Raw genomic sequence first — 57,161 nt, 5'->3', positions numbered from 1 at the left:
ACCGGTGCCGTCACGGACAGAGTCGTGACCGGTGCCGTCACGGACAGAGTCGTGACCGGTGCCGTCACGGACAGAGTCGTGACCGGTGCCGTCACGGACAGAGTCGTGACCGGTGCCGTCACGGTGCGACGGACTTCATCTCCGGCTCCGTGTCGAGGACGTACCCGCGTCCCCAGACGGTGCGGACCGTGAGACCGAGCGGGGTGACCCGCTGCCGGATGCGCATCATGTGCAGGTCCAGCGCGTTCCTCGTCTTCAGTCCGCCGCTCTCCTGGCAGAGCCTGAACCACAGGGCCTCGCGTGGCACGACCTCGCCGAAACGGGAGATGAGAAGGTCCAGGAGCTCGGCCTGCCTGGGCGAGAGGGTCACCGAACGGGAGGAGAAACGCAGGACCCCGCCCTCGTCGAGGAATGGAAGCCTGCTCTTGTGATATCTGCGGACCAGCGCGTCGATACGGGACTGGAGGTCTTTCGACGCGATCGGAGCGCGCACCCAGTCCTCGTAGATGTCGTCGCACACGGGAGCCTCGACTCCGGCCTCCACGACCAGAATGCGCGGTATTTTGAGAGAGCGGAATCGTTCACGCATCTCACGCTGGACAGGCCAGCGCAGTAGGCGCACCTCTTCGCTTGACATCCGGCCTCGCACGTCCCCCACGCTCGCCGACATGGACCATTCCTTATCGCTCGCCTTGGACAGGCCTTGTGCTCCGTACGCCGAATCGGGGGATCGGCGACGCGTGCGGTTCCAGGATCTGTCCGTCTCCGGCCTCCCGAAGGCTCGGAGCGACAGTCGCCGTCATGACGGCGGCGCCCCCCGCGGCGCCGCCGCCATGCCGACGTCTTTCCCCCGCGACGTCGGCGTCCCATGGCGAATGCTCCCGTTCACACCGGCACGGCGCGGGCGGGCCGTCGTCCCGGCGAGTCATTTCCCGCCGTTACTCCGCCGGCCCGCGCACACCGCTCGATCTCCCGTCCAGGACAGCCCCCGAGGTCCCGATGCCCTGGCTTGGATCCGGCCCGCGTCACCCGGTGACTCCCGGGAACGGGGCGTTTTTCTCTCGACGCAACCTGAGCCCCCGCTCGCCCGGCCGGAAGAACCCACGCCGGGCGGAAACGCGGCGCCTCCTGGACGCCACTCCCACGTGGCGTCGATCGACCTTCACCACGCTGGAAACGCGTCGTGAAGGGGTGTTTCCCGAACGGGCCAACTGAGTGGTGCACACATCTCACAGTCTGGGCATCGGGGATGACGGTGAAAAGTGTTGATCTGTTGCCCCTTCGAGGAAAGTTGTCGTGCCCGGCTTTCGTGAGGGTGATTCTTCCGGCCGACTGTGTCTCCTCGGAAAGGAACGGCGGGCCGGGTCATCGCACAGGGGAGGTCCGTCCGATTGCGTGGATCGCGGCCCGGCCGGGCGGAGCGTCACGGGCGCCGGTCCGTACGGCGGCGGTCACGGCCGGAACGCCTCCAGGACCTCGGCCACGCGCCGGACGTCGGCATCGGTGGTGCGCCAGTTGCTGAAGGCCGCGCGCAGGGCGGGCAGCCCGTCGTAGACGGTGGGCGTGAGGAACGCCTCGCCCGAGGCGGCGATCGCGGCGGCCAGCTCGCCGACGCGTTCGGGGGCGGCGGCGAGGGTGAAGCACACCACGTTGAGCCGGACCGGGGCCAGCAGGCGGTAGGCGGGCATCGCGTCGACCAGCTCGCCGAGCCTGGCCGCCATGGCGATGTCACGCCGGACGATCTCCGCGTGTCCCTCGCGCCCGTAGGCCGCCAGGGTGAACCAGGCGGGAAGCGCGCGCAGGCGACGGGAGTTCTCCGGGGTGAGATGGATGAAGTCCGGGGTCTCGCCCAGCGGCCCCAGGTAGGCGGCGGCGTTCCGGAAGACCCGGGCCTGCAGGTCGCGACGCCTGGTGAACTGCACCGCGCCGTCGTAGGGGACGTTCAGCCACTTGTGCAGGTCGACGCAGACCGAGTCGGCCTCGGCCAGCCCGTCGACCAGGTGGGCGTGCTCGGGAGAGAGCGCGGCGAACGCGCCGAAGGCGGCGTCCACGTGCATCCAGAACGGGTACCGCTCGCGCAGCTCCGCGATCGCGCGCAGGTCGTCGAAGTCGACCGTGTTCACGGTGCCCGCGTTGGCCACCACGATCGCGGGCCGCCCGTCGAGCGCGGCCAGCTCGTCGGCGAGTCTCGCGACGTCGACCGCCTCCCTGCCCGGCAGGACGTCCACCTGGCGCAGGGCCGCACGGCCCAGCCCCAGCATGGACAGCGCCTTGCCGACGCTGGAGTGCGGGCTGCCCGACAGCACCCGCACCGGGCCGAGCGCCGCCGCTCCCTCCTCGGCCACCGAGACGCCGCGCTGTTCGCCCAGCCATTCGCGCGCGATCGCCAGGCCTGTGACGTTCGACATCGTCGCGCCGCTGACGAAGATCCCCGAGTGTTCCTCGGACAGGCCGAACAACTCGCGCAGCCAGGCGAGCGTCTCGCGCTCGAGGTCCTGGGCCCCGGAGTCGAGGGCCGAGGTGGGGTTCTGGTCGAGCGTGCCGGTCAGCCAGTCGCCCGCCAGCGCGGCCGGGGTCGCGCCGCCGGTGACGAAACCCAGGTAGCGGGGGCCCGCGCTGCCCGAGAACCCGGGCTCCCAGCGCCGGGCGAACGTCTCCATAGCCCCGGCCAGACCGGCGCCGCGCTCCGGCAGCGCCGAGGGGGCCGACGGGGCGGGCGTCCCGGCGACCGGCCGCTCGTCCAGGCCGCGCAGGATCCGTACGGCGTAGGCCCGGGTGGCCTCCAGCAGTTCGGGCAGGTGGCGAAGGTCGTCGTCGAGCCGGGGGTGGAGCCGGGAGCCGTGTTGAGAACGCATGAGGACCACAGTAGGCAGCCGCACCGGCTCAGTCCCGGTCCAATCATGAGAAACCGGCCTGATGTCCGGCGGCCTGCGGCGCAGGCGGGGAGCCGCTCTCGCCGACGGCGACGAAGGTCACCGCGAGTCCTCGAATCCCATGATGATGCCGCGTATGTTAGGCAAGGCTTCCCTAACATCAATGCCGGAGGATGTCATGGAGTGGTCCGTGCTCGTCGGTTACGGTGTCACGTATGGGCTGGTGGTGAGCGTTCTGTTCACCGTCGCCCTGTTCGTGGGGGCCGCCGTCGGCCGCGACTTCCTGCTCGACGACTACCCGCCCGCCGTCCGGGAGAGATACGGCAGGCCGAAGAGCGTGCGCGGCCGCCGTACCGCGATCGGCTTCGGCCTGTTCTTCTGGGGCGGGTGCTGCGTCCCCCTCATGGTCCTGGCGATGTCGCGACTCGGGGCGGAGCTCGGCGGCGACGTCGGTTTCCTCAGGGCGGCCGTCGTCGGGGCGGTCGGCTTCCTCACGCTGAGCGTCTATGACCTGGTCGTCGTCGACTGGATCGTCTTCGCGGGCCTGCGTCCCCGTCTCCTGGCGCTGCCGGGGACGGAGGGCATGGAGGAGTACCGGGATCTGCGCTTCCACGCCGTCGCCGCGGCGAAGGGCAGCCCGTTGATCGTCGTCGTGGGGGTGGTCGTGGGAGGAGTCGTCGCCGCGGTCGAGGCGATCACCTGACCTCGCCGCGAACCCGCCGGGGTCGTCGAACCGCCGTCTCCCCCGATGTGTGGGGCGACCCGCCGGTGAGCGGGCCGCCCCACACCCTGTCGAGAGCCGCGCCCTCGGCAGGGCGGTCGCCCTACAGCAGGGGGCGGGGAAGGCGGATGGTCAGGATGCGGCTGGTCACGCCGGAGTCGATCAGACGGCCGTCGGGCCCGAAGGAGCCGACGCCGAAGTCGTTGTCGTTGGCGACGGCGATCGTCCTGGGATCGAGGACCGCGACGCCCTCGATCTTGCCGGGCAGGCCGGGCACCGCGGCCAGGTCGACGGCCAGGGACTTGGCCGCGACGGTGACGTCCGCGGGGGTGGAGGCCTCGAGCGACGGCGTGGTCGCCGGGTCGTCGTGGACGCCGCCGAGGAGGTCGGTCGCCCGGCGCAGGTCGACGGTGTAGAGGCGGGCCACGGCGTCGGTGCGCTCCTGCAGGAGCAGGCGGCCCGGCCTCAGCACGGTGAGGGCGGAGATCTTCATGTCGCCCTGCTCGGCGGCCGGGTCGAAGGTCGCGACGTTCTCCATGGTGTAGGCCCACTCGCCGGTCGGCCTGCCGGTGCGGAGGTCGACCCGCAGGATCCTGGCGACGCTGGAGGCCTTGCCGGTCTTCTTGTCGGGGTTGGCCAGCGGACTCTGCACGGCGAGGTACAGGGCGCGCTCGGCGTGCGAGACGCCCAGCGCCTCGAAGCCGCGGTTCTGCTGACGGGTGGCGAAGATCGCGGGCAGCGTCTCGTGCACGGGGTACCCCGCCCCGGTGAGGCCGAGGCCCTTGGGGACGTGCCTGGCCAGGATGTGCCCGTCCGCGGCCACGTGCACCAGCGAGGGGGCGTACTCCTCGACCAGCCAGAAACCGCCGCGCCCGTCGGTGACGACGTCCTCGGTGTCCAGCCCGTTCGGGTCGTAGGACAGCTGGTTCACGCCGTCCCAGCCGTAGGGCGTCTCGTCGTGGCCCGCCTGGTTCGACAGGCCGCTGATCGGCGTGCCGTCGGACTTCCTCAGCGGGACGGTCTTGACGATCTTCGCGACGCCGTGCCGTACGGCCACGCGCACGATGGCGGGCGCGAACTCGGGCACCGGGAACGTGCGCCGCTTCTCCCCGTTGACCTTCGGCTCGCCGTTCGGGCCGCGGTCGGTCACCATCCAGTACTCGCCGGGGCGCTCCGCGGGGTACAGCCCGCTGCCGACGCCGCCCAGCTTGACGCCCCTGTCGTCCTTCACGATCCCCGGCTCGAACGCGGCCAGGCTCGGCGCGGGCAACGTCACGTCGGAGGTGACCCGCGGTGTCCGCACCGGTGTCGCGGCCGCGGGACCGGCGACCGTGGTGGTGAGCGCTGCGGCGACGGCCAGCGCGGTGATGAGTGAACGCGACATGACGCTTTCCTTCATGAACAAGTCATCAGATGTGACCAGGAAGGTATCCGCGTCCGGCGTCCTGGCGCCGAAGCCTCGGTGAACACGAAGAGAAGTTGTCCCGTGACGCCGGGCGGCACGGGACGAAAAAGCCGGTGCGCCTCACGCGGGGCCCGCCGCGTGAGGCGCACCGGCGGCTCATGGGGACCTCCCCGTCAGCCTGCCGGGCTCGCGCCCGTCACCGGTCGAGGTTGACGAAGACGCCCTTGACCTCGGTGTAGGCCTCCAGGGCGTACGGGCCCATCTCGCGCCCGATGCCGCTGGCCTTGAAACCGCCCCAGGGGGCGGCGGGGTCGGGGACGTGGAGCATGTTGACGAACACCGAGCCCGCCCGTACGGCGGCGGCCAGGGTGTGCGCCGTGGACAGGTCGTTGGTCCACACGGAGGCGGCCAGCCCGAACTCGCTGTCGTTGGCCCGGTCCGCGATGTCGTCCAGGTCGTCGTAGGCGAGGACGGGGATCACCGGGCCGAAGATCTCCTCGCGGGCGATCGTCATGTCGTCGGTCACCCCGGCGAAGACGGTCGGGCGGTAGAAGAAGCCCTTCTCGAGGTCCCCGTCGGCCCGCAGGCCACCCGTGACCAGCTCGGCGCCCTGGTCGACGCCCGAGCGCACGTACCCGTCGACGCTGCGCAGGTGCTCCTCGGTGACGAGGGGGCCCAGGTCGGTCGAGTCGGACAGGCCGGGGCCGAGCCGCAGGGCGGCGGCGGCCGCAGCGGCCTTCTCGGTGAACTCGTCCACCCGCCTGCGGTCGACGTAGAACCTGGAGTAGGCCGCGCACACCTGGCCGCTGTTGAACAGCGCGCCCTGGACGCACCCGGCGACCGCCCGGTCGAGGTCGGCGTCGTGCGCCACGATGGTGGGGGTCTTGCCCCCCAGCTCCAGGGTGACCCGCTTCAGGTTGTCCGCGGAGACGCGCATGATCTCGCGGCCGACGGCGGTCGAGCCGGTGAAGGACACCTTGTCGACGCCGGAGTGGGCGACCAGGGCCCGGCCGACGTCGGGGCCGCCGGTGAGGAGGTTGACGACTCCTGCGGGCACCCCCGCCTCGAGGCAGAGCTCGGCGAGCCGCAGCGCGGTCAGCGAGGTCTGCTCGGCCGGCTTGATGATCACGGTGTTGGCGCAGGCGAGCGCCGGGGCGAGCTTCCAGGTCAGGATCATGAGGGGGAAGTTCCACGGCGTGATCAGCGCGCAGACGCCCACCGGCTCCCTGCGGGAGTAGTGCAGCGTGTTCGGCAGCGAGATCGGGGCCGTGGCCCCCTCGATCTTGGTCGTCCAGCCCGCGTAGTAGCGGAAGTGCTCGGCCGCGCCCGTGACGGAGACTCCCCTGGCGACCCCCAGCGGCTGGCCCTGGTCCCGGGTCTCCAGGTAGGCCAACTCGTCGCCGTTGGCCTCGATCAGCTCGGCGATCCGCCAGAGCACCTGGGCGCGCTGCGCGGGCGACATCTGGGCCCAGGCCGGGTCGCGCAGCGCCCGCCTGGCCGCCTGGACCGCGGCGTCCACGTCGGCCGCGTCCGCCTCGGCGAGTTCGCCCAGCGGGGCGGCCGTCGCCGGGTCGTAGGTCGTGAAGGTCCGGCCGGAGGCGCCGGATCCCCACTCCCCGCCGATGAGCAGCCTGCCCGGCCGCTCCAGGACGGGGGCCTCGAGCTCGCTGTCCTGCGGTCGTAGAAACGTCGACGCTGCCATGTCCGCCACGCCCTCCCCGTGTGTCGCTGTCACCCATCGACCGCCCGGCATGGGCGGTCCATTCAGTTGTAAGGGGTGAAGGGCGGACAAGCCTTGTCTCTGACGGCACAGCACTTGCCTGACACGCTCCAGCGGGGTTCCGGTTACGCTCATATGACGAGCACGATGCGGGAGCATTGCCAAACGATGGCGTGGGATGCAGCATTTCTGCAGCTGGATGCACCGTCTCTGCCGGAGGAAGCATGTCGTCTCTACTGCGCACAGCCGACCTGCCCGCCCGTGAGCGCGCCGATTTCTGGCGTTCGTCGATCTCCGAGGCGTTCGTGCCGCTGGACATGACCCTCGCCCAGGACGACACGTTCAGGGGGCAGATCCGCACCCGGAACCTGGGCGTGATGCTGGTGAGCGACGTCGCCGCCGACGCCCACAAGGCGGAGCGGACCCGTCGCCTGATCGCCAGGTCGGAGACGGACTACTACAAGCTGAGCATGCCGCTGCAGGGCTACTGCCTGGTCATGCAGGACGGGCGCGAGGCCCCGCTCACCCCGGGCGACCTCGCCGTGTACGACACCGGCAGACCGTACACCGTCGCCTTCGACAACACGTGCCGGATGCTGGTGCTGATGTTCCCCCAGCGGTTCCTGAGGCTGCGGCGCGAGGAGATGCACCAGGTGACGGCCAACCGCGTGTCCGGCCGTCAGGGGCTGGGGGCGCTGGTCTCACCGCTGCTGATGAACCTCGTCACCAAGATGGACGAGATCGGGGAGAACCAGTCCCTGCAGCTGGCCGACAACATCCTCGACCTGCTCACGACCCTGTTCTCCGAGCGGCTCGGCAAGCACGGGGCTCCGCCGCCCAGCTCGCCCCAGACGCTCCTGCTGCGCATCAGGACGTTCATCGAGGCGCACCTGGACGACGGCAACCTCACCCCGGACACGGTGGCGGCGGCGGTGCACATCTCCACCGGCTACCTGCACAAGCTCTTCAGGATGGAGGGCACCACGGTTTCCCGGTTCATCCGCGAACGCAGGCTGGAGCACTGCCGCCGCGACCTGGTCGACCCCGAGCAGTGGTCGCTCTCGGTCAGCACGGTCGCCGCGCACTGGGGCTTCGTCGACGCCGCCCACTTCAGCCGGCTGTTCAAGGCCACCTACGGCGTCTCCCCACGGGAGTACCGGCTGACACGGGACGCGCACGGCGGCGTCGCGGTCTCGGCCCTCGTGGAGTCGGCGCCGCAGGCCGGACAGCGGGACGCCGCCACCTGAACGCGGGCTGGCTCCCCAGCCCTCAGGCCGGGGAGGACGTCAGTCCTGACCGGTGTTCATGATCTCCAGAATGCGGTGCTGGTTCAGGTCGTCGCCCGCGAGGGTCGCGGCGACCTTCCCCCGGTAGAAGACGGCCACCCGGTCGCAGAGCGAGGCGAGCTCCTCCACGTCGGTCGAACAGAGCAGGGTGACCGTCCCCGCCTCGGTCGCGGACCTGATCAGCGCGTGCATCTCCGCCTTGGCCCCCACGTCGACGCCCCGGGTCGGGTCGTCGAGCAGCAGCACGGAGGGGTTGGCGTCGAGCCACTTGGCGAGCACGACCTTCTGCTGGTTGCCGCCGGACAGCAGCCCGGTGCGCTGGTCGACGCTCGCGCAGCGCAGGCTCATCCGCTCCCCGTGGTCGCGCGCGCGTTCGCGCAGCGCCGTACGGCGTAGGAACGCGCCGTCGCGGCCGAGCGCCACGGCCCGCACCTGGGCGATGTTCTCCCAGATCGGCTTGTCCAGCATGAGGCCGAAGCGCCGCCGGTCGCCGGAGACGACGGCCACGCCCGCCGCGATGCTGCGGCGCAGGCCCCGGGGCACCGGACGCCCCGAGGGCAGCCGCACCTCACCGGTCTCCACCCTGCGCAGGCCCGCGACCAGTTCCAGGGTCGCCTGGTGGCCCGACCCGGCCAGCCCGGCGAGTCCGAGGATCTCCCCGGGCCGCACGGTGAGCGACACGTCGGCGAGCACCCCCTGGGCGCCTGCGTCGACGATCCTGAGCGCGCCGTCCGCGGCACGGCCGGCACGACCCACGGGACCGTCCGCGCCACCTGTGCCCGCCGTACGGTCCGCACCCTCCGCGGGCCGTACGGCCGCCTCCGCGTCGCCTGCCTGGACCGGGGACGCCGCGAGGGGCGTGCGCCCCTTCTCCTGGGCGGGCCTGTCCCCCAGCATGGCCGTGACGACCTCCTGCATGGAGAGCGTCCCTCGTTCCCTCGCCTCCATGACGACCTGGCCGTTGCGCAGGACGGTGATGACGTCGCTGAGCGCCATGACCTCCTCGAGGATGTGCGAGACGAAGACGACGCCGACCTCGTGCTCGCGCAGGACCCGCACGACGTTCAGCAGCCGGTCGGCGCTGGCCTGTTCGAGCGCGGACGTCGGTTCGTCCAGGATCAGGACGCGCGGCCTGGTCAGCAGGGCCCTCGCGATCTCGACGAGCTGGCGCTGCGCCAGGGACAGATCCCCGAGTCGCGTGCGCAGCGAGACCTTCAGGCCGAGTTGCTCCAGCACGGGCTCGGCGGCCTCGGTCATGGCGGCGCGGTCGACGAACGGTCCTCGGCGCGGCCCCGTCACCGGGTAGAGGTTGGCCAGGACGTCGAGGTCGGGAAAGAGGTTGAGCTCCTGGGAGACGATGGCGACGCCCTGGCGGGCGGCCTCTCCGGTGTCGCGGAAGCGAACCTCCTGCCCGTTGAGCAGCAGGCGGCCCCGGTCGGGCGTGACCGCGCCCGACATGATCTTGATCAGCGTCGACTTGCCCGCGCCGTTCTCCCCGAGGAGGGCGTGGACGGATCCCGCCTCGACGTGGATGCCGGCGTCCTTCAGGGCGACGACGCCTCCGTACGTCTTGCCGATGTTCCTGGCTTCCAGGATCGCCATGATGCGCGCTCCTCCTACTACGGCTACACAGGCGGGTCATGTGGGGTGGGGTGCGCCGGCCCCTGACGGTCGCCGGGGCGCGCGGTACCGGGGCGCGGCGTCGGGGGGCGTCGCCCGGTTCCGGGCGAGGCGCCGCCGGGCGAGGCGGCCGGCCTGTGAGCGGAACCGGCCGCCTCGCGGTCTTCTAGTCGGCCTCGGCGATGGGCTTGATGTAGGAGTTCGGGTCGGCGAACTGCTTGTCGACGACGGCCTTGAAGTAGGCGGCCCGGCTGGCCGGGTCGGCCTGCCGCTTGATGATCTCGTCGACGTTGTCCTTGTTCACGATGAGCGTGCCGGGGTTCCACCAGCCGGTCGGCATCGGCTTGCCCGTGCGCTTGGACTCGATGAGCAGCCGCGTCGCCACGTACCCCTTGAGCCAGTGCTCGGGGGAGGACAGGGCGAACAGGTAGCCGTCCTTGACGGCCTTCAGCGCCTCCGGCGGGATGTCCGCCGAGCCCGCGAGGAACTTGCGGCCGGTCTGCTGCTGGATCAGGGGCAGGGAGACGCCGTCCTGGCCACCGACGCCGAGGAAGGCGATGGCCTTCGGGTGGGCCTTCACGATCCCCTGCCAGGCGTTGAAGTTGTCGGTCGGCTCGGACTTGGCGTCGTACGGGCCGCTGATCGTCAGGCCGGGGCGTTCCTTCTTGATGACCGCGATGAGCGCGTCCGCCCGCTGCACCAGCAGCTGGAGGCCGGGGATGTCGTTGCCGATGACGACCTCGCCCTTCGCGTCGGCGGGCACGTGCTTGATGAACTCGTTGCCCAGCGCGGTGCCGAGCTCGGCGTTGCTGTTGCCGACGTAGAGCCCGACCTTCGTGCCGGGCGGCGGCGCGGTGTCGACCGCGGCCAGCGGGATGTTCTGGTCGGAGGCCTGGTTCAGCGGCCGGACGAACAGGTCGGGGGTGAGCGTCTCCAGCGCGATCCCGTCGGGGGAGTTCCTGATCGCGGACTGGAAGAGCTGGACCTGGGCGGGGCCGTTGACGCCGACGGGCGCGGCCTGGTTGAGCGTGACGTTGCCCGCCTGGTCGGCGGCGGCCTTCGAGCCGAAGGCCATCTCCTGGAACGGGTTCTGGGTCGAGGTCGCGTAGATGAACGCCATGCGCAGGGGCTTGTTCGGGTCGGCGGCGCCACCGGCGCCCGCGGTGTCCGAGCCTGACGAGCCCGAGGAACAGGCGGTGAGCGCGACGGCCGAGACGGTGAGGATCGACAGGGCGGTGAAGGTACGGCGGCGCGGCAGGCCCCTGCGCCTCGGTCCAGCGGTCATGGGGATGGGCTCCTCGGATTGTCTTTGGGTATCTCGGGATAATTGGGTTTCTCTGGATTGCCGGGGTTCGTCGGGATGGGGGGATCGGGGGACGGCGTTCCGGGCTCGCAGCCCGTGCGCCGGGGACCCGGCTTGCTCGGGGCCCGCCCCCGCTCGGAGGCGCGGCCCGTTGGAACGTGGCGGGGTCAGAGCCCCAGTTCGGCGTCCTTGCGCCTGCGGCGCCTGCGCAGCAGGCTGTCCAGCGAGACGGCCAGGAGGATCACGGCTCCGGTCGCGAAGGAGCTCCAGTTGACGGGGATGTTGAAGTACTGGAGCCCGCTGCCCACGACCGCCAGCAGGATCCCGCCGAAGACGGCGCCGACCACGGTCGCGGTGCCGCCGCGCAGCGGGGTACCGCCGATCACGGCCGCGGCGATCGCCTGCAGTTCGAAACCGGTGCCGATGTTGGGGTCGCCCGAGGTGAAGAAGGCGAGCCCGAGGGCGGCGGCGACGCCGGCGAGCAGCCCCATCAGCACGAGGACCTGCATCCTGACCCGGTTGGCCGAGATGCCGGAGAACGTCGCGGCGTCGGGGTTGGAGCCGATCGCGCGCACCCGGTATCCGAAGGAGGTGAACCGCAGGACGACCGTGAGCAGGACGGTCACGGCGACCAGCACCCAGATGCTCGTCTGGACGCCGAGGACCTTGCCGCCGAGGATCGTGAAGAAGGAGTCGTCGACCGGCATGCCGGTCACCTGCTGCCCCTCGCTGAGGGCCAGTGCCAGGCCCCGGTAGACCGACAGCGTGGCCAGCGTCGCCACGATGGTCGGAATGCCGATGAACTGCACGACGAGCGCGTTGATCAGGCCGAGCACGCCGCCGAGCAGGACGCCGAGCAGGCCCGCGAGCCAGGGGGAGAACCCCTGGTTGATCAGCAGGCCCATGCTGATGAGGGAGAGCCCGAACATCGATCCCACGGACAGGTCGATCTCCCGCATGGAGATCAGGAAGGCCATGCCCCCGGCCAGCAGGCCGACGTAGACCGACGCCTGCAACATGTCGAGCAGCTGCCCCGCCGACAGGAAGTCCGGGTGGATGACGCCGATGACGACGACCAGGGCGACCGTCGCGACCAGCACGCTCATGGACTCCATCGCGGGGACGCGACGCGCCAGGTCGCCTGCCCGCCCGTACGGCGACCGCCCAGGACCGCCCTCCGGAGCATTAGGGGCGTCCGCCGCGGCAGTCCCTTCCGTCCCGACGTCGTTGACACTCACGGCGTCCTCCGTCTCTTGTAGCGGATCTCCTCGTACCGAACTTTCGCCAAGGTTGACGGACAGGGCGGTGAACGTACTTGACCCTGAGTGACCACTCCTTGTCTTTCGCTCACCCGGTCGTCCTTCGGCGAGGGCCGAAAGACTGACACGTGGTTAGCGTGATTGTCATCGCGACCGCGCGCCTTGCGGAAGGACATATAGGTGAGCACACACGAAAACCCGTTGAAAGACAGGGTCGCCCTGGTCACCGGAGGCGGCTCCGGCATCGGCGAGGCGATCTGCAGGCGCCTCGACGCCGACGGAGCGACCGTCGTCGTGCTCGACCGGATACAGGCGGCGGCCGAGCTGACGGCGGGCACGCTCAGGAAGGCGGAGGCGCGGGTCGCCGACGTCTCCGACTCGTCCGCCGTCGACGCGGTGATCGCCGAGGTCGCGGCCTCCCACGGCCGTCTGGACATCCTGGTGAACAACGCCGGGGTGCGCGGCGGGCAGGAGGCGGAGGACGCGTTCGCCCGGCTCGACACGCGTCTGGAGGAGCTGAGGACGGACGGCACGCCGGTCACCGCCGTCGACGCGACCGTGAACATCTCCGACGAGGCCTGGCGGGACATGCTCGCCGTTCACCTCGACGGCACCTTCTACTGCACCAGGGCGGCGCTGCGGGTCATGACCGGACAGCGCTCCGGCGTGATCGTCAACGTCTCCTCGATCTGCGGGCTCACCGGCTGCGAGCACCTGCCGCACTACTCCGCGGCCAAGGGCGGGATCCAGGCGCTGACCAGGGCGGTGGCCCGCGACGTCGCGCCGTACGGCGTCCGCGTCAACTGCGTGGCCCCCGGCTACGTCGAGACCCCGCTCGGCTCGGTCATCGGGGGCCGGATGCGCGCCGACCTCGAGGAGCGGATCGCCATGGGACGCTTCGGGCTGCCCCGCGAGATCGCCGACACGGTGGCCTTTCTCGCGAGCGACTCCGGCAGCTACTTCACCGGGCAGACGCTCAGCCCCAACGGCGGCCTGGTGATCGCGTGAGCGAGCCGTCGAACAGGTTCCAGGCCGACGTGATCGTGGTCGGCGCCGGCTCCGCGGGTTCCGTGGTCGCGCGCAGGCTCCTCGACGCGGGCGCCTCCGTGCTGCTCGTCGAGGCGGGCCCCGGCGGTCAGCGTTTCCCCGCGGTCGACGACCCGACGCGGATGCACGAGCTGTGGGACTCCCCTCTCGACTGGGGCTACCGCACGGTGCCGCAGGAGCACGCCCACGGCCGCCGCCTGCACCTGCCGCGCGGCAGGGCCGTCGGCGGGTCGCACAACCTGAACGCCATGATCTGGGTGCGCGGCAACCCGGCCGACTACGACGACTGGGCCGCGCGGGGCAACCCCGGATGGACCTGGAAGGACGTCCGGCCCGTCTTCGACAGGATCGAGGCCGTCGACTCCGCCCAGGAGGAGCAGGAGGGGCAGGAGGGGCCGCTGCACATCCTGACGGGATACGAGCCGTCGCCAGCCCACCGCTCGATCGTCGAGGCCGCCCAGCAGGCCGGGCTGCCGTTCAACCCGGACTACAACGGGGCGTCGCAGGACGGCGTGTCCTTCATGCAGTTCACCATCCGCGAGCACCGCCGCTGGACGACTGCGGACGCCTACCTGGAGCCGATCCTGGGCAGCGAGGGATTCACCCTCGTGACCGGCGCGGTGGTCCACAGGCTCCTGTTCGAGGGCGAGCGGTGCGTCGGCGTCGAGTGGGAGCGCGAGGGCGTGCTGGAGCACGGCCTCGCCGGGCAGGAGGTCGTGCTGAGCGCGGGGGCCATCGGCTCCCCGGAGATCCTCATGCGCTCGGGGGTGGGCGACGCAGCCGACCTGCGCTCGCACGGCATCGCCGTGCGGGCGGACCTGCCGGGGGTCGGGCGCAACCTGCAGGACCACTGGCTGGTGCCCGTGATCGTGGCGACCGGCCGCCCGATCCCCCCTTCGCACGGCCTCCCCCACACCCAGAGCCACCTGTTCTGGCGCAGCCACCCCGACCTGCCCGTGCCCGACCTGCAGCCGCTGCACTTCGACGCGCCGCTGTACGAGCGGTGGATGGAGGGGCCGCCCGACGGCGTCTCGCTCATGGCGGGCCTGGTCCGTCCGGCCAGTCACGGCGTCATCCGCCTTTCCGGCCCCTCCCCGTCCGACCCGCTGCTCATCGATCCTCGGGTGCTGTCCCGGCACGCCGACGTGACGGCGCTGGCCGCCGCCGTACGGCTCTGCCAGGAGATCGCGGCGGCTCCGGCGCTGCGCGAGGAGTGGGACGCCTACGAGCTCTATCCCGGCTCTCTGGCCGACAGCACGGAGGGCCTGCACGCCTACATCCGCGAGACCGTCATCACCTACCACCACCAGTCGGGCACCTGCAGGATGGGCGTCGACGACCAGGCGGTGGTCGACGCCAGGCTGCGGGTGCGCGGCGTCGAGGGCCTGCGCGTCGCGGACGCCTCGATCATGCCGACGGTGACGACGGGCAACACCAACGCCCCGGCCATCATGATCGCGGAGAAGGCCGCAGAGTTCATGACCCAGCCTGTCTGAGACTCCTGGCGGCGCGGCTGAGGGACCCCGGGCCGCCGGAGATCGCGGCGATGTGGCTGGACAGGACCGCGAACCCGCCTTCTCGCCGCACCGCGGCGGAGGGCGGATGCAAGACGTCCCGGTGGCGGCCCCGGCCGCCACCGGGACCGCTCACTTGTCCTCGCCGGTCTCCCTGACCTCGGGGTGGTCGAGGTCGATGTCGTAGGTCACCGGGATCAGCCTCCGCAGGCCGGTGTCGACTCCCCCGCCGGGCGTCTCGAAAACGACCTTGCCCTCCCTGGTGATGTCCCTGACCCGCTCGACGACGTACTCGTGCGCCTTGTCGCCGGGCTGCCGGGTCGCCTCCGGGCCCCGTGCGTCCTCACGGTCCTCGGACACCGTCGCCTCCTTGTTTCAGCGGTGGGCTCAGCGGTGGGTCTCAGCGGTGGGGAGAGCCTCACGCCCCACCCCAGGCTAACCGTCCGGGATGCGCCCGCGCGGCCGGATCCGGAGCGCGTGACCGCACGGCGGGAGAGCCTGACAGGCCCGCCGCCTCCAGGGGAGCGACGGGCCGTGCCGGATCGCCGTCTCGCGGTCAGCAGCCCCTGGCGGCGAAGGCGAGGAACTGGGTGACCTCCCGGTCGTCGAAGTTGTCGTCCGAGCCGACCACCAGCGTGCATTCGCCCGTGGCCAGGCGCGGCCCCCAGGCGAGGCTCTCGAGGTTCTGCACCGCCGTCCCCGAGGAGGCGAAGTCGCGGACCAGGCGCTTGGAGACGGGACGGTACGGCTCGCCGTCCTTCAGGCTGTTCCTGCCGAGCACGTTCGTCGCTCCGCGCAGATCGATCTCGTACAGCTTGACCCGGTAGTTGACGCCCTCGATCCAGGAGCGCTCCAGGGCGAGGTAGCGGTGGTCGTCGATCGCCAGGATCTCCGAGACGCCGCTGTCGGTCAGGCCGGTCGGCGGGATCGGCGCCGCGGGCAGCGGGTCGATCGGATAGGCGTACTGCGCGCGCGTCCGCCCGTCGCGGCCCCACACGGTGATGCGGGCGGGCGCGCCGCGCTCGACGGTCGGCGGCTCCCCGTCCTCGTATCGCGGGCCCTCGACGATGGAGGCGATGGTGCGGGGGGTGAAGGTCAGGCCCTCGAAGCCGAAGTTGCGGCGGGGCCCGGAAGCGGTGTCGGTCAGCTTCAGGTTGCCGGGGATCGGCAGCTCGCCGAGGTGGCGGCCGTCACGGTCCACCCAGCGGAGGAACAGGTCGGAGACCGGGATGGCGGGGTGCGTCTCGTCCGGCCTGTCGCCCTCGTGGCCCCACAGGAGCTTGCGGCTCCACCGGTCGAAGCGGATCGTCTCCGGGTCGGCGGACTCGGGCTGGCCGTAGGCGGGGTAGGGGGTCCCGTCAGGGCGCAGGAGGGTGGTGACCCCGGTGAGCCGCACTCCGCCGAACCGCCCGGTGATCCGGTTGATGTCCAGCTTGCCGGTGTAGAAGCGGGCGGGGTTGTAGCGCCACCGGTCGTCGGAGATGAAGTACCACGTGTCGGTGAGCGGATCGCGGTCGATGCCGGACAGGCCGCCGACGGTGGTGCCCTCGAACTGCAGCTTGTGCGGCAGACGCTGCTCGCCGAGGAAACGGGTGATCCTGAGGTCTCCCGGTGACGTCGCCGCCGACGCCTGCGCCTCGACGCCCCCGAAGCAGATCGCCGTCGCGAACGCGACGGCGACCCCCATCATCTTTCGCCAATTGGCCATCGTTTCTCCGAATCCCACAAAGGCTCCGCAAAGGGCTGGCGGAAATATGAGATCGCAGATCCAGAGAAATGTCCACGGAGATCGGCGCCCGAATGTCAGGGATTCCTGTCAACGCCGCGACGAAGAGGGGCAAAGACCCATATCAGCATCCCTAAAGCCAATGAAGACGACAGAGCACAAAAAACCAGTGAATTGCCGGTGAATGCCGACCCGAGGCATCGCCCCTCCACCGCGCCGCCCAGGCGGGGCCGTGAGCGACCGCCGCGAAAGGCGCTCATGGAGGGAGCCGGCGCACGGAGCCCAAGGGATTTCTCCGGGCGGAGAAGCCGCGATGCGAAGGAGAGGAGGAATTACCCAGGACCGACCCGCCTGCATTTCGTGAAAAAAATTCACAGACGCCTCGAGAGCGTTTCCAAACATCCCGCCAATCGCGGCCACGAGGCGGAGGACGAGGGCGACGACGAGGCCCACCGCCCCGAAAAGCGGGAAGCGGGAAGCGGGAAGCGGGAAGCGGGAAGCGGGAAGCGGGAAGCGGGAAGCGGGAAGCGGGAAGGTCCCGGAAGAGTGCGAACGCGACGGACACGCGACGCGGGAACGCCTCGACGAATGCTCGGCGCGCACCCGCGCGCACGGCCGCCCGAAGATCCCGCTCGAGGAGAGGGCAGGGGTGCACTATATTAAAAGTGCACTATAAAAACAAATATCCCTCACTTTATTATCTCAGGAGAAGCGAACCTTGTCAAGCTCGGAGATCGCATCGGAGCAGGAGCACCTCTCGATGCTCTACGGACGGCTCGACGACCTCAGGGAGCAGGTTTCCGCCCGCCTGGCGCGGGTGCTCCGGGAACGGGGGGAGACGCCCCAGGCCCGGGGCGAACGCGACGCCGCCCACGCCGGGTACGGCGAGCGGCTGGCCCGGCTGAACGCCGCGGAGAACGGGCTGTGTTTCGGCAGACTCGACCTCGAGGACGGCAGGAGGCGCTACGTCGGCCGGATCGGCCTGCCGGGTGAGTCCGGCGACGACGGCGCCGACGACGAGCCGCCGCTGATCGACTGGCGGGCGCCCGCGGCCCGGCCCTTCTACCTCGCCACGGCGGTCTCACCGCACGGCGTCCGGCGGCGCAGGCACATCAGGACACGCGCCAGGAAGGTGGTCGGCGTTCACGAGGAGGTTCTCGACCTCGACTCCGCCGACGAGGCCGGGCGCACCGAGCTGACCGGCGAGGCCGCGCTGCTGGCCGCGCTGGACGCCGGCAGGGCGGGCCGCATGACGGACATCGTCGCGACGATCCAGGCCGAGCAGGACAGGATCATCCGTTCCGGGCACCGCACCGCTCTCGTCGTGCAGGGCGGCCCGGGAACCGGCAAGACCGCCATCGCCCTGCACCGGGCCGCCTTCCTGCTGTACACGCACCGCGACCTGCTGGCCAGGCGAGGGGTGCTGATCGTGGGCCCGAACACCGCCTTCCTGCGCCACATCGGACAGGTGCTGCCCTCACTCGGCGAGACCGGCGTCCTGACGGCGACCGTCGGCGAGCTGTATCCGGGGGTGGAGGCGCGCCTGACCGAGTCGCCCGACGCCGCCGAGGTCAAGGGCCGGGCCGCCATGGCGGACGTCGTGGCCGCCGCCGTACGCGACCGGCAATGGGTGCCCGACGACGTGCTGGAGGTCGACTTCGAGGGCGAGGTCCTGCCGCTGGGCCGGGAGATCTGCGTCAGGGCGCGGGACGTGGGACGCGGCTCCCTGCTGCCGCACAACAGGGCCAGGCCGCTCGTCGTCCCGATGATCCTCGACGCCCTCGCCGGGCTGTACGCGGAGCGGATCGGCGCGGACCCGTTCGGCGGCCCGAACCTGCTGGAGGAGACCCAGGTCGAGGGCATACGCGAGGAGATGCGCACCGCCCCCGGCGTGCGGGCCGCGCTCGACACGCTGTGGCCCGCCCTCACTCCGCAGCGGCTGCTCTCCGACCTTCTCTCCTGTCCCGAACGGCTCGCGTCCGCCGCGCCGGGGCTCACCGAGGCGGAACGGGACCTGCTGCTACGCGCCCCGGACGCGGGCTGGTCCCCCTCGGACGTCCCCCTGCTCGACGAGGCGGCCGAGCTGCTCGGCGAGGACGACCGGGCCGCCGCCGCGCTCGCCGAGCGCCGGCGTCGCGGGCGCGTCGCCTACGCGCGGGGCGTGCTGGAGATCGACTTCGGCTCCCGTTCCACCGATCTGGAGGACGGCCAGGAGCCGGAGGTCCTGTCCGCCTTCGACCTCGTGGACGCCGAACGGCTCGCCGAGCGCTACGAGGAGCGGGATCTCAGGACGACCGCCGAGCGGGCGGCGGCCGACCGCACGTGGAGCTTCGGGCATGTCATCGTGGACGAGGCGCAGGAGCTGTCGGAGATGGCGTGGCGGTTGGTCGTCCGGCGCTGCCCCACCAAGTGGATGACCGTCGTCGGCGACCTCGCCCAGACCGGTGATCCCGCGGGCACGACGTCCTGGCAGCGGGTCCTGGACCCCTACCTCGAGGACCGGTGGCGTCTTGAGCGGCTGACCCTCAACTACCGCGTTCCCAGCGAGATCATGGCTGTCGCCTCCGACGTGCTGGCCGCGATCGACCCCGCGATCGCCCCGCCGCGATCGGTGCGCGGGACCGGCGTCTCCCCCTGGCACGCGCGGGTGCCGCGCGCCGGGCTGCCCGGCCTCGTGGAGGAGGTCGTCGCCCGCGAGGCCGCGGAACCGGGCGACCGCAGCCTGGCGGTGATCGTGCCCGCCGCCATGCTCGAGGAGCTGGGCGAGACGGTCGCCCGGGTCACGTCCCGCGCCGCCCGCGAGGAGAGTCCCGAGCCGGACGGCCGGGTGACGGTTCTCACCACGCGGCAGGCCAAGGGGCTCGAGTTCGACTCCGTGCTGATCGTCGAGCCCGCGCTGATCATGGCCGAGTCCCCGCGCGGTCTGAACGACATGTACGTCGCGCTGACCCGGGCCACCCGGCGCCTGGGCGTCGTGCACACCGGGGAGCTGCCCCCCGTGCTCGCCAGGCTGAGCCGGGCGGACGACGCGGGCCGGTGAACGCCCGCCGCCGGGGGACGGCGGGCGGGGACGACAGGCAGGGACGGCAGGCACGGCCGGCGACGGCGGGGCCGGTGGACGGCCTCGGCGTCGCCGTCGCCGTCAGGACTTCACCTGGTCGCGCGTCTCTGCCTGGGGCTCCGCGGGAAGGTCGGCGGGAGCGGGCGTCGCGATCGGGCGCAGCACCGTCCAGGCCACGATCGCGGCGGCGACCGCGCCGACGGCTCCGACGATCATTCCCGACGACATGGCGTCGACGAAGGCCACCTTCGCGGTCCTGGCGAGCCCCGGGTCGCCGAGGGCCAGCGCCGAGGCGATCGACTTCCTGGCCTCCTCGGGCACGCCGTCCGGCAGGCCGGAGGAGTAGGCCCCCGACAGCACGCTGCCGAGCAGGGCGATGCTCAGCGCGCCTCCGGTCTGCTGGACGGTGTCGTTGAGCGCCGACCCGATGCCCGCGCGCTCCGGCGGCACCGCGCTCATCAGCGACGCGTACGCCGCGGGCCCGCACAGGCCGCCGCCGACTCCCATCACCATCATGCCGAGCAGGAACAGGCCGTAACCGGAGTCCGGGGTCATCCGGGTGAGGATCACGAACCCGGCCGCCAGCACCAGCATGCCCAGCGCCACCATGGCGCGGTTGGACAGCTTCTTGCCCAGGGTCGCGCCGAGACCGTTGAAGACGATGGCCGCCACCATGTAGGGGATCAGCGCCAGGCTCGCCTGCAGGACTCCGTAGCCCAGGACGAACTGGAGGTACTGCGTCAGCATCAGCAGCAGACCTCCGGCGGAGAAGGCCAGCAGCACGATGGAGATGCTGGCGCCGCTGAAGTTGCGCTCACGCCAGAGCTCGAGCGGCAGCATGGCGTGCGGGTTGCGCCGTTCCCAGACGGCGAAGGCCGTCAGGAGCACGACCGCGAGCAGGACGGCGACGAGCACCGGGGGCGCGGTCCAGCCACGCTCGGGGATGGAGATGATCGCCCAGACCAGGGCGACCATGCCCACGGTCGACAGCCCCGCTCCGACGAGGTCGACCGGCCTGGCCTGGCCCCGGGACTCCGGCATGAGGAGCAGCGCGGCGGCGATCGCGAGCACGCTGATCGGGACGTTGACCAGGAAGACCGAACCCCACCAGTAGTGGTCGAGGAGGAAGCCGCCCAGCGAGGGTCCCGCGATCCCGCCGACCATCAGCACCGAGCTCCAGGCGGCGATGGCCTTGCGCTGCTCGGACTGGTCGAAGACGTTCATGATGATGGACAGCGTGCTCGGCATGAGGAACGACCCGCCGAACCCCATGAACGCGCGGCAGGCGATCAGCTGCGCGGGTGTCTGGGCGAACGTCGCGAGCAGGGAGGCCCCGCCGAACAGCGCCAGACCGATGACCAGGAAGCGGCGCCTGCCGTAGCGGTCGGACAGGGCTCCGACGGTGAGCAGCACTCCTGCGAAGACCAGGATGTAGGCGTTGATGATCCACTGGATGTCGGCGGGGCTCGCCCCCAGCTCCCGCATGAGGGACGGGATCGCGAGGTTGAGGATGCCGTTGTCCACCACGAGCACGAGCAGGCTCAGGCAGAGGACACCGAGGATCAACCACCGTCTTGGGTGGGGGGACGACATGGCGACTCCGTGACTCGTACACTGTTCGGGACCTTTCTCGCACACCGTACTACGGTCTCGTACGATGTGCGAGCCATTAACGGGGAAGGGCGTGTCGCTCCCCCGTGCTCTTTTCGGTCCCGGTCAACGGGAACGCGCCGGGCCCGCCGTACGCGGCCCGCGTAGCGTGCGGACCGAGACAGCAGGCCCGCGATCGCGCGGGCTCGGCCCCGATCCGGCAGGTGACCTCCACGCGATGAAGTACGCAGTTATAGCGCCGGTCGCCGCGAACACGACCGCGGACCCGGAGTGGATCAGCGGCTATGCGCGGCACGCGGAGGCGTGCGGCTTCGAGTCCATCGTGGTCGTCGAGCACGCGGTGGTCATGAGCGGATACTCCAGCGTCTACCCCTACGACAGGTCGGGGAAGATGGAGCTCGGCGACGACTGCGACATCCCCGACCCCCTGGACCTGCTGGCCTTCCTCGCGGGAAGGACGACCCGCATCGGCCTGGCCACCGGCGTCCTGGTCCTGCCCAACCACCATCCCGTGGTGCTGGCCAAGCGGATCGCCACCGTCGACGCGCTGTCCGGCGGACGCCTGCGACTGTGCGTCGGCATGGGCTGGATGAAGGAGGAGATCGAGGCCTGCGGCGCGGGCTTCGAGACCCGGGGCAGGCGCGCCGACGAGCAGATCCAGGTGATGCGCGCGCTGTGGGCGGGAACCTCGCCCGAGGGGGTCACCCACAGCGGGGAGTTCTTCGACTTCGCCGGCGCGATGAGCTACCCCAAGCCCGCCCAGCGGAACGGCGTGCCGATCCACATCGGCGGGCACAGCGTCGCGGCGGCCCGCAGGGCGGGGCGGCACGGCGACGGCCTGCAGCCGCTCGGCGTGGTGGGCGAGGAACTGCGGCGCCTGGTCGAGGTGATGCGCACGGAGGCGGAGCGGAACGGCCGCGACCCCCAGGCCCTCGAACTCACCCTCGGCCACCTCCTCTCCCGCGTCACCCCCGAGAAGGCCGAGTCACTGGCCGGTCTCGGAGCCGACAGGATCGTGCTCGCGGCGACGCCCACCTCCGACCTCGGAGCGGCCCTGGACGAACTGTCCGCCTGCGCGGAACGCCTCGGCCTGAAGGCGCCGTGACCCCCGCCGTGCCTCCCACCGAGCCCGCCGAGCCCTCCATCGCGCCTCCCGCCGTGTCTCCCGCCGTGTCTCCTGCGGCGACTCCCGCGGGGACCCTCACCGCCGAGGACCGCGGCCTGCTCGCCGACCTGGTCGCCCGCTACGCGCTCTTCGCCGACAACCAGGACATCGCCGCCCTGGCCCGCCTGTTCACCGACGACGGCGTCCTGGTCCTTCCCGAGCCCCCCAAGACGCTCGGCCCGGCGCTGACCCACACCGGGCACGACGAGATCCTCCGGGCGATGTCCTCGCTGGAGAGGATCCCGGTGACCTTCCACGCGCTCGTGGGCCAGGTCTTCGACGCGGGCCCGGAGCCGCTGACCGCCACGGGGACGGTTGCCTGCGCGGCGCACCACCTGACCGCGCGCGCGGGCGAGCCGTCCGACCTCGTGTGGCACCTGCGCTACCGCGACCGCTACCGCCGCGAGGGCGGAACCTGGCGGATCGCGCACCGGGCCATCCAGATCGACTGGATCGAGACCAGGCCGGTCCGCCGCTGGCGGGAACAGGACGCGTAGGCCTCACCCCCGAGACCGGACGCGCGAGCGTCGCCCGCGGGGGCGCCGAATCCCGGAGGCCGGGAGCGCGAACGCCGCCCGCGAGGACACCGAGCACACAGGAGGACAACGATGACCGGCACGACATCGGCGCGGAGCCGTGTCTCCGTGGTGACCGGCGGGGCGCTGGGGATCGGCGGCGCGACCAGCCGTCGCCTCGCGGCCCGCGGCGACCTGGTGGTGCTCAACGACGTCGACCGGGAGGCCGCCGAGGAGGCCCGCCGCGAGATCGAGGCCGCGGGGGGACGCTGCGTCCCCGTGGTCGGGGACGCGAGCGAGGACGACGTCGTCGAGCGGGTCCTCGCGACCGCGCTCGACGCGGGCGAGGGCCGCGTCGACGTGCTGGTGAACAACGTCGGCGACTTCCGCCCCGCGTCCAGGACGTTCCTGCACAGCAAGCCGGAGCAGTGGCAGCGCCTCCACGAGCTGAACCTGCTGCACGTGTTCAAGATGACCCACGCGATCCTGCCGGCCATGGTCGAGCGGAGGTCCGGCTGCGTGGTCAACAACTCGACCGTCGAGGCGTTCCGCGGCATCCCGGGCCACGCGGTCTACTCCGCGTACAACGCGGGGGTCTCCGCCTTCACCAGGAGCCTCGCGGTCGAGGTCGGACAGTACGGCGTGCGGGTCAACGCCATCGCGCCCGACCTGGCCGACACCCGGCAGACACCGGCGAGCGCGATGCTGCGCGGCCGCGATCCCGGGCTGATCCCCCTGTGGGTCCCCCTCGGCCGGTTCGGGGACCCCGACGACTACGCCGCCGTCGTGGAGTTCCTCGCCTCGGACGAGTCCCGTTTCATCACCGGCCACACCGTCCCCGTGGACGGCGGCACCCTCGCCGCGTCCGGATGGTACGGCCGCGCGGACCGCAAGGGCTGGACGAACATGCCGAACCAGCCGTAGAACCCGGGGAGCCACGCGGGCGGCGGACCCGCCGCCCGCCGGCGCGGTCACCCGGGCAGGAGCCCGAGCTCGGCGACCAGTTTGGGGGTCCAGATCACCCTGCCGAGGAACCTGTCGGCGTCGGGCGAGGAGGCGAGCCAGACGATCGCCGCTCCCGGAGCGTGCTCCGCGGCGGGCTCGAAACCCCTGTCGGCGATGGAGCCGACGCCGCCGCGCGCCGCCCCCGCCTCGGTGACGACGAATCCCGGGTCGAGGTTGAACGCGCGGACGCCGCGGCCGAGGAACTCCGCGTTGACCGCGCCCGCGAGCCTGCCGAACGCCGCTTTCGAGGCGGCGTAGGCGACTCCCCAGCCGCCCTCGCCCGGCGGCGCGGGCGGATCCGTCGTGGCCGAGCCCGAGCACATGTTGACGATCGTGCCGCCGCCCCTTTCCAGCATCCCGGGGATCACCTCCTGCAGCAGCGCGAGCTGGTTGAGGTAGTTCCCCTCGACCGTCAGCGCCGCCACGTCGACGTCGAGGTCGAGGAGCCTGTCGTGGTTGCCCGCGACGTGCGCCACCGCGTTGTTCACGAGCAGGTCGACGTGCCCCCACTCCCGGCGCACCTCGCGCGCCGCGGCTCGCACGCCCTCCCGGTCGAGGAGGTCCATCGGGACGGGAAGCGCCCGCGCCCCGAGCTCCTCGATCCGCGCCTGGGTGGTGCGCAGGCTCCCCGAGACCCCGACGCCGTCCTGCCGTCCGTCGCTGTAACGCGGCGGAATCAGGCCCTGCCCCTCCTCGACGGTGCGCGCGGTGAACGCGACGTCGTAACCGGCGCGGGCGAGGGCCAGCGCCGTCTCACGGCCGATCCCCCTGCTCGCCCCGGTCACCATGGCGACCTTCCTGCCCTCGGATCCGCTCTCGGGGCCCCTGCCCGTCACCGACGTCATCGAGCCACGCACCTCTCCCGCCGGGCTCCGCCGAGCCCGCCTCCGCCGACACCGTCGTCGGCATCATCGTCGGCCGGGTCACGCGGGACCGGTCGGGGTACCGCTCAGTGGGAGCCCGGGCGAGGCTCCCCCGTTCCCGGATCCGGCTCCCGGTGAACGGGATCTCCGTCCGCCGCCCGGCGGCGGTGCGCTACGACGGTGCACTACGAGCAGGCGCAGGAACGGCGTCCGACACGCGGGAGGCACACCGATGCGAAGCGAGACGGTCACGGGCGGCCCCGGCCCCCGACGCAGGCTTCAGGGGCGCACCGCGCTCGTCACCGGCGCGGGCGACGGCATCGGCAGGGCCGTCGCGCGACGGTTCGCCGCCGAGGGCGCCAGGGTCCTGGTCGCCGAGATCGACCCGGAGACGGGCGGGCCGACCGCCGAGCGGCTGGTCTCCGAGTTCGGCGCGCAGGCGCGGTTCGTCCAGACCGACGTCACCGACAGGGAACAGGTCCGCGCGGCGGTGCGGACCGCGACGGAGCTCTGGGGCGGGGTGGACATCCTGGTCAACAACGCGTGGGGCGGCGGGAACTACGGCCGTGTCGAGAACAAGACGGACGAGCAGCTCGACCGTGGGTTCGCGATGGGCTACTACGGCCCCTTCTGGGCCATGCAGGCGGTCTTTCCCCACATGAGGGAACAGGGCTGGGGCCGGATCGTCAACATGTGCTCGCTCAACGGGGTGAACGCGCACATGGGAACGCTCGAGTACAACTCCGCGAAGGAGGCGCTGCGCGCCCTCACCAGGACCGCGGCCCGCGAGTGGGCGCCGACCGGCGTCGTCGTCAACGCCGTCTGCCCCGGCGCGAAGTCCGCCGCGTTCCGCCGGGTGACGGCGGCGCACCCGGAGCTGGAGGCCGCGAGCGACGCGGCGAACCCGATGGGGCGCATCGGCGACGCCGAGGCGGACGTCGCGCCCGTCGTCGTGTTCCTGGCGAGCGAGGAGTGCCGATACATGACGGGCAACACCCTCTTCGTCGACGGAGGAGCGCACATCAACGGCGTGGCGTGGGCCCCCGACCTGGACGGCGGGCAGGCCTGAGCCGCCCGCCGTCCAGTGCGGTGACCGCACGCCCTCACCGGGTTCGCGGCGTCTCCGGGCACCGGTACGGCGAGTTCCGGCACGGACGTGTCCGGCGCCTCGAACGGCGCGCGCCCCGGTGAACGTTCCCGGTCACGGCGCCGGGTGGCGTCGGAGACCGCGTCAGCGGCCCGAGCCTTCGGCGATCACCGTCTGGCCCGGCCAGCCCTCGGGGGAGGCGGGGGCGCTCTCGCAGACCACGTAGTGATGGGGGGCCATCGCCGACAGCCTGCCGAACAGCTTGGACACGCAGGCGGTGTGGACCTCCTCCGGTGTCGCGGGCGCGACGAGGTAGCACACGAGCCGCCCGTCGACCCGCGCCACGTGGAAGGGACGCCCGTCCACCGCGTCGGCGACGAGCCGCCGCACCTCGGCCAGCTCGACCCAGCACGAGTCGATCATCAGCCAGCCCTCGCCCCTGGGCACCGGGGCGACCCCGGTCAGGGCGGGCAGCTCGTCCACGGACACGTCCCGGTCGCCGGCCTCGACGAGCAGCCGCATGATCCCCTCGCCGAGGGTCTCCGCGTCCTCTCGCGGCAGGCAGCGCGGGTCGGTCCAGAGGGTGAAGTCCACCTCGCCGTCGAGCAGCCGCACCCACATCGACAGGCGGGTCGGCAGCGTGGCCGGGGGGAGCCAGTGGGAGCGGATGTCAGGCTCCTCCTCGGCGGCGCGGCTCGCGCGGCGGCTCGGGCCCACGATGCTCATGTCGTTGAAGACGACGTCCCTGGCGAAGTGCATCCCCCTCGACCGCTGGGCGCTCTCCAGGAGCCGGGTCAGCGCCTCGGAGTCGAAGCGGCTGTTCTGGTAGGCGGTCAGCGCGGCGGCACGGGTGTGGCGCAGCACTCCGTCGAACGTAGGCTCGTCGAGGGCGACCGGGACCAGCGCGTCCTGGGCGAGCGGGCCGACGTACTCCCGCATGTCGGGACGGAACCGGTTGGCCGAGATCGCCGAGACCCCGATCGTCCGCTGTCCCGCCCGCACCCCGACGAGCGTGGCGAACGCGGCCAGCAGGGCCACCGAGCGGCTGGCCCCGGTACGGGCCGTGATCGGCCCGAGCGCCCGTGCCGCCGCCGCCGAGCGAACCCGCAGCCGGGGCAGCAGCCAGTCCTCGTCACCGTCGTCGACCGGGACCGTGAAGGTCGAGAAGGGGATCCGCGCCAGGTGGCTCTCCCAGTACCTGAGCGCGCCCTCCGCCCGTTTGAGGCTCGCCGGACTCCGTTCGCTCTCCGCCACGTCGAGCGGCTGGGGAGCGGTCACGGCGGACAGGGTCCTGCCCAGCAGCAGGGCGTTCAGCTCGGCCCTCAGCACGGCCAGGCCTCCCGCGTCGACCGTGCTGTGCGTGGTCACGAGGACGACGCGCTCGGGAACGCCGTCCGAGACGATCACCGCCGTCCGCAGCGGGATCCCCTCCGCGAGGTCGAACCGCACGGCCTGCAGCCGGGCCGCGACCTGGTCGGCGAGGTCGGCGGACCCCTCGGACTCGTACACCCCGACGAGCAGCTCGCCCTCGGCCTCGACGTGCTGGAACCCGTCGTGGAACGTGGTGCGCAGCGACTCGTGCCGGGAGATCAGCCGCCCGACGGCCTCGGCCACGCCGTCGAGGGTCGTGCCCGGCGGAAGGTTCAGCACGACGCTGTAGTTCATGTGCTCGGGCGGATCGCCCAGCACGCAGCGGACCATGTTGACCTGCCCCACGGTCGCGGGCCCTCGCCCCGCCCGCTCACCGCGGTAGCGGGCGGAGACGTGCCCCGTCGGCCCCTTGTCCGCCAGGTCGCCTCCCAGGCCGCTCTCCCGCGTGCGCGGTCCGGTCTCCGCGGGAAGGGGCTCCCCCGCGTTCGCCGGACGCTCGTCGGCGACGCCCCTGTCGACGCTCATCGGGCGCTCTTCGGCCGCAGGTCGGTCCACACCCGTTCGATGCGGTCGAGGCACTCCTGCCTGCTCCCCGAGGTCCCGTCCGGCTGCCAGCCGTCGGGGAGCCGCCGGTCGGCGGGCCATATCGAGTACTGCTCCTCGTGGTTGACCACCACTTGATACGTCACAGCGCATGCTCCTTGTTGTGGCGTGCGGGGATGCCGGGGTACGGGCTCCAGCGGCAGGCGGGGTCTACCTGCCGCCGAGTCCCACCGGCCGGCGGGGTCGTACCTGCCGGTGAGCTTTCTGTCGGACTCTGGTCGAGAACGCGCTCCGGGACGTCGGCCTCACCGAGGCCCCGGGCCGTGGCGGGTCACGAGACTCCCCGGGCGAGGCGGGCCGCCTCCTCCTCGGACAGCCCGGAGATCTCGGCGAGCAGGAGGTCCTCGACGATCCCGGCGAGGCCCGCCACCGTGCTGCTCTCGAACATGGTCCGGATCGGGACCTCCACCTCGGTGGTGGCCCGGATTCTGGCGATGACGCGGGTGGCCAGGAGCGAGTGGCCGCCGATCGCGAAGAAGTCGTCGAACGCGCCGACCTCGGGCAGGCCGAGCACCTCGCAGAAGACCTCGGCGACGAGGTGCTCGGCGTCCGTCCTCGGCGGCGTCGACACCGCCGCCCTGTCGAGGGACGGGGCGGGAAGTGCCCGCCTGTCGACCTTGCCGTGCGACGTCAGGGGCAGTTCGTCGAGCGTCACCCACACCGACGGCACCAGGTAGGACGGCAGCCTCTCCGCGAGGAAGGCGGGCAGCTCCTCGACCGGGTTCGCCGGTGTCCCGGTGGCCGCTCCCACGACGACGTACCCGACCAGGGTGTCGTCGACGGCGGCCACCGCGGCCTGCCGCACGGCCGGGTGCGCGAGCAGTCGCGCCTCGACCTCTCCCGGCTCGACCCGGAAGCCGCGCACCTTGACCTGGTTGTCGCTCCGGCCGAGGAACTCCAGTCGCCCGTCGGGCAGCCAGCGGGCGCGGTCGCCGGTGCGGTAGAGCCGCGCGCCCGGCTCGCCGTACGGGTCGGGCACGAAGCGCTCCGCGGTGAGGGCCGGGTCGCCGAGGTAGCCGCGGGCGAGTCCCGCGCCGCCGAGGCACAGCTCGCCGGGTGCCCCCGGCGGAACCGCCGAGCCGTCCTCGGCGAGGACGACGGCGTGGACGCCGCCGATCGGCCGTCCGATGGGAGGCCGCTCCCCGGCCGGTCCGGAGGGGGCGTCGGGTCCGGCGATCTGGGTGGCGGTCGCGATGACCGTCGCCTCGGTCGGCCCGTAGGTGTTGACGAGACGGATCCGGTCGCCGAAGCGTTCCCGCCACCTGGCCACCGCGCCGGCCTGCAGCTCCTCTCCGCCCAGGATGACCAGTCGCAGCCCGGGCGGCCACGCCACCTCGTCGATCTGGCCGACCAGGTGGTGCCAGTACGCCGTGGGCAGGTCGAGCACGGTCACCAGGCGTCCCTGCGGCGTCGCCAGCAGGTCGGGCAGGGTCACCGCGCCCTCGGGGAGCAGTTCGAGGCAGGCCCCCGCGGCGAGGGCAGGGTAGATCTCCTCGGCGTGGGTGTCGAAGCTGAGGGTGGCGAACTGGACGATCCGGTCACCGGGGCCCAGGCCGTAGGCGTCCCTCATCCAGGCGACGCGGGCGGCCAGGCCGTCGTGTTCGACGAGCACGCCCTTCGGCGTGCCGGAGGAGCCCGAGGTGTAGACGACGTAGGCGAGCCCCTCCGCCGCCACGCCGTCGGTCTCCTCCAGCATGAGCGCGCGCCGCTCGGCGGGCAGCGCGGGGTCGACCGGCAGGTAGGCGGCGCCCGCCCGCCACGCCCCGAGCAGCGCCGCGACGCCCTCGGGGGAGCGGTCGAGCGGGACGGCGGCGATCTCCCCCTCGCGGAACCGCGTGGCGGCCTTGTCGATGAGTTCGTCCAGCTCGCGGTAGGTGACGACCTGCCCGGCGCAGCTGATCGCGGGGGCGTCGGGGTGGTCCAGCACGGCCCGCGCGACCAGCTCGGACACCGGGCGGACGGCGGGCAGCGCGGGGCCCTGGCGGACCGAGGCGAGGAACTCCTCGTCGGCGTCGGTGAGCAGGGGAAGCGCGGAGACGGGCCGGTCGGGCTCGGCGGCGACGGCGCGCAGCAGGGTGGCCAGGCGCGCGGCGAGCCCCTCGGCCGTGGCCCGCTCGAACAGCGAGGTGTCGTACTCCAGCTGGACGAGAAGCTCTCCGGCGTCGTGCCAGGCCTCCAGCATCAGGTCGAACTTGGGCTGCGCGTGGCCGCCGAAGAACTGCCCGACCGCCAGCCCGGGGAAGGGTCTCGGCACCATCGCCGAGTCCTCCGTGTGCAGGACGAACATCGTCTGGAAGACGGCCGCGCGGGTGAGGTCCCTTTCGAGTTCGAGCGAGTCGACGACCTGCTCGTACGGGACGCCCTGGTTGGCGAAGGCGTCGAGGACGGTGTCGCGGGTGGCCGCCAGGAACCCGGTGAAGGTCGGGTCGCCGGACAGATCTCCGCGCAGCACCAGGATGTCGGTGACGTAGCCGACGACCGCCTCCAGCTCGACGGTGTCCCTGCCCGCGTACGAGGTGCCGACCAGGATGTCGTCCTGGCCGCTGTGCCGGGCCAGCAGCACCTGGTAGACGGCCAGCAACGTCATGAACGGCGTCGCGCCCCGGCGGCGGCCCATCGCGACGAGGGCGTCGGTCTCGGCGGCGGTGAGCCGGAAGTCCACGGTCGCGCTGTGCCGGAGGCCGCCGACGGCGTGCGGGTGGTCGGTCTGCAGCTTCAGCGGGGTCGGGTCGGCGAGCTGGGCCCTCCAGTAGTCGAACAGCTCCCCCGGGTCGCGCCCGCGCTGCCAGGCCGCCAGGTCGCCGAACTGCAGCGGCACCGGGGGCAGGGAGCCGCCCGAGTAGAGGGTGGCCAGCTCGTCCTGCAGGAGGTTCAGCGACCAGCCGTCGCCGAGGATGTGGTGCGCGACCACGCACAGGACGTGGTCGTCGGCGTCCTGCCTGATGAGCGTGACCCGCAGGGGCGGGCGGGCGGCGAGGTCGAAGGGGGTGTTCACCCGCTCGGCGACGAGCGCCGTGGCGTCGCCGGTCAGATACTCGATCGCCACGGGACGCGGCGGGTCGATCACGACCACGGGCTCGCCGTCCACCTCGGGGAAGCGTGTGCGCAGGCTCTCGTGGCGGGCCACGACCCCGGTGAACGCCTCGCTCAGCGCCTCGACGTCGAGGGGTCCGGTCAGCCGCAGGACGTGCCAGATGTTGAAGGCGGCGTCGCCGTCCGGGTTGAACCGGTTCAGGAACCACAGCCGTTCCTGGCCGTGGGACAGCGGCGGCGCGGTCCCCTCCGGGCGGGGGACGGGCACGTCGCCGAGCACGGGCGTCTCGGCGTCCAGCAGCTCGGCCAGCGCCGCGACCGTCGGCCTGGCGAACACCTCGCGCACCGGGATCCGCACCGGCAGCCGCGCGGTCACCATGGTCGCCAGCAGCGAGTGGCCGCCGAGGGCGAAGAAGTCGTCGTGCGCGCCGACCGTCTCACGGCCGAGCACCTCGGCGAACACCCCGGCGACCAGGCGCTCGTTCGCGGTGCGCGGCGGCGTCGCGTCCACGGGGGCGGCGCTCAGCGCGGCCGACAGGATGTCGGGCAGCGCCTTGCGGTCCACCTTGCCGTTGGGGGTGGTCGGCAGCGCGTCCAGTGGGACGAACGACTGCGGGACCAGGTAGCCGGGCAGTTCGCGGACCATGTGCTCGCGCAGGCCGCCGACGTCGGGGACGCCGGAGGCGACGGGCAGGGCGGGGGCGACGACGAAGGCGACGAGGGTGTCGTCGTGCACGGCGACCACGGCCTGCCGTACGGCGGGGTGGGTCTCCAGGACGGCCTCGACCTCGCCCAGCTCGATCCGGTGGCCGCGCAGCTTGATCTGGTTGTCGGTCCTGCCGAGGAACTCGATCGTGCCGTCGGGGAGCCACCGGCCCAGGTCGCCGGTGCGGTAGAGCCGCGCGCCCGGCTCGCCGTACGGGTCGGGCACGAAGCGCTCGGCGGTCAGGGCGGGGCGGCCGAGGTAGCCGTACGCCACGCCGAGGCCTCCGATGAACAGCTCACCGGGCACGCCGACCGGCGCGAGGCCGCCCTCGGGGTCGAGGATGTGGACGGTGTTCCCGGCGATCGGCCGCCCGATCACGATCTCGTACGGCTCCGCGGGGATGTCCCACGCGGTGGAGTAGATCGCCGTCTCGGTCGGGCCGTAGCCGTTGATCAGACGGTTGGTGCGGGCCCGCAGCTCCCTGGCGAGCTGCGGCGGGATCGGCTCGCCCGCGGTGACGCCGGTCACCGGGGGCAGGTCGCCCGCCAGCAGGACGCGCCACCCGGACGGCGTCGCCTGGACGTGGGTGACCCCGGTCCGCCTGACCAGTTCCGCGACCGCCGTGCCGTCCCTGGCGTCCTCGGCGACGACGACCCTGCCGCCGGTGATCAGCGGCAGGTAGAGCTCGACGGCGGAGATGTCGAACGCCGTCGAGGTGAGCGCGAGCCAGGCGTGCTCGGGGCGCGCGCCGACGAGGGAGCGCATCGCGAGCAGCGTGTTGGCGAGCGCGGAGTGCGGCACGACCACACCCTTGGGGCGGCCTGTCGAGCCGGAGGTGTAGAGCACGTAGGCCGTGTCGTCGAGGCGGGGGCGGGGCAGGTCGGCGTCGGGCGCGCCCTGGGGGAGGTCTCGCAGGTCGTCGTCCGTGAGGACCAGCGCCGCGCCGGAGTCCTCGGTCACGTAGTCGACCCGGGCCTGCGGGTAGGCGGGGTCGACGGGCAGGTACGCCGCGCCCGCCATGGCGACGCCGAGCAGCGCGACCAGCATCGCGGGGCCGCGGTTCACCCTGACCGCGACCAGTGCTCCCCCGCCGACGCCGCGCTCGCGAAGCCGTACGGCGAGGGCCCGCGCGCGTGCGGCGAGCTGGGCGTAGGTGAGGGTCTGGTCGTGTTCGCCGGTGACGGCGACGGCGTCGGGGGTCTCGGCCGCCTGGGCGAGGAACATGTCGACCAGCGTCAGCCGGGGCGGCTCGGCGGGGTTGGCCAGGGCGAGCAGCCACCCGCGCTCCTCGGCGGGCAGGATGTCGAGTTCGGCGACGGGCAGCGTGGGCGCGTCGAGCAGGGCGGTGAGCAGGGACCGCAGGCGGGCGACGAGGCGTTCGGCGCTCTCGCGGTCGAACAGGTCGGTGCTGTAGACGAGGGCGCCGAACAGCCCGCCGTCCGCGGCGGTCCACAGGTCGAGGGACAGGTCGGTCCTCGCGGCGACCCAGCCGGGAGGGAAGGGGGACTGGCGCAGTCCCGGCAGCGGGCTCCGGTGGTCGCCCGCGACCTCGGTGTGCAGGGAGAAGATCGTCTGGAACAGCGGGGTCCGACTCGGGTCGCGTTCGACGCCCAGCGTGCCGAGCAGCCGTTCGAGGGGCACGTCGGCGTGGCTCATGGCCTGGATGACGGTCCGCCGGGTGCGTTTGAGCACCTCGCCGAAGGAGGGCGCGCCCGACAGGTCGGCCCGCAGCACCAGCATGCTCGACAGGAAACCGATCATCGGCTCCAGCTCGGTGCGGTCGCGCCCGGCGATCGGGGCGCCGACGCAGAAGTCCGTCTGGCCGCTGTGCCGGGCCAGGAGCACCTGGTAGGCCGCGAGCAGCACCATGAACGGGGTGGCGCGCTGTGCGCGGGCGAACTCGGAGATCCGGGCGGTCAGGTCCGCGGGCAGGGTGAAGCGGAGTTCGGCGCCGTCTCCGGTGCGCTGCGGGGGCCGCTGCCTGTCGGTGGGGAACTCGAGCGCGGGCGCGTCGGCGAGCTGCGCCGTCCAGTAGCCGAGGCCGGAGTCGCTCTGTTTGGCGCGTTCCGCGCGGGCGTGCTCGCCGTACTGCAGGGGCAGGGGCGGCAGGGGGTCGCCGCCCCCGTAGTGGTGGGCGAGCTCGTCGCGCAGGACGGCGGCGGAGGCGCCGTCGGCGATGATGTGGTGCAGCGTCACCGCCAGGATGTGGTCGCCGGGTCCCAGGCGGACGAGGGCGATCCGCACGGGCGGCGCGGCGGACAGGTCGAAGGGGGCGTTGGCGCGCTCGGCGACGATCCGCCGCGCCTGCTCCTCCGAGTCCGCCTCGAACCTGTCGATCACGACGGTTCCGGCGGGGCCGACGAGGGCCACGGGCTGCCCGTCCACCTCGTCGAAGCGGGTGCGCAGGGTCTCGTGCCGCAGCGCGACCGCCTCGAAGGCGGCCTGGAGTGCCGCGACGTCGAGCTCACCGTTCAGCCGGTAGGCGTGGCAGGTGTTGTAGGAGTGGTCTCGCGGATCGAAGCGATGGAGGAACCAGAGCCGTTCCTGCCCGTAGGAGAGCGGCTGGATCTGTTCCATGGCTGACCACCCAACTATGAACCACTTACTGGAAAGTTTACTTACAATTGTTGAGACGGCGACAGTGAATCATGCACACCTGGAGCGCTACAAGCCCCCGTTTCCCAGGCATTTCTCCCCCCGCCCTGGTGTGCCGCGTTGACGAACAATGGCCAACTTTAAAGACACTTTCCAGTAAAAGTGTCTTTTGGAGGATTGCTCGGAATAACCTGCCGAGCGAACGGCGTCGGCGCTCGATACCCTCAGTAATGACATAATCCGGGCGTGGTGGTCATGTTCCGGGTCCTCGGCCCGTTCGAGGCGTATGTCGACGGAACCAGGGTCGACCTCGGAGGGCCGCGCCCCCGGCTGCTGCTCGCCAGGTTGATCGTCGCGCGGGGGGCCACCGTCTCGGTGGACGGGCTGCTGGACGACCTGTACGACGGCGCTCCCCCGCCCCGCGCGCTCGGCACCCTGCACAGTTACGTCTCCAACCTGCGCAGGACCCTGGAACCGGGCAGGGCTCCGCGCACACCGGCGAGCGTGCTCGTCAGCAGGCCCTCCGGCTACGCCCTCGGGCCGCACGAGGTGGACGCCGACGCGTTCTCCCGGCTGACCCGGGAGGGCTCCCACGACCAGGCGCTGCGACTGTGGCGGGGCACGCCGTACGAGGAGTTCGCCGACGTCGGCTGGCTGCGCCCCGAGATCGAGCGGCTGAACGAGGCGCACCTGACCGCCAGGGAGAAGCACCTGGCCGAACTGCTCGACGACGGCGACCCCGGCGTGGTCGGTGAGCTGGAGGCGCTGGCCAGGACGCATCCGTTGCGCGAGGGGCTGTGGGAGGCGCTCGCCCGCGCGCTCTACCGGCTCGGCCGCCAGGCCGACGCCCTGGAGGCGCTGCGCTCGGCCCGCGCCCACCTGGCCGAGGAGCTGGGTCTGGATCCCGGCCCGGCGCTGCAGCGGCTCGAGGCGGCGATCCTCTCGCAGGACCCCGCCCTCGACGCGCCGGGACCCGCCGTACGGCCCGCCCCTGCCGGACCCGGCCCTCTTTCGCCCGCTGGACGGCCGGAGCGGCCCCGGACCGGCCTGACCGCCCCGGCGGACGCCCCTGCCTCCGTGCCCGGCCCCGCGGCGAGCAGCGGGGCGGGCCCCGTGGCGAGCACCGCGACGAGCACCGCGACAGGCGGCGCGACCGGCGGCGCGACCGGCGGCGCGACCGGCGGCGCGACCGGCGCACCGACCGGCACCCTGACCGGCACCCTGACCGGCTCGGTGGCCGATCCTGCGGCCGGCCCCGTGGCGGGCTCCGTGGCGGGCTCCGTGGCGGGCCGGGTCATCGGCAGGGACCCGCAGCTGGAGCGTCTCGCCGAGCTGGCGGAGGACACGGGACACGGCAGGCCGAGGATCGCGGTGATCTCCGGTGAGCCCGGGATCGGCAAGACATGGCTGACCGAGTCGTTCGCGGCGCTGCGGCGCGCCGAGGGGTGGCTGGTGGCGTGGGGCCGCTGCCACGAGACCTCCGGAGCCCCCGCGCTGTGGCCGTGGCAGCAGGTGGTCCGGGAGCTGGGCGTCGAGGTCCCCCCGGAGAACGGGCACGCGGCCTCCCTCCGCGTGCTGCTCAGCGACGACCTCGGCGAGGGGCAGCCCGCGGAGGCGGGCGAGGCGAGGTTCAGACTGCACCGAGCCGCCGCCTCATACCTCGCCGCGGCGGCGGCCACGCGACCGCTGCTGGTGGTGATCGACGACCTGCAGTGGGCGGACTCGGCGTCGCTCGGACTGCTCGCGGACCTGGCCGCGCTGCTCCGCGGCAGAGTCATGATCATGATCACCGTGCGGTCCGGCGAGGGCTCGGCCGACGTGTACGACGCGCTGGGAATGCTCGGCCGCCACGGCGCGCTGCGGCTGCCGCTGGCCGGACTCGACACCGCCGCCGTCGCGGAGCTCGCGGGCCTGGACGACGAGGCGGCGGCCGGAGCCCTGGCCGAGCGCACCAGGGGAAACCCGCTGTTCGTCCGCGAGACCCTGCGCCTGGCGGAGGACGTGGGCATGGGACGCGCGCTGACGGCGGTCCCCGAGGGGCTGGCCGACGTGCTGCGGCGGCGTCTGCTCCGGCTGTCGCGGGCGCACCGGGCCGTCATCGACGCCGCCGCCGTCCTCGGCGGGGCCGCGGACGCGCTCGTGCTCTCCGAGGTCGTCGGCGGGGAGGTCGAGGAGGCGCTGGACGCCGCGGCCGGTCTGAGACTGCTCGGCGACGACCTGCGGTTCACCCACGACCTCATCAGGGAGACGGTCTACACCGACCTCCCGTCGAGCAGACGGGCCGCGCTCCACCTCGCCGCGCTCCGCGCCCTCGAGCGCAGGCCGGGGCCCGACCGCGCGGCCCTCGCCCGGCACGCGCTGGCGGCCGGGCCGTCGGCGGCGGTCCAGGCGGTGCGCTGGGCGTCCGCGACCGCCGAGCAGGCCTCGGGGCGGCACGCCTACGAGGACGCCGCCCAGTGGTGGCGACGCGCCGCCGAGACGCACAGCCGTCTTCCCGACACCGACCCCGGTGAGCACGTCGAGCTGCTGCTCAACCTCATCCGCGCCCAGCTCGACGCCGGGGACGCGGTGGGGGCCAGGCAGACGAGGACGGAGGCGGTGCTCGCCGCCGAGGGATCCGGCGACCCCGAGCTGACGGCCAGGGCTCTCACCAGCCTGGACGCGCCCGCCCTGTGGAAGTTCTACACCTACGCCGAGATCGAGCTGCAGACCGTGCGGCGGATCGAGGAGACGCTGGCCGCGCTGCCCGAGGAGGACTCGGTGCTGCGCTGCAAGCTGCTCGGCTGCCTGGGCATGGAGTGCTACGACGGCTCCGCCGACCCGCGCTGCGACACGGCCACCGAGGAGGCCCTCGCGATGGCCCGCCGTCTGGTCGCGCGGGGCGAGGCGGGCCCGCATCTGCTGGCGGTCACTCTCAACGCCCGCTACCTCGGCATCCACCTTCCCGAGCGGATGCCCGAGCTGGAGGCCATCGCGCGGGAGCTGACGGAGCTCGGCCTGCCCGGGTTCGAACTGCTCGGCTGCCTGATCCTGGAGCGGAGCAGGCTGGAGTTCTTCGACGTCGCGGGCGCGGACCGCGTCGCCGAACGGGCGGGCGTCCTCATCGAACGGCTCGACCTGCCGTGGCCGCGCTTCCAGCACCTCCTCTGGAAGGGCGCACGCCGCCTGATCGAGGGCGACTTCGCCGGAGCGGACAGCGCCTACGCGGCCGCCGCGGAGGCTGGCGAGCGGCTGAACAACTGGCACACCTGGACCGCGCTGGCCTCGGGAATGGTGGCCAGGCACGTCATGTCCGGCGAGATCGGCGGTCTGCGGGACGAGACGGAGGAGTTGCTTGACCGTTTCTCCCCGCTCCCCGCCCACCGGCGGGTCGTCAGAGCCATGGTCGCGCACTCCAGGGGCGAGCCCGAGGCCCTCCAGGCCGTCAGCGAGGAGGGCTGGCCCAGGATGCCCAGGGACTTCACCGAGCTGTCGTCCCACTGCGTCATGGCCCTGGCCCAGATCGCCGCCGGAGACCTGGAGGCCCGCGCGCGTTCCTACGAGGTGCTGCTGCCGTACGAGGACCGGCTGGCCGTCGGCGGGGGAACGTTCCCGACCGGCCCCGTCGGCTACTTCCTCGGCCGCCTGGCCGTCGACCCCGCCGTCGCCGGAGCCCACCTGGACGCGGCCGAGGAGCGCTGCGCCCGCGCGGGACTGCGCTGGTGGGCCGCCCGCGTCGCCGCCGAACGGGACACGATCCGCCGCCCGTGACCCCGCGGAGACGGCAGGGGCCGGGCAACGCCTTCCCAGGCAGCGGCTTCCCGGGCAGCGGCTTCCCGGGCAGCGGCTTCCCGGGCAGCGGGTTTTGAGTGGCCGTTGAGTCGGCGCGACGCGCGGCAAGTCCTCCCCAAGAGGCGTGCCCCATCGTGACGGCATGACGACCTCAGCGAACGCCTCCTCCAACGCCCCTCTGAACGCCCCTTCGCACAGCACGGCGAACGCCGTCCGGCGTCGTGCGGGCGACCCGGTCCCCGACCTCGTCACCTTCCTCGTCTTCCACTCGGGCCTGCGCCGCGACTTCGGCCGCCTGGCGGACGCCCTCGACCGGTGCGCTCCCGGCGACACGCGGCGGCGCGCGCTGATCGACGAGCACACCGCGCTGTTGCTGCGCGCCCTGCACCACCACCACGCCGGTGAGGACGACGACATCTGGCCGCTGCTGCGGACGCTGGTCCCCGAGGCGGGCCCGACGCTGGACCACCTCGAAGCCGACCACCAGGAGATGGACGCCGTCATCGGACGGCTGGCGGCCACCGGCGCCGACGCCGCCGAGCGGGCCCGCGACCTGCGCAGCCTCCAGACCCTCCTCCGCGCGCACCTGGACCTGGAGGAGGCCGAGATCGTCCCGCTGATCCGCGAGCACATCAGCGCCGCCCAGTGGGACGAGATCGGCAGGAAGGTCAACAAGGGCCAGGGCCGGGACCTCCCCATGGTCGCCGCCTGGGTCGTCGACGTCGCCTCCCCCGAGGACCGCGAGCACATATTCGCGACCGCCCCCGCGATCATGCGGGTGCTCTACCGGCTCTCGTGGCGACGCGCCTACGAACGCAGAATGGCGCGTGTCTTCGGATGACCGCGACCGCCGACGCCCGCGCCTCCTCCGTGGCGGGCGGTCATCGGTCGTCGGCCGGATAGGTGAGCTCGGCGAGCAACCGCTGGCCCGAGGTGTTGGGGTGGAAGTAGTCCCAGGTGTTCACGTTGGACAGCTCGAAGCGGTAGGCGAAGACCGCGCCGCCGTCGGTGCGGCAGACGACGTACTCGGCGCAGACCCTGGCCGCGACCGCGTTGTAGTCGGCCACCCGCGCGCGCACCCGGTCCCGTCTGTCGACGTCCGCCTGGTCGGTCGAGCGGGGCCGCTCCAGCAGCGACTGACAGATGTCCAGGGTGGCCCAGGCCGCGCGGGCGGCCGAGCTGCCCTTGCCGACCTCCCACAGGCGCTTGACGTCGGGAACACTGGTCACGAAGATCGCCGCGTTGGGCAGGCCGGTGGTGAGGGTCCGCAGCGCCGTTCGGAACGCGGCCTCGTAGTCGGCCACCGGGGTCATGGACGCCTCGGAGGAGGTGCAGGCGTCGTTGGCGCCGACCAGGATCGTGACGTAGTCCACCCCCTGGGAGACGGCCCGCTGGGCCTGCCCGGGGATGTCGGCGGCCTTCGCCCCCGTCTTGCCGTCGTTGTAGGCGATGAGGGAGGGGTTGGCCGCCTGCAGACGCCGGTAGTGGCTGTTGACGGATGAGGCGGATCCGGTGGACCAGGACCTGGACGGGCAGTCGAGGTAGAAGCCGCACGCGTTGAAGCCCCGGGTGATGGAGTCTCCCAGCGAGGCCATCGAGGTCACCGGTCCCGGGACGGGCGAGGCGTCCGCCAGGGCCGCGGCCGGGACGAGGGCGGGGGTCAGCGCCGCGAGGAGGAGCGTCGTGAGAACTCGGCGGGGGGTGATCAATCCGGCCTCCTGGGGCTCTCCCCCGATCGACTCTGGTGATCAGAATGTCAGCCCGTTTCGCCGAATTGACAAGGTCACATTACGTCTTCCTCACGGATCAGTAAGACCGCTTTCCCGACGAACCCGATGTTTCACCCCATCCCGTCCTGCCGCCGCGGGCGGGGACAGGAAGGCGTTGCGGTACTGCCCCGGGGTGGTTCCCGTCGCTTGGCGGAACCGCTCGCGCATGGCGAGCGCGGAGGGGAACCCCGCACGGGCCGCCACGACCTCGACGGTGGCGTCGGTGGTCTCCAACAGCCTGCGGGCGTGGTCGAGGCGGCGTCGCTGGAGCCACTGCAGGGGCGACAGGCCGGTCTCGGCCTTGAAGCGGCGGGTGAACGTGCGCTCAGCCAGGTGGGCGTGCGCGGCCATGTCCGCCAGGCTCAGCGGGCGGTGGAGCTGCTCGGTCAGCCACAGGCGGGTCGACTCCAGGCCGCCGCCCGCGCTGTCGGGCACCGGCCGCTCGATGTACTGGGCCTGGCCGCCGCTGCGGTGGGGCGGCACGACGGTGCGCCTGGCGGCGTGGTTGGCGACCTCGACGCCGTGGTCGGTCCGGATCATGTGCAGGCACAGGTCGACCCCGGCCGCCACGCCCGCCGAGGTGAGGATCTCGCCGTCGTCGACGTAGAGGACCGCGGGATCGACGAGCACCTCGGGGTGGGCGGCGGCGAGCCGCTCGGCGTGCGCCCAGTGGGTCGTGGCCCGCCTGCCGTCCAGCAGCCCCGCCTCCGCCAGCACGAACGCGCCGGTGCAGATCGCCGCGACGCGGGCGCCCCCGGCGTGGGCGGCGCGCAGCGCCGTGAGCACCTCGGCGGCGCCGTCCGCCCCGAAGCCGGCCTTGCCGGGCACGATCACGGTGTCGGCCTCGCGCAGGGCGTCGAGGCCGTGCGCGACGTGGAGCGGCACGCCGGTCGAGGACTCGACGAGACCGGGCTCCATCCCGCACAGGCGGACGTCGTACCGCGGCCCCCCGGGACAGTCCGCCAGCCCGAGGACGAAGATCTGGCCGGGGATGGCGAGGTCGAAGAGGACGAAGCGCGGCAGCGCGAGCACGACGATCCGATGCATGGCCGGAATCATACCTTTTTATGCTTTTCAGCCACTATCTCCTGTCGTCTGGCAGGCCAGAGACTTGTCTCCGGCAACGGCAACGACCGCGGCCGTAGCCGGAACGCAGGCGTACAGCGACGAGGAGCACCGTGAGCGACACCACCGAGCAGGACGAGGCCGGAGCGTCAGGAGCCGGACGGAGGCGGCTGAACCTGACTGTGCTGACCGTCGCGCAGGCGCTGGCGATGTGCGGCGCGGCGATCGACCTGACTGTCACCGGCCTGGCCGGGATGCGGCTCGCCCCCACCCCGGCGCTGGCCACGGCCCCCTTCGCCCTGATCACCGTGGCGACGGCGCTCGGCTCCTATCCGGCGTCCGCACTGATGGCACGGGTCGGCAGGCGCACGGGCTTCCTGCTCGGCTCGGCCGCCGGGCTGCTGTCCGGGCTGACGTCCGTCGTGGCCGTGATGATCCACTCTTTCTGGCTGCTGTGCCTGGGCACCGCCGCCATCGGCCTCTACCAGTCCTTCAGCGGCTACTACCGGTACGCCGCCGCGGACGACGCCCTGCCGCACAGGCGGACCAGGGCCCTGTCGACCGTGATGGCGGCGGGCGTCGTCGCGGCGATCACCGGGCCGTTCGTCGCGACCGCCGGGCAGGACGTGCTGTCCGAGCCCTTCGCCGGGTCCTACCTGGTCGTGGCGGCGCTCGCCGTGTGCTCCGCCCTCACGTTGCTGCTCCTGCGCGTCGCGCCCGTCGCGCCCTCCGCCGCGCCTTCCGCCACGCCCTCCACTGTGTCCTCCGCGCCGTCCGGCGGGTCCGGCCGGGTCACGGGCGCGGCGACGCGGCCCGTGCTCGCGGTGCTCACCCGGCCGATCTTCATCGCGGGCGTCGGCTGCGCGGCCGCCGGGCAGTTCGCGATGATGCTGTTGATGACGGCCTCTCCGCTGGCCGCCGTGGCGCACCACCACACCGTCGCCGACGGCGCGATGGTGGTCCAGTGGCACCTGGTCGGCATGTTCGTCACCGCCCCCCTGTCCGGGCGGATCGTGGACAGGTACGGCGCCACGGCGGGAGCGGCGGCCGGGGCCCTCCTGACCGCCGCGGGGGCCGCTCTCGCCGTGACGGGCGACAGCCGCCCGCACTTCGTGGTCGCCCTGGCCCTGGTGGGGGTGGGCTGGAACTTCCTGTCGGTCACCGGCGGAAGCCTCGTCGTGCACGCCTACCTGCCGTCCGAGCGGGCACGCGCCCAGGCCGTGGCCGAGCTGCTCGGCGCGGCGGGGGCGACCGCGGGGTCGGTGTCCGCGGGCGCGCTGCTCGCCCTGCTCGGCTGGGGCGGTCTCAACGTGGCGACGGTCATGTTCCTCGCCGTCGCCGCCGGTCTGCTCGCCCGCCCGCTCCTGCTGGCCAGGCCGGTCACGGAGACAGCCACAGAAACGGTCACGGAGACGGCCACTGAGACGGCCACTGAGACGGCCACGGCCCCCGGCGACGCGGCGGAGACGAAGGACGCGGTCGGCGCGCGCATGACCGGAGACAGCCGACAATCGTCCTAGATCACCCTGGATGGGATGACTACACTCAGCTCGTGAGTCATGATCAGTCACCTCCCGACGGCATCGACACCGGCACCCCGCACGTGGCACGCGTGTACGACTACGTCCTCGGCGGCAAGAACAACTACGCCGTCGACCGAGAGTACGCGGACAGGATCGTCGCTCAGGTGCCCGACTATCCCGTTCTCGCCAGGGCGAACCGGCTCTTCCTGAGCCGGTCGGTCGAGCTGATGGCCCAGGCGGGCATCCGGCAGTTCATCGACCTGGGCGCGGGCATCCCGACTTCGCCGAACGTGCACGAGATCGCCCGTGAGACCGCCCCGGAGACACGGGTGGTCTACGTCGACAACGACCCCATCGTCTCGGTCCACAACGACGTGCTCCTGGCCACCGACAGCCGGCTGACCTCCATCCGCGCGGACCTCCGGGAGCCCGAGAGCATCCTCGCCCATCCTGACCTGCTGCGGCTCATCGACTTCGACGAGCCGGTCGGGGTGCTGTTCATCGCGGTGCTGCAGCTGTTCCCCGGCGCGGAGGAGCCCGCGAGGATCGTCCGCGCCTTCCGCGAGCGCATGGTCGAGGGCAGCCACCTCGCCATCGCCCAGCCGAGCGCCGAGGGGAGCCAGGAGGCGGTCGACCGGGCCCGCGCCGCCCTGGCGGGAGGACCGGTGGCGGTCGACCTGCGCCGCCACGAGGAGATCCTGCCGTTCTTCGACGGGTTCGACCTGGTCGAGCCCGGCCTGGTGGACATCACGAAGTGGCGCCCCCGCATGGAGGCTCCCTCAACGGGCATGATCGTGCTCGGCGGCGTGGGCCGCAGGTCAGCCTGACGCCTCCGCGCGCAGGTCCCGCAGGAACTGCTTGCTGGCGGACACCGAGTAGGCCTGGACGCACAGGCTGTCCATGACCTGCGTGTAGTGGTCGGTCTCGTCGCGCTTCTCCACGTAGAGGGCGCTGGTGAGCTGCTCCATGTAGACCACGTCGGGCAGGTCGCGGTCGGGGAAGCGCAGGATGGAGAACGGGCCGCCCGCCGCGGCGTGACCGCCCCGGTGGAACGGCATGATCTGCAGCCTGACGTTGGGCAGCTCGGTGATCCGCAGCAGGTGGTCGATCTGCGCGGCCAGCACCTCCGGTCCGCCGATGGGTCGCCGGAGCACGGCCTCGTCCACGACGGCCCACACCGTCGGCGCGTTCGGCCCGTTCAGACGCTCCTGCCTGGCCATGCGGAGGGCGACGCGACGGTCGATCTCCGCGGCGGAGGCGGTGCCGTGGACGAGCATGATGACCGCGCGGGCGTAGTCGGCGCTCTGCAGGAGACCCGGGACGAACTGGACCTCGTAGGTCCGCACGACCGAGGCCGCCTCCTCGAGCCCGACGTACACCTGGAACCAGCTCGGCAGGATGTCGCCGTACTTGTGCCACCAGCCGGGCGCGTTGGCCTGCCGCACCAGCGCGAGCAGCGGCGCCCTGTCGTCGGGGTCGGTCACGCCGTACAGGGTCAGCAGGTCCGCGACGTCGCGCTCCTTGAAGCCGACCCGGCCCAGCTCGAGGCGGCTGATCTTGGCGTGGGAGGCTCGGATGGCGTATCCGGCGTCTTCCCGGGAAACGCCCTTGGCATTGCGCAGCCTGCGCAGTTGAGCGCCCAACAGGATTCGCAGAATGGTGGGGCCGCCGCCCGAATGGGCGAGGACACCGCCCACCGCACCGTCTTCGGCATGGTGTATGCCCATGATCGCTCCCTGTCACCCGTGGACGGTGCAACGGTTTCATATTTCAGACGCGGATCGTACAACTTTGGCAGCATTATCCTTGGTTTGGATATACGGATGACATTGGATCTTGTTCTAATGGAGATCTTTGTTCATGTGGGGCGGGACCCGCTCCCCTCCGTAATCACCCCGAACCGCGCGGCGCGGCGGGAGCCGTCCGGCAGGCGGGACGCCCGGAACACCCAGGTCGCGGCGGCTCCCACCGGACTCCGCGCCACTCGGCCCCAGGCGTGGAGTCCGGAGCCGGGATGCGGGTATGGAGAGCGGATGAGCATCCACGATGAACTCCGCCAAGTCGAGAAGGACCTGGCCAGGCTCCGCGCCGAAGCCGCCGGCCTGCGCGAGCAGGTCGGTGAGATCGGTCCGACGGACGCCGCCGAGCGGTCAGCGCTGATCAGCATGGCCGACCAGCAGGAGGGCCTGGCCGACGAGTTGGAGGAGCGGCGGGAGAGCCTGCTCAGGCGAATCGCCGACAACGACCGCGTCAACGCGCAGGACTCCTGAGCTGACCCCTGATATCGGACATTCGATTACACATAACGCGAAAGGGTACCGATAACAGCGAACAACATCAGGGGGAGAAATGATCAGCAGGCTTCACAAAATGGGTATAAAGTCCAGCGCGATGTACGCGGCCGGGTTCGCCTCGATCGGCCTGTCCTTCGCGTCCTGGCTGACGTCGAGGTCGGTGGAGCACGCGGGAACGGACCGGGCCGACCGGTGGGGGATCTTCGTCGGCCAGTGGGCTCCGACCTTCTTCGCGCTGGGCGTCGCCCTGCGCATCGAGGAGACCCACGAGACCGGCCGGGCGGCACGCGAAGAGCTGGTCGAGACCAGCTACACCGAAGGCAGAATGCCGTCGCGCGCCGGAGTGTAGCGCCCCGCACGAAACCCTTCGCCGGATCACGGCCGGTCACCCGCGCCGATCCGCTCGGAGCACCGGCGCCCCGGACGGCCGTGAACACGGTTGGGACGCGTGGCCGCCACGCCGCGGCGAACCCGCGTCCCGCCGGTCCGCGGCCCTCAGCCCACGGTCCGTCTCACGGCCGTTCGACCACCGCGGGATGGCGGGGATCGTCGACGCGGACGACGACGTCGGCGACGTCCAGCGGTTCGGCCTCGCGTTCGTACCTCGCGTAGGCGGGCAACGTCCACCGTCGCTCCTCGTCGGTGCGCCGGGCGAGCGCGCCGGGCGACAGCCACAGATGCACGGTCAGGTCGAACGGGAGTCCCCGGCCCAGCAGCAGCGCCCCGTCGAGCAGCAGCACTCCGCCCTCCGGCACGGTGACGTACGGCGCGCGTGTCGCCCTGTCGATCCTGGTGTCCCACAGCGTGGGCAGCACCCTGCCGGAACGGCCGGGCTCCAGCGGGCCGAGAACCTCGCGGACCAGGGCTCCGGTGTCGAGCCAGTCGGCGTAGAAGGCGTCGGGATCGGTCTTGCCGTACTCGAAGCGGAGCGACGCGGGGCGCAGGAAGTCGTCCGAGGACACCCGGAGCACCTCGCGCCCGCGAAGGCGCAGGGGGTCGACCAGATCGTCCGCCAGCCGTCCGGGACGCGCCGCGGGCGCGCCGTCGAAGGCGACCCGCACCCAGGAGGAGCGGGGCGCGGCCGCTATCCGGTCGGCGAGCTCCTCCACAAGGAGCGATGGTGAGATAGGCCGTATGTCCACGGGACATCTTTACCGATGTAACCGCACTCAGGGCTTCCGTCACGTCACTGGAGATCCATACAGGCATGGTCATGTTCAACCTGAACCGGTCAAGCATCACGATCTAGTCAAGGTCGGACGTGATCCCGCTCAAAAATCGACGGCCCGTGTTGTCGCGCGATGACTGGCGGTAACCATCCATGTGGATCGTTACCGCCAGCCGTGACCCGGATGTCGGCTTCCCGATCGCGGCCTGCCACGCGGGACACGCGCTCGTGGAGCAGACGCGACCTTCGTGTCGGCCGCGGGCGGGAACACGGCCGGTTACCTACGGAGACAGTGAAGTCAGGAGAAAATCGATGATCAAACGTGGTAAGCCCACCAAGAACGGGAAGGTCAAACTCACCTTCACCGTGCCGTTCGAGCGGCCGCTCGGCGGAGTCTCGCTGGTCGGCGACTTCAACGGCTGGGACCCCTACGCTCACCCGATGGAGCGCAAGGACAACGGCACCTACCAGGTGACTCTCACCGTCCCGTCACAGCAGCCGATCCGCTTCCGCTACCTCGCGGACGGCGGCCTCTGGTTCGACGACGCCGACGCCGACCACCACGACGAGCACGGCGGCCACCTCAAGCCCGCCGTCGAACCCGCTCCGACGGCCTAGACCACGACGCCCAGACCACGACGCCTCGCCCGCGCCCGGCCCCGCGGCGAGGCGGAACCAGACGGGCCGTACGGCAGGACGACACACCTTCCGCCGTCTCCACGGTCATCACCCGGCGAGAGACGGCCTCCCCCCTCCCCGCCGCGGCGAGGCGGACATCAGGGGCGGCGGGACCCCAGAGCGGCGTTGAGACCGTTGACGGCGAGTGCGAGCACGACGCCGTACACCACGTGACCCGCCGCCATCACCACGGGACGCCCGGGCCGGTCACTGGAGATCGGCGGCAGGATGCCGAGGGCCGGCACCCAGCCCTGGTAGCTGACGAGCCAGATGGCCAGCCCGTAGCCGACGCCCACCGTCAGCGGCGCGCGGCGTCCCTCCCAGGGCAGGGCGAACAGGGCTCCGCACACACCGCCGAAGCCGAAATGGCTGATCGCGCCCAGCACGCCCTCCCCTCGCTTCGGACGGTGCCGATGGCCGGGCATGAAGGCGCGGGCGATGCGCCGCGGCGGCTGGTCCGGCATCAGACCGGCCCGGTCCCCGGCGAGCATCACCGTGCTCATCACGGCGGTGGCGAGCACCCCGCTCACAGCTCCGTTGACGAGATCGCGTTTCACAGTTCCCCCTCTGGTCCCCGCTGTTCCCCATCTGACGTGCGCTTTCCCCCTCAGCCGCCGCTACCCCGCCCCGCCGAGCGCGCCCAGGGTGTCACGGGCGAGCTGCAGTTCCTCCCTCGGCCTGACGACCAGCACCGGCACGGCCGCGTCAGGCGGGCTCACCGTCCCGTCCGCCTCCACCTGGGCGAGAGCGGGCGGCTCGACGCCCAGCGGTCCCAGCCTGCGGCAGACGGCGTCGCGGACCTCCGGCTGGTCCCAGCCGATCTCCCCGGTGAAGACCAGCGCGTCCACCCTGTCCAGGCTTGTCGCGGCGGCGGCGATCTCCCTGCCCACCCGGTGCGTGAACACCTCCAGCGCCAGCGCCGCCTCGGGATCGTCGGAGCCGACCAGCTCCCTGGTGTCGCCGGACCTGCCACCCGACAGTCCCAGCAGCCCCGACCGGTGCTCCAGCCCGTCGCGCAGTTCCTCCAGCGACAGGCGGGATCCCGACAGCAGCCACAGCAGCATGCCCGGGTCGACGCTGCCCGACCGCTTGCTCATCGGCACTCCTTCGAGCGGCGTGAAGCCCATGGAGGTGTCCACGCTGCGTCCTTCGCGGACCGCGCACACCGAGGATCCCCCGCCGAGGTGGGTGAGGACCATGTTCAGGGCCGTGGCCGGTCGTCCGAGGATCTCGGCCGCCCGCCGCAGCGCCCAGGCGTACGACAGCCCGTGGAAGCCGTAGCGGCGCAGGCCGTACCGGCTGCGCCACTCCCGTGGCAGCGCGTAGGTCGCCGCGCTCTCGGGCAGGTCGGCGTGGAAGGCGGTGTCCGGGCAGAGCACGTGCGGGACGCCGGGCAGCTCGCGCCCGCACGCCTCGACGAGGTCGAGGGCGGGCGGAACGTGCAGCGGCGCGAGATCGGCGTACTCGCGCACCGCGGCGAGCACGCCGTCGTCGGCGACCGTCGGACGCCGTACGGCGTCGCCGCCGTGCACCAGCCGGTGGCCCACCGCCACGGGATCGCAGCCGGGCGACGCGCCGAGGAAGTCCCTCAGCGTCCGCCCGACGGTGTCCGGGTCGGGACTCCGCTCGCTGTGCTCGGCGCGCAGGACCCGCCCGTCGCGGACGACATGGAGCTGGAGACTGGACGACCCCGCGTTGACGGTGAGCACCGCCTGTCCGGTGGTGGTTGCCATGGTGTCCGCGTGCCCGGGGGAACACGGGGCAAACGGGACCCCGTCCCGAGGCCGGGAGGCACAGGGAGGGCGGCGGACCGCTCCCCGGGCGGAAAAGGTCACAGGAAGGGCGGCCGACCCGTCCCGGACGGGGAGGGACACGGAGGGGGCGGCAGGCTCGTCCCGAGCGGGAAAGGTCACGGAGAGAGCGGCCGACCCGTCCCGGACGGAAAGGGACACGAAAAGAGCGGCTGCCCCATCCCGGGCGGAAAGGGACGCGGAGGGGGCGGCAGGCTCGTTTCGAGGCCTGACAGCGGGTATGGCGACTGACGACACACCGAGACGAGGAGGACGCCGATGAAGGCACTCGTCACCAACCGCACGCCGAAACGCTCTCCCGCCCCACAGGGCTCCGGCTCCCGGGGCGAGGCCGTCACAGGATCCCCCGCCGTCCGGCCGGTCGCCGCGCCACCCGGTTCGTGACCGCCATGTCGGCGACGCCCTTCACGTCCTCGAGGACGGCGAGCGCGGCCAGGACCGTCGCCCGCAGGATCGCCGCGGCGCGCGGCGGCCGCGCCGTGCACGCCGACGGCGAGTCCTTCCTCGCCACGCTTCACGTGGTCGGCCATCCGATGCTCGGCGTTCCGGCTCTCGACGGGCCCGACGACCACGACGCGATCGTCCGCCTGTCCAGGGCGGGGTTCCTTCCCCGACCCCTGCCCGACGTGCTCGGCCTGGCCGTCCGCCTGCCGGGCGCCGGAGGGGCGGGAGGCGACCTCGACCTGCTGCTCGCGTCGGCCCTCTGGCCGGGATGGCTGCTGACCCCGCGCGGCGACTTCGCCTCGGCGACCTACTCCACGGTTCTGCCCTACGACCACGCGGGAGAACGGCTGCGTTTCCTCGCGGTCCCGGGCGACCCGACCAGGAGGGTGCGCGCGAACACCCGCCTCCTCGCGGAAGCCGTGGCGGAAAGACCCCTGGTCTTCGTCCTCGGCGTGGACGGCGCCGACAGGCGTCCGCTGGCGTGGCTGAGCGTCCACACCCCCCTGCCTCGCGACGCCGGTGAGCCGGAGGGCTTCGACCCGGTCATGAACAGCCACCCGGCGCTGCGGCCCTCCGGGTGGCTGCAGGAGGTGCGGGTCGCCGCATACGCCGGTTCCCGGCGGGGACGGGAGGCGAAAGGCGAGGTCAGCGCCACCGTGAACCCCCACTGGTGACCCCGTTGATCATGCGCTGTTCACCTTGGGGCGTTGAACTGTCATGAGCCATGGGCGTACGGTGGTTGGAGTGGTTTCCGTCTTCGCACGGCTCCCATAAGGGCGCTGTCTCAGCAGACGTAGACAGCGGGGCATCATGACACGGCTTTCCGTCACCGTGAACGACCAACCGCGTTTCTCGGTGGTTTCGCTCAACGGCGATCTAGACAAAATATCGGCCCCACGGCTTGAGGAAGCGCTTGCTGAGTTGCTGACGCGGAGACACGTCCGCATCATCATCGACACGACCGAGCTGGATTTCTGTGACTCGACCGGCGTCTGGACGCTGCTGACGACGCTTCGCCGCGCCTACGAGCAGAGCGGCTGGCTGCGCCTGGCGGGCGTCCACGGGGTCCTCGGCCGCCTGCTGGAACTGACCCGGCTGGCCGAGGCGTTCCCCATCGACAGGGACGTGGACGAGTCCCTGCGGCGGGCCTTCGAGGGAAGCGTCTCGATCTCCCGCTGACCCCCGGCTCCCTCCGGACCCGCCCCGCCCCCGTGGCTCCCCCGCCGGGATCCTCCCCGGCTCCTCTCGGCGTCCTCGCCCGCTCAGCCGTCCGTGCGCCCCGGCGGGCGGTACAGGACGGCGTTGATGCCCAGCGCGGCCGCCGCGTCGACGTTCACAGCCCGGTCGTCGAGGAAGGTGACGTCCCCGGGCTCGGCCCCGAGCCGCCGCAGCACGCTTTCGAAGATGGCCGGGTCGGGCTTGGCGAGGGACATGCGGCAGCTGTAGAAGCGGTGGTCGAACACCTCCGACCACGGGGCGGCGTCGATGGCCGCCGCCATCGGCCCCGGCGCGTTCGACAGCAGGGCGAGCCTGTGACTGCCGGACGCCTTCTCGATCATCTCCATGGTCTCGGGGTTGAGATGGGACCAGCTCGCGGTGTCGGCGACGTCGAGCTCGGCCACGACGGGATCATCGGAGGAGAGATCACGCTCGATGACGTCACTCCAGTACAGGTGTGGAGCCTGCCCCAGGTCGTAGGCGGCCCTGTGACGCCAGTAACGCTCCTGGAAGACGTCGGGATCCCGGCCCGCGAGCGCGGCCAGCGCCGCCATCTCCCCCGCCGGCTGAGGCATGGATATGACCTCGCCGTAGTCCAGCAACATCCACGTCGTCACGGGCTCTCCCAGATCGGTCGGTCGGCGATCATCGGTCGGCGGACTCGACCATCATGCATCATCGCCACCGGAGAAGAGCGCTCGCGGGCGGTCCGGGGCGGCGTTCCGGGGCGGCGTTCCCGGGAAACCGGGGCGCCCATCGGGACGTTCCCCGGAAACCGGGGCATCCTTCGGGGAAGGACGCGCGACACTCCGGCGGGTACGTGACCCGGCCCCTCACAGCTCCTAAGGTGTTCGGGCAAGGTAGGCCGATCTCGGGGGGAGTCGAGGATGCCTCGCGTCCGTATCACGATGGACAACGCCGCCCTGCGTGACGTGGCCACGGGCGCCGCGACGCGGGAGCCCGGGTTCGACGTCAGGGCCGTCCAGGTGGTGCGGCGCGTCGGCGCGTCGCACGGCGGACGGCCCGTGGACGAGGTGTACGAAACGCTGAGGGCGAGCCTGCTGCAGATCCCGGGGGTCCAGAAGTTCGACGAGGCGCAGATCCGCGGGTGCGCGACCCGGATCAGCCAGTGGCAGGACCCACTGCCGAAGAGCTAGTCCGGGCGTTCCCGGGCTTCGCCGCGGCCACGAGACATGGGCCGTTCCCAGGCGGCCGTTCCCAGGCGGCCGTTCACCGGAGCCCGCGGGGCCCGCCCGCACCCGCCCGTACCGCCTGAAGGAGACGTGCGCCTCGGCACGCCGTTCCTGCGGCATCTCCGGGCCTGGTCCGCGGCGTGTCGTCCCGCGGGTTCGCGGAGCGGGAACGGTCAGGGAAGCGTCATCGTGAGCCGGACCGTGGATCCGGCCCCGCTGTGGAGGATCTCCACCGCGTCGCACATCTCACGCATCAGCCACAGCCCGTACCCCCTGCGGGACCCGACCGGCGGCGGCGTGAGACCCGCGTCCGCGTCGGTGAGCAGCCCCGCCTCGTCACGGATCTCGGCGACGACCCGATCCGCCTCGCACAGCAGCACGACGACCCCCTCGGTCCCCGCGTGGTCGAGCACGTTGTTCGCGGCCTCGCTGATGGCGAGGACGAAGTTCATCTCCCGTAGTTCGTCGAAGGCGGCGGGCGCCAGGAACTCGCGGGTCCGCCGCCGCATCTCGGACAGGTCCCCCGCGATCGGGAAGGCCGTCCTGCGCACGCCGCCGTGGGCCGTCTCAGCCATGGGGCTCTTCCACGATTCTGACCACCTGGTCGAGGGCGGAGATGCGGAACAGGCCCCGCAGGTGGTGGCCGACGTCGGCGAGGACGAGTTCGGTGCCCAGACGCGCCGCGTCCGCGTGGGCCTCGAGCAGCGTGACGATCCCCGAGGAGTCGCAGAACGGCACGTGCGTCAGCCGGATCACCAGCACTTCCGGCGAGTGGGCGAGGTCGTCCTCGACCGCCGTGGCCAGCAGCTCCGCGGCGTCCCGGTCAAGCTCGCCGATGGGCAGGAGGACACGCGCGCCATCGGGATCCGTCCTTCTCTCAAGGCGAATGGCCATGTCCTCACCGAAGGATGTTTTGGGTGACCAGGTATCGTCACATTACCTGATACGCGGGGAGTGAGATGCGGAAGGGCAGCCCCGCGAGCGGCGGGGAGATGGGCGGGCGCATCCGCGAGCACGACTGGTCGGCCACCCCTCTGGGACCGATCGACCGGTGGCCCGAACCGCTGAGAAGCGCGGTCGACATCGCGCTCTCCTCGCGCGCCCAGATTGTCATGTTCTGGGGAGCCGAGTACACCGCCCTGTACAACGACCCCTACATCCCGACCATCGGCGCGAAACATCCGGCCGCGCTCGGCCGGCCCGCCGAGGAGAACTGGTCCGAGCTCTGGGACGTCCTGGGTCCGCTGCTCGACCGGGTGCGCCAGACGGGCGAGCCCTTCTGGGCCCAGGACCACCCGTTCCTCCTGGACCGGCACGGCTTCGTCGAGGAGACCTACTTCGACGTCTCCTACGGCCCGGTGCACCTGGAGGACGGCGCGGTCGGCGGAGTTCTGTGCCTGGTCAGCGAGACGACGGGCCGAGTGCTCAGCGAGCGCAGGATGCGGGCGGTGAGCCTGCTGAACGCGGCGACGAGCGGGACGCCCACCCGCCACGAGGTGGCGAAGGCCGCGATGTCCGCCCTCGCGGAGGCCCGCGCCGACGTGCCCTTCGGCCTCGTCTATCTTCTCGGCGACGACGGGGACCTGCGGCTCGCCGTACCGCACCCCACCGCCCCCGAACGGATGAGCACGGCCGACGGCCTGCCCGGGACGACGACCGCCGCGAGCGCCACGACGACCCCCGGCGAGCGCTTCGGCCTGCCCGGGACCGTGGTCGTCCTGCCCGTCACCGGGGCGACCGGACTCCAGGGCCTGCTGGTGTGCGGCGTGAACCCGCGGCTCCGGCTGGACGGGCCGTACCAGGAGTTCTTCGAGCTGCTCGCGGTCGGCGTGTCACGGGCGATGACCAGCGCGGAGACCTACGAGCGGGAACGCCTGGAGGCGCGGACGCTCGCGGAGCTCGACAGCGCCAAGACCGCCTTCTTCGCCGCCGTCAACCACGAGCTGCGCACCCCCCTGACCCTGATCCTCGGACCGTTGGAGGAACTGCTCTCCGCCCCCTCTCTCGGCCCCGAGCAGCAGGACGTCGTCCGTACGGCACGCCGCAACGCGCTGCGGCTGCTCACGCTGGTCAACGACGTGCTCGACTTCACCAGCCTCGACTCGGGCCTGCCGAACGCCCGCTACCAGCCGACCGACCTGGCCGCGCAGACCGCCGAGCTGGCCAGCGTGTTCCGCTCGTCGTTCGAGAGCGCCGGGCTCTTCCTGCGCCTGGAGGCCGCTCCCCTGCCCGAGCCGGTCCACCTCGACCGGCGCATGTGGGAGCGGGTCGTGTTCAACCTGCTGTCCAACGCGCTGAAGCACACCTTCACCGGCGGCGTCACGGTCGGCGTCGAGCACGGTGAGGGCCGCGCCGTGGTCACGGTCTCCGACACCGGGGTCGGCATCGCCGAACACGAGCTCCCCAACCTCTTCCAGCGCTTCCACCGCGTCACGGGCTCACCCTCGCGCAGCCACGAGGGGACGGGCATCGGTCTGGCGCTCGTGCGCGAGCTGGTCACCCTGCACGGCGGCCTGGTCAAGGTCGACAGCGCCCTCGGCGGGGGGACGACCTTCACGATCACACTGCCGTACGGCTCCGCGCACCTCCCCCAGGACCGGCTCGGGGAGGCCGCGACGCCGTACGAGCGGGGGCCCGCCGAGACGGCGTCGTGGCTCCCCGAGCCGGACGATCCGGGGGCACGGAGCTCGGCGGCGGTCTCCGTGGACGGCCCCGCCGCGGAGCGGATCATCGTCGCCGACGACAACGCCGACCTGCGGGACTATCTCGTCCGGCTGCTCAGCCCCCACTGGGCGGTGACGGCGGTGCCCGACGGGGTGAGCGCCCTCGAGGCCGCCAGGGAACGGCCCGTGGACCTGGTCGTCGCCGACGTGATGATGCCCGGCATGGACGGTCTCGAGCTGGTTCGCAGACTACGCGCCGACTCCGTGACCCGCAGCGTGCCGATCATGCTGCTGTCGGCCAGGGCCGGCAAGGAGGAGTCGTTGACCGGCCTCATCGCGGGAGCCGACGAATACCTGGTGAAGCCGTTCTCCGCGCGGGAGCTGCTCACCCGGGTACGCGGGCTGCTGCGGCTGGCCGCCGTGCGGTCGCGGCACAACCGGCGGCTGCGTGAGCTGACCGAGGCCGCGCTCGCGCTCAACGAGGCGTCGTCGGAGCGGGAGGTGCTGGAGCTGGCGGAGAAGTACGGCAGGCTGCTGACGGACGCGCCGGAGGCGGCGGTGACGGTCACTCCCAGAGGGAACCTGCTGGTCGAGCCGGTCGGCGTCGCCCCCGCCCACGACATCGCCGGGGGCACCGTCGACACGGTGCTGGGTCAGCTCTCCCAGCTCGCCTCCGCGCGCATGCGCGACCTGCAGCAGCTGGAGCTGGAGCACCGCCTGGCGACCACCCTGCAGCTCGCCCTGCTTCCGGAGGTCCCCGAGATCGACGGCGCGTCGATCGTCGGCCGCTACCTGCCGGGAAACGACGAGGCCAGCGTCGGCGGCGACTGGTACGACGTCATCAGGGTCCCCTGCGGCGAGGTGGTGCTGGTGATCGGCGACATCGTCGGCAAGGGGGTCAGGGCCGCCGCGTCCATGGGGCAGATGCGCAACGCCCTGCGGGCCTACGCGCTGGAGGATCCCGACCCCGGGCGGATCCTCGGCCGTCTCAACCGGATGGCGACGGGCCGCTACGACCGCATGCACGCCACCGTCCTGTGCGTACGGCTCTCACCGGCCATGGGCGAGCTGTCATACGCGAGCGCGGGCCACCCTCCCATCCTGGTGTGCAGGGCGGACGGGAAGGCCGACTACCTCGGGGGCGCGCTCGCCCCGCTGGTCGGCGCACTGGAGTCCACGACCTTCCTCACGGCGCGGACCCGCCTGGAACACGGCGACCGGCTGCTGCTGTACACCGACGGCATCATCGAGAGCCGGTCCATGGACATCCTGAGCGGCATGGCCAGGCTGCGCGCCCTGACGGCGCGGACGGCCGACCTGGACCTCGAAGCCCAGCTGGAGTCGCTGCTCGGCCTGGTCGACCGGGAGGACAACCCCGACGACGTGGCCCTGCTCGGCTTCGCCCGCATCTGAGGGACCCGCCCCGGAAGGAGCGGCGGAACCGGGCCGAGACAGGATCGGTCCAGGAGCAGGATCGAACCCGAACCCGAACCCGAGCCCGGACCCGGACATTGGGCAGGACCCAGGCCCGAACCCGACCCGAACCCGGAGCAGGACCCAGGCCCGAACCCGACCCGAACCCGGAGCAGGACCCGGACCCGGAGCAGGACCCGGAGCAGGACCCGGAGCAGGATCGGTTCCGGGGCCGGGACGAGATCAGGAGGGAGGACCGGTACCCGGAGGATCAGGCCTGTGCCACGATCCTGACGAACTCCTCGAAGGACAGCCGCCCGTCTCCGTCGGCGTCGGCGTCCTGGTTCAGCGACCCGACGGCCTCCGCGGGCAGACCGGGGAAGTGCTCGCCGAACTCCCGCTCGGTGATGAAGCCGTCGCCGTCGGCGTCGATGGCGGCGAACTTCTGCCTGAGCTCGGCCAAACGCTCACCGGTGGGCTCTGCCGACATGATGGTCCGCCTTTCTCAACGATCCTCGTGCGATCAGCAGACAACTTACGGGAGGCCGGACCGGTGTGGCCACGCCGCCCCTGCCGAAAGCCTTCGCCCCACAGACCACTTCGCCTTTTCCGTCCCCTGACCCGCTCATGAGAGGTCCCTTGGCAGGCCCTGCCCAGGGTTCCCGCCAGGGTCCGCTCCCACCGGCGCACTCCGCGCGGAAGCCTAAACTTCCAGCATGATTCGCCCCGCAACGCCGGAGGACGTCCCGGCGATCATTGACATGATCCGCGGCCTCGCGGAGTACGAGAAGGCGCTGGACAAGGTCGAGACCACCGCAGAGCAGCTGAGCGAGGCGCTCTTCGGGCCCGCTCCCTCGGTGTTCTGCCACATCGCCGCCGACGGGGAGCAGGTCGCGGGGTTCGCGCTCTGGTTCGTCTCCTACTCGACCTGGCTCGGCAAGCACGGAATCTACCTCGAGGACCTCTTCGTGCACCCCGCCCACCGCAAGCAGGGGTACGGCAGGCAGCTGCTCGCCGAGCTGGCCCGCATCTGTGTCGAACGCGGTTACGGCAGGTTCGAGTGGTCGGTGCTCGACTGGAACACCCCTGCCGTCGAGTTCTACACGTCGCTGGGCGCCGCACCGCAGGACGAGTGGGTCATCCACCGCGTCACGGGAGAGGCGCTGGCCAGGCTCGCCGCGTCCGGCGAGACGAGATAGGCGTCGGCAGGACGGGACAGGTGTCCGACGAGACGGGACAGGTGTCCGACGAGACGAGATAGGAGGGACGGCCCCGCCCCGGCCCTCCGGATCTCCGTCACCCCGGCCCGCGGGTCAGGTCAGCGAGTGCCGTAGCGCCGCCTGAACCGCTCGACGCGGCCCGCGGTGTCGAGCACCCGGCCTCGCCCGGTGTGGAAGGGGTGACTCGCCGAGGAGACGTCGACGTCGACCACCGGATAGACGTGGCCGTCCTCCCAGGTGACGGTCTTGCGGCTCGTCACGGTCGAGCGGGTGAGGAAGGCGACGCCCGCGCCCGGGTCCCGGAAGACGACGGGACGGTAGTCGGGGTGGATGTTCCTCTTCATGGTTATCGGTCCTCCCGGAACAGGACGTGCTTGCGGATGATCGGGTCGTACTTGACGAGGGTGAGGCGGTCGGGGTCGTTGCGCCGGTTCTTGCGGGTCACGTACGTGTAACCCGTGTCGGCGGTCGACCGCAGCCTGACCACGGGACGCAGATCGTTTCTGGCCATCCTCGGCTCCTCTCCAGGACGAACTATCCAACGGATCCGATAACCGTTATCACCTCTCCGGCATTCCCGACGCTTCCGGCCACAGCCGCAGGGCAGGTCAGGGCGTGTTTCCTGGGGCGAGGCTCGGGGCGTTCGGAGTGTGATGTCCAGGGGTGTTCGGGGGTGGTGTTCGCTTTGTTCGCGTGGAGGGGGGCGAGTGGTCCGGCCGGCCGTCTCAGCTGAGCTCTGGCGAGATCAGGCCTCCGGCCTGGCGGGCGCGGGTGGTTGCGGTCCTTTTATACGCCGGCCGGACCACCCGCCCCCCTCCACGCATGACTGCCGGTCTCGTACG

Annotated in this window: 47 protein-coding genes; 21 read left to right on the top strand and 26 right to left on the bottom strand. The window is 72.0% G+C overall.

What is annotated here, in order from left to right; translation table 11 throughout:
• Positions 1-118 precede the first annotated feature (118 nt).
• Together PKF00_RS39395 and PKF00_RS39390 are read right to left on the bottom strand one after the other, a co-directional pair.
• Positions 119-589 carry a helix-turn-helix domain-containing protein gene (locus PKF00_RS39395; protein WP_271222856.1) on the bottom strand — a complete coding sequence of 157 codons (471 nt, stop codon included), beginning with the start codon at positions 587-589 and terminating at the stop codon, positions 119-121.
• Between the two features lie 862 nt (positions 590-1,451).
• Positions 1,452-2,855, bottom strand: coding sequence for a pyridoxal phosphate-dependent decarboxylase family protein (locus PKF00_RS39390; RefSeq protein WP_271222855.1), 1,404 nt, complete (start codon positions 2,853-2,855; stop codon positions 1,452-1,454).
• A 181-nt stretch (positions 2,856-3,036) separates the two neighbouring features.
• On the opposite strand from PKF00_RS39390, the gene PKF00_RS39385 reads away from it, so the two are divergent.
• On the top strand, positions 3,037-3,576 hold the full coding sequence (locus tag PKF00_RS39385; RefSeq protein ID WP_271222854.1) for a hypothetical protein: 540 nt from the start codon (positions 3,037-3,039) through the stop codon (positions 3,574-3,576).
• Positions 3,577-3,697: 121 nt separating this feature from the next.
• Here the strand turns inward: PKF00_RS39385 and PKF00_RS39380 are convergent, their stop codons facing one another.
• Together PKF00_RS39380 and PKF00_RS39375 are read right to left on the bottom strand one after the other, a co-directional pair.
• Positions 3,698-4,978: an esterase-like activity of phytase family protein gene (locus PKF00_RS39380; RefSeq protein WP_271222853.1), complete on the bottom strand. Its 1,281-nt coding sequence runs from the start codon at positions 4,976-4,978 to the stop codon at positions 3,698-3,700.
• A 217-nt stretch (positions 4,979-5,195) separates the two neighbouring features.
• Positions 5,196-6,701, bottom strand: coding sequence for an aldehyde dehydrogenase family protein (locus tag PKF00_RS39375; RefSeq protein ID WP_271222852.1), 1,506 nt, complete (start codon positions 6,699-6,701; stop codon positions 5,196-5,198).
• A 242-nt stretch (positions 6,702-6,943) separates the two neighbouring features.
• Here PKF00_RS39375 and PKF00_RS39370 point away from each other — a divergent pair, with 242 nt between their 5' ends.
• Positions 6,944-7,966: an AraC-like ligand-binding domain-containing protein gene (locus tag PKF00_RS39370; RefSeq protein ID WP_271222851.1), complete on the top strand. Its 1,023-nt coding sequence runs from the start codon at positions 6,944-6,946 to the stop codon at positions 7,964-7,966.
• Between the two features lie 39 nt (positions 7,967-8,005).
• On the opposite strand, the gene PKF00_RS39365 is transcribed toward PKF00_RS39370, so the two are convergent.
• From PKF00_RS39365 to PKF00_RS39355, 3 genes are all read right to left on the bottom strand, one after another.
• Positions 8,006-9,607: a sugar ABC transporter ATP-binding protein gene (locus PKF00_RS39365; RefSeq protein WP_271222850.1), complete on the bottom strand. Its 1,602-nt coding sequence runs from the start codon at positions 9,605-9,607 to the stop codon at positions 8,006-8,008.
• A gap of 184 nt (positions 9,608-9,791) precedes the next feature.
• On the bottom strand, positions 9,792-10,910 hold the full coding sequence (locus tag PKF00_RS39360; RefSeq protein WP_271222849.1) for a sugar ABC transporter substrate-binding protein: 1,119 nt from the start codon (positions 10,908-10,910) through the stop codon (positions 9,792-9,794).
• Between the two features lie 185 nt (positions 10,911-11,095).
• Entirely contained in the window at positions 11,096-12,166 is a 1,071-nt protein-coding gene (locus PKF00_RS39355; RefSeq protein WP_271222848.1) for an ABC transporter permease, read from the bottom strand.
• 201 nt (positions 12,167-12,367) lie between these two features.
• Between PKF00_RS39355 and PKF00_RS39350 the strand changes: the two genes are divergently transcribed.
• Together PKF00_RS39350 and PKF00_RS39345 are read left to right on the top strand one after the other, a co-directional pair.
• Positions 12,368-13,195 carry an SDR family NAD(P)-dependent oxidoreductase gene (locus PKF00_RS39350; protein ID WP_271222847.1) on the top strand — a complete coding sequence of 276 codons (828 nt, stop codon included), beginning with the start codon at positions 12,368-12,370 and terminating at the stop codon, positions 13,193-13,195.
• Complete coding sequence (locus tag PKF00_RS39345; RefSeq protein ID WP_271222846.1) at positions 13,192-14,730, top strand: GMC family oxidoreductase; 1,539 nt, start codon at positions 13,192-13,194, stop codon at positions 14,728-14,730. Before PKF00_RS39350 ends, PKF00_RS39345 begins: the two co-directional genes overlap by 4 nt.
• Before the next feature lie 150 nt (positions 14,731-14,880).
• On the opposite strand, the gene PKF00_RS39340 is transcribed toward PKF00_RS39345, so the two are convergent.
• Complete coding sequence (locus PKF00_RS39340; protein WP_271222845.1) at positions 14,881-15,108, bottom strand: hypothetical protein; 228 nt, start codon at positions 15,106-15,108, stop codon at positions 14,881-14,883.
• A gap of 196 nt (positions 15,109-15,304) precedes the next feature.
• Positions 15,305-16,456 (bottom strand): esterase-like activity of phytase family protein, encoded by a 1,152-nt coding sequence (locus tag PKF00_RS39335; RefSeq protein ID WP_271222844.1) that lies wholly within the window; start codon positions 16,454-16,456, stop codon positions 15,305-15,307.
• Between the two features lie 736 nt (positions 16,457-17,192).
• On the opposite strand from PKF00_RS39335, the gene PKF00_RS39330 reads away from it, so the two are divergent.
• Complete coding sequence (locus PKF00_RS39330; protein WP_309298469.1) at positions 17,193-19,514, top strand: HelD family protein; 2,322 nt, start codon at positions 17,193-17,195, stop codon at positions 19,512-19,514.
• 102 nt (positions 19,515-19,616) lie between these two features.
• Here the strand turns inward: PKF00_RS39330 and PKF00_RS39325 are convergent, their stop codons facing one another.
• Positions 19,617-21,128, bottom strand: coding sequence for an MFS transporter (locus tag PKF00_RS39325; RefSeq protein ID WP_271222843.1), 1,512 nt, complete (start codon positions 21,126-21,128; stop codon positions 19,617-19,619).
• Positions 21,129-21,363: 235 nt separating this feature from the next.
• On the opposite strand from PKF00_RS39325, the gene PKF00_RS39320 reads away from it, so the two are divergent.
• The 3 genes from PKF00_RS39320 (at position 21,364) to PKF00_RS39310 (ending at position 23,750) form a co-directional block, all read left to right on the top strand.
• A complete protein-coding gene (locus PKF00_RS39320) occupies positions 21,364-22,251 on the top strand; it encodes an LLM class F420-dependent oxidoreductase (RefSeq protein WP_271222842.1) in 888 nt (295 codons plus the stop codon).
• The gene (locus tag PKF00_RS39315) at positions 22,248-22,808 is read left to right on the top strand and encodes a nuclear transport factor 2 family protein (protein ID WP_271222841.1); all 561 of its coding nucleotides are present in this window, start codon (positions 22,248-22,250) and stop codon (positions 22,806-22,808) included. The genes PKF00_RS39320 and PKF00_RS39315 overlap by 4 nt, the downstream gene beginning before the upstream one ends.
• A 111-nt stretch (positions 22,809-22,919) precedes the next feature.
• Positions 22,920-23,750 carry an SDR family NAD(P)-dependent oxidoreductase gene (locus PKF00_RS39310; RefSeq protein WP_271222840.1) on the top strand — a complete coding sequence of 277 codons (831 nt, stop codon included), beginning with the start codon at positions 22,920-22,922 and terminating at the stop codon, positions 23,748-23,750.
• A 47-nt stretch (positions 23,751-23,797) separates the two neighbouring features.
• Here the strand turns inward: PKF00_RS39310 and PKF00_RS39305 are convergent, their stop codons facing one another.
• Positions 23,798-24,676: an SDR family oxidoreductase gene (locus PKF00_RS39305; RefSeq protein WP_271222839.1), complete on the bottom strand. Its 879-nt coding sequence runs from the start codon at positions 24,674-24,676 to the stop codon at positions 23,798-23,800.
• A gap of 250 nt (positions 24,677-24,926) precedes the next feature.
• On the opposite strand from PKF00_RS39305, the gene PKF00_RS39300 reads away from it, so the two are divergent.
• Positions 24,927-25,763, top strand: a complete 837-nt coding sequence (locus tag PKF00_RS39300) for an SDR family NAD(P)-dependent oxidoreductase (RefSeq protein ID WP_271222838.1) — start codon at positions 24,927-24,929, stop codon at positions 25,761-25,763.
• A gap of 162 nt (positions 25,764-25,925) precedes the next feature.
• Here the strand turns inward: PKF00_RS39300 and PKF00_RS39295 are convergent, their stop codons facing one another.
• The 3 genes from PKF00_RS39295 to PKF00_RS39285 all read right to left on the bottom strand — a co-directional run bounded on the left by PKF00_RS39295 (position 25,926) and on the right by PKF00_RS39285 (position 34,071).
• Positions 25,926-27,677 (bottom strand): condensation domain-containing protein, encoded by a 1,752-nt coding sequence (locus PKF00_RS39295; RefSeq protein ID WP_271222837.1) that lies wholly within the window; start codon positions 27,675-27,677, stop codon positions 25,926-25,928.
• Positions 27,674-27,841, bottom strand: a complete 168-nt coding sequence (locus PKF00_RS39290) for an MbtH family protein (protein WP_271222836.1) — start codon at positions 27,839-27,841, stop codon at positions 27,674-27,676. Before PKF00_RS39290 ends, PKF00_RS39295 begins: the two co-directional genes overlap by 4 nt.
• Before the next feature lie 185 nt (positions 27,842-28,026).
• Positions 28,027-34,071, bottom strand: coding sequence for a non-ribosomal peptide synthetase (locus PKF00_RS39285; protein ID WP_271222835.1), 6,045 nt, complete (start codon positions 34,069-34,071; stop codon positions 28,027-28,029).
• 273 nt (positions 34,072-34,344) lie between these two features.
• On the opposite strand from PKF00_RS39285, the gene PKF00_RS39280 reads away from it, so the two are divergent.
• Positions 34,345-37,839, top strand: coding sequence for an ATP-binding protein (locus tag PKF00_RS39280; protein ID WP_271222870.1), 3,495 nt, complete (start codon positions 34,345-34,347; stop codon positions 37,837-37,839).
• Between the two features lie 163 nt (positions 37,840-38,002).
• Positions 38,003-38,701 (top strand): hemerythrin domain-containing protein, encoded by a 699-nt coding sequence (locus PKF00_RS39275; protein ID WP_271222834.1) that lies wholly within the window; start codon positions 38,003-38,005, stop codon positions 38,699-38,701.
• A 40-nt stretch (positions 38,702-38,741) separates the two neighbouring features.
• Here PKF00_RS39275 and PKF00_RS39270 read toward each other — a convergent pair whose 3' ends face one another.
• Both PKF00_RS39270 and PKF00_RS39265 read right to left on the bottom strand, forming a co-directional pair.
• Positions 38,742-39,569, bottom strand: coding sequence for a GDSL-type esterase/lipase family protein (locus PKF00_RS39270; protein WP_271222833.1), 828 nt, complete (start codon positions 39,567-39,569; stop codon positions 38,742-38,744).
• Positions 39,570-39,659: 90 nt separating this feature from the next.
• On the bottom strand, positions 39,660-40,676 hold the full coding sequence (locus PKF00_RS39265; RefSeq protein ID WP_271222832.1) for a GlxA family transcriptional regulator: 1,017 nt from the start codon (positions 40,674-40,676) through the stop codon (positions 39,660-39,662).
• Between the two features lie 131 nt (positions 40,677-40,807).
• Between PKF00_RS39265 and PKF00_RS39260 the strand changes: the two genes are divergently transcribed.
• Together PKF00_RS39260 and PKF00_RS39255 are read left to right on the top strand one after the other, a co-directional pair.
• On the top strand, positions 40,808-42,214 hold the full coding sequence (locus PKF00_RS39260; protein WP_271222831.1) for an MFS transporter: 1,407 nt from the start codon (positions 40,808-40,810) through the stop codon (positions 42,212-42,214).
• 32 nt (positions 42,215-42,246) lie between these two features.
• Positions 42,247-43,044, top strand: coding sequence for an SAM-dependent methyltransferase (locus PKF00_RS39255; protein ID WP_271222830.1), 798 nt, complete (start codon positions 42,247-42,249; stop codon positions 43,042-43,044).
• Here the strand turns inward: PKF00_RS39255 and PKF00_RS39250 are convergent.
• Positions 43,036-43,944 (bottom strand): Sco1979 family transcriptional regulator, encoded by a 909-nt coding sequence (locus tag PKF00_RS39250; protein WP_271222829.1) that lies wholly within the window; start codon positions 43,942-43,944, stop codon positions 43,036-43,038. The genes PKF00_RS39255 and PKF00_RS39250 overlap by 9 nt on opposite strands.
• A gap of 306 nt (positions 43,945-44,250) precedes the next feature.
• Here PKF00_RS39250 and PKF00_RS39245 point away from each other — a divergent pair, with 306 nt between their 5' ends.
• Together PKF00_RS39245 and PKF00_RS39240 are read left to right on the top strand one after the other, a co-directional pair.
• On the top strand, positions 44,251-44,487 hold the full coding sequence (locus PKF00_RS39245; protein ID WP_271222828.1) for a hypothetical protein: 237 nt from the start codon (positions 44,251-44,253) through the stop codon (positions 44,485-44,487).
• Between the two features lie 100 nt (positions 44,488-44,587).
• Positions 44,588-44,860: a hypothetical protein gene (locus tag PKF00_RS39240; RefSeq protein ID WP_271222827.1), complete on the top strand. Its 273-nt coding sequence runs from the start codon at positions 44,588-44,590 to the stop codon at positions 44,858-44,860.
• A 163-nt stretch (positions 44,861-45,023) separates the two neighbouring features.
• Here PKF00_RS39240 and PKF00_RS39235 read toward each other — a convergent pair whose 3' ends face one another.
• Positions 45,024-45,620 carry a nucleoside/nucleotide kinase family protein gene (locus PKF00_RS39235; protein WP_271222826.1) on the bottom strand — a complete coding sequence of 199 codons (597 nt, stop codon included), beginning with the start codon at positions 45,618-45,620 and terminating at the stop codon, positions 45,024-45,026.
• Positions 45,621-45,991: 371 nt separating this feature from the next.
• Between PKF00_RS39235 and PKF00_RS39230 the strand changes: the two genes are divergently transcribed.
• Positions 45,992-46,297, top strand: a complete 306-nt coding sequence (locus PKF00_RS39230) for an isoamylase early set domain-containing protein (RefSeq protein ID WP_271222825.1) — start codon at positions 45,992-45,994, stop codon at positions 46,295-46,297.
• 158 nt (positions 46,298-46,455) lie between these two features.
• Here PKF00_RS39230 and PKF00_RS39225 read toward each other — a convergent pair whose 3' ends face one another.
• Entirely contained in the window at positions 46,456-46,914 is a 459-nt protein-coding gene (locus PKF00_RS39225) for a DUF6789 family protein (RefSeq protein WP_271222824.1), read from the bottom strand.
• 60 nt (positions 46,915-46,974) lie between these two features.
• Positions 46,975-48,090, bottom strand: a complete 1,116-nt coding sequence (locus PKF00_RS39220) for an acetate/propionate family kinase (RefSeq protein WP_271222823.1) — start codon at positions 48,088-48,090, stop codon at positions 46,975-46,977.
• A gap of 467 nt (positions 48,091-48,557) precedes the next feature.
• On the opposite strand from PKF00_RS39220, the gene PKF00_RS39215 reads away from it, so the two are divergent.
• Complete coding sequence (locus PKF00_RS39215) at positions 48,558-49,286, top strand: hypothetical protein (RefSeq protein WP_271222822.1); 729 nt, start codon at positions 48,558-48,560, stop codon at positions 49,284-49,286.
• A gap of 136 nt (positions 49,287-49,422) precedes the next feature.
• A complete protein-coding gene (locus PKF00_RS39210) occupies positions 49,423-49,791 on the top strand; it encodes an STAS domain-containing protein (RefSeq protein WP_271222821.1) in 369 nt (122 codons plus the stop codon).
• Between the two features lie 83 nt (positions 49,792-49,874).
• On the opposite strand, the gene PKF00_RS39205 is transcribed toward PKF00_RS39210, so the two are convergent.
• The gene (locus PKF00_RS39205) at positions 49,875-50,447 is read right to left on the bottom strand and encodes an HAD-IA family hydrolase (RefSeq protein ID WP_271222820.1); all 573 of its coding nucleotides are present in this window, start codon (positions 50,445-50,447) and stop codon (positions 49,875-49,877) included.
• Positions 50,448-50,717: 270 nt separating this feature from the next.
• On the opposite strand from PKF00_RS39205, the gene PKF00_RS39200 reads away from it, so the two are divergent.
• Positions 50,718-50,987: a hypothetical protein gene (locus tag PKF00_RS39200; protein ID WP_271222819.1), complete on the top strand. Its 270-nt coding sequence runs from the start codon at positions 50,718-50,720 to the stop codon at positions 50,985-50,987.
• 209 nt (positions 50,988-51,196) lie between these two features.
• Here PKF00_RS39200 and PKF00_RS39195 read toward each other — a convergent pair whose 3' ends face one another.
• Together PKF00_RS39195 and PKF00_RS39190 are read right to left on the bottom strand one after the other, a co-directional pair.
• Complete coding sequence (locus tag PKF00_RS39195) at positions 51,197-51,598, bottom strand: ATP-binding protein (protein WP_271222818.1); 402 nt, start codon at positions 51,596-51,598, stop codon at positions 51,197-51,199.
• Complete coding sequence (locus PKF00_RS39190; protein WP_271222817.1) at positions 51,591-51,917, bottom strand: STAS domain-containing protein; 327 nt, start codon at positions 51,915-51,917, stop codon at positions 51,591-51,593. Before PKF00_RS39190 ends, PKF00_RS39195 begins: the two co-directional genes overlap by 8 nt.
• Before the next feature lie 65 nt (positions 51,918-51,982).
• Between PKF00_RS39190 and PKF00_RS39185 the strand changes: the two genes are divergently transcribed.
• On the top strand, positions 51,983-55,099 hold the full coding sequence (locus PKF00_RS39185) for a SpoIIE family protein phosphatase (protein ID WP_271222816.1): 3,117 nt from the start codon (positions 51,983-51,985) through the stop codon (positions 55,097-55,099).
• A 271-nt stretch (positions 55,100-55,370) separates the two neighbouring features.
• Here PKF00_RS39185 and PKF00_RS39180 read toward each other — a convergent pair whose 3' ends face one another.
• On the bottom strand, positions 55,371-55,589 hold the full coding sequence (locus PKF00_RS39180; protein WP_271222815.1) for an EF-hand domain-containing protein: 219 nt from the start codon (positions 55,587-55,589) through the stop codon (positions 55,371-55,373).
• A 226-nt stretch (positions 55,590-55,815) separates the two neighbouring features.
• Between PKF00_RS39180 and PKF00_RS39175 the strand changes: the two genes are divergently transcribed.
• On the top strand, positions 55,816-56,298 hold the full coding sequence (locus tag PKF00_RS39175) for a GNAT family N-acetyltransferase (protein ID WP_271222814.1): 483 nt from the start codon (positions 55,816-55,818) through the stop codon (positions 56,296-56,298).
• Positions 56,299-56,417: 119 nt separating this feature from the next.
• On the opposite strand, the gene PKF00_RS39170 is transcribed toward PKF00_RS39175, so the two are convergent.
• A complete protein-coding gene (locus PKF00_RS39170; protein ID WP_271222813.1) occupies positions 56,418-56,663 on the bottom strand; it encodes a type B 50S ribosomal protein L31 in 246 nt (81 codons plus the stop codon).
• 2 nt (positions 56,664-56,665) lie between these two features.
• Positions 56,666-56,830, bottom strand: coding sequence for a 50S ribosomal protein L33 (gene rpmG, locus PKF00_RS39165; protein WP_271222812.1), 165 nt, complete (start codon positions 56,828-56,830; stop codon positions 56,666-56,668).
• Between the last annotated feature and the right edge of the window lie 331 nt (positions 56,831-57,161).

The organism is Streptosporangium carneum (genome assembly GCF_027922005.1).
GTDB classification, from domain to species: domain Bacteria; phylum Actinomycetota; class Actinomycetes; order Streptosporangiales; family Streptosporangiaceae; genus Streptosporangium; species Streptosporangium carneum.
This window is presented reverse-complemented; position numbering and strand designations above follow the sequence as displayed.

Bases quoted from the DNA above. Each gene is read 5' to 3' on its own strand.
- PKF00_RS39175 (WP_271222814.1), top strand. From the start codon at position 55,816: ATGATTCGCCCCGCAACGCCGGAGGACGTCCCGGCGATCATTGACATG.
- PKF00_RS39180 (WP_271222815.1), bottom strand. From the start codon at position 55,589: ATGTCGGCAGAGCCCACCGGTGAGCGTTTGGCCGAGCTCAGGCAGAAG.
- PKF00_RS39335 (WP_271222844.1), bottom strand. From the start codon at position 16,456: ATGGCCAATTGGCGAAAGATGATGGGGGTCGCCGTCGCGTTCGCGACG.
- PKF00_RS39360 (WP_271222849.1), bottom strand. From the start codon at position 10,910: ATGACCGCTGGACCGAGGCGCAGGGGCCTGCCGCGCCGCCGTACCTTC.
- PKF00_RS39365 (WP_271222850.1), bottom strand. From the start codon at position 9,607: ATGGCGATCCTGGAAGCCAGGAACATCGGCAAGACGTACGGAGGCGTC.
- PKF00_RS39320 (WP_271222842.1), top strand. From the start codon at position 21,364: ATGAAGTACGCAGTTATAGCGCCGGTCGCCGCGAACACGACCGCGGAC.
- PKF00_RS39385 (WP_271222854.1), top strand. From the start codon at position 3,037: ATGCCGGAGGATGTCATGGAGTGGTCCGTGCTCGTCGGTTACGGTGTC.
- PKF00_RS39325 (WP_271222843.1), bottom strand. From the start codon at position 21,128: ATGTCGTCCCCCCACCCAAGACGGTGGTTGATCCTCGGTGTCCTCTGC.
- PKF00_RS39310 (WP_271222840.1), top strand. From the start codon at position 22,920: ATGACCGGCACGACATCGGCGCGGAGCCGTGTCTCCGTGGTGACCGGC.
- PKF00_RS39240 (WP_271222827.1), top strand. From the start codon at position 44,588: ATGGGTATAAAGTCCAGCGCGATGTACGCGGCCGGGTTCGCCTCGATC.
- PKF00_RS39200 (WP_271222819.1), top strand. From the start codon at position 50,718: ATGCCTCGCGTCCGTATCACGATGGACAACGCCGCCCTGCGTGACGTG.
- PKF00_RS39305 (WP_271222839.1), bottom strand. From the start codon at position 24,676: ATGACGTCGGTGACGGGCAGGGGCCCCGAGAGCGGATCCGAGGGCAGG.
- PKF00_RS39195 (WP_271222818.1), bottom strand. From the start codon at position 51,598: ATGGCTGAGACGGCCCACGGCGGCGTGCGCAGGACGGCCTTCCCGATC.
- PKF00_RS39280 (WP_271222870.1), top strand. From the start codon at position 34,345: ATGTTCCGGGTCCTCGGCCCGTTCGAGGCGTATGTCGACGGAACCAGG.
- PKF00_RS39190 (WP_271222817.1), bottom strand. From the start codon at position 51,917: ATGGCCATTCGCCTTGAGAGAAGGACGGATCCCGATGGCGCGCGTGTC.
- PKF00_RS39265 (WP_271222832.1), bottom strand. From the start codon at position 40,676: ATGCATCGGATCGTCGTGCTCGCGCTGCCGCGCTTCGTCCTCTTCGAC.
- PKF00_RS39220 (WP_271222823.1), bottom strand. From the start codon at position 48,090: ATGGCAACCACCACCGGACAGGCGGTGCTCACCGTCAACGCGGGGTCG.
- PKF00_RS39370 (WP_271222851.1), top strand. From the start codon at position 6,944: ATGTCGTCTCTACTGCGCACAGCCGACCTGCCCGCCCGTGAGCGCGCC.
- rpmG (WP_271222812.1), bottom strand. From the start codon at position 56,830: ATGGCCAGAAACGATCTGCGTCCCGTGGTCAGGCTGCGGTCGACCGCC.
- PKF00_RS39185 (WP_271222816.1), top strand. From the start codon at position 51,983: ATGCGGAAGGGCAGCCCCGCGAGCGGCGGGGAGATGGGCGGGCGCATC.
- PKF00_RS39245 (WP_271222828.1), top strand. From the start codon at position 44,251: ATGAGCATCCACGATGAACTCCGCCAAGTCGAGAAGGACCTGGCCAGG.
- PKF00_RS39215 (WP_271222822.1), top strand. From the start codon at position 48,558: ATGTCGGCGACGCCCTTCACGTCCTCGAGGACGGCGAGCGCGGCCAGG.
- PKF00_RS39380 (WP_271222853.1), bottom strand. From the start codon at position 4,978: ATGTCGCGTTCACTCATCACCGCGCTGGCCGTCGCCGCAGCGCTCACC.
- PKF00_RS39390 (WP_271222855.1), bottom strand. From the start codon at position 2,855: ATGCGTTCTCAACACGGCTCCCGGCTCCACCCCCGGCTCGACGACGAC.
- PKF00_RS39395 (WP_271222856.1), bottom strand. From the start codon at position 589: ATGCGTGAACGATTCCGCTCTCTCAAAATACCGCGCATTCTGGTCGTG.
- PKF00_RS39375 (WP_271222852.1), bottom strand. From the start codon at position 6,701: ATGGCAGCGTCGACGTTTCTACGACCGCAGGACAGCGAGCTCGAGGCC.
- PKF00_RS39285 (WP_271222835.1), bottom strand. From the start codon at position 34,071: ATGGAACAGATCCAGCCGCTCTCCTACGGGCAGGAACGGCTCTGGTTC.
- PKF00_RS39230 (WP_271222825.1), top strand. From the start codon at position 45,992: ATGATCAAACGTGGTAAGCCCACCAAGAACGGGAAGGTCAAACTCACC.
- PKF00_RS39210 (WP_271222821.1), top strand. From the start codon at position 49,423: ATGACACGGCTTTCCGTCACCGTGAACGACCAACCGCGTTTCTCGGTG.
- PKF00_RS39275 (WP_271222834.1), top strand. From the start codon at position 38,003: ATGACGACCTCAGCGAACGCCTCCTCCAACGCCCCTCTGAACGCCCCT.
- PKF00_RS39170 (WP_271222813.1), bottom strand. From the start codon at position 56,663: ATGAAGAGGAACATCCACCCCGACTACCGTCCCGTCGTCTTCCGGGAC.
- PKF00_RS39300 (WP_271222838.1), top strand. From the start codon at position 24,927: ATGCGAAGCGAGACGGTCACGGGCGGCCCCGGCCCCCGACGCAGGCTT.
- PKF00_RS39250 (WP_271222829.1), bottom strand. From the start codon at position 43,944: ATGGGCATACACCATGCCGAAGACGGTGCGGTGGGCGGTGTCCTCGCC.
- PKF00_RS39295 (WP_271222837.1), bottom strand. From the start codon at position 27,677: ATGAGCGTCGACAGGGGCGTCGCCGACGAGCGTCCGGCGAACGCGGGG.